Annotated in this window: 38 protein-coding genes; 23 read left to right on the top strand and 15 right to left on the bottom strand. The window is 39.8% G+C overall.

What is annotated here, in order from left to right; genetic code table 11:
• Positions 1–200 precede the first annotated feature (200 nt).
• Positions 201–959, bottom strand: coding sequence for a Nif3-like dinuclear metal center hexameric protein (locus MTCD1_RS14435; protein WP_057181300.1), 759 nt, complete (start codon positions 957–959; stop codon positions 201–203).
• Positions 960–1,025: 66 nt separating this feature from the next.
• Complete coding sequence (locus MTCD1_RS14430) at positions 1,026–1,802, bottom strand: class I SAM-dependent methyltransferase (RefSeq protein WP_057181301.1); 777 nt, start codon at positions 1,800–1,802, stop codon at positions 1,026–1,028.
• A gap of 129 nt (positions 1,803–1,931) precedes the next feature.
• Between MTCD1_RS14430 and gloB the strand changes: the two genes are divergently transcribed.
• Positions 1,932–2,729, top strand: coding sequence for a hydroxyacylglutathione hydrolase (gloB, locus tag MTCD1_RS14425; RefSeq protein ID WP_057181302.1), 798 nt, complete (start codon positions 1,932–1,934; stop codon positions 2,727–2,729).
• A gap of 104 nt (positions 2,730–2,833) precedes the next feature.
• On the top strand, positions 2,834–4,483 hold the full coding sequence (locus tag MTCD1_RS14420; RefSeq protein WP_057181303.1) for a LysM peptidoglycan-binding domain-containing protein: 1,650 nt from the start codon (positions 2,834–2,836) through the stop codon (positions 4,481–4,483).
• A gap of 62 nt (positions 4,484–4,545) precedes the next feature.
• Here the strand turns inward: MTCD1_RS14420 and MTCD1_RS14415 are convergent, their stop codons facing one another.
• Positions 4,546–5,043 carry a hypothetical protein gene (locus MTCD1_RS14415; RefSeq protein WP_057181360.1) on the bottom strand — a complete coding sequence of 166 codons (498 nt, stop codon included), beginning with the start codon at positions 5,041–5,043 and terminating at the stop codon, positions 4,546–4,548.
• Positions 5,044–5,607: 564 nt separating this feature from the next.
• On the opposite strand from MTCD1_RS14415, the gene ccoN reads away from it, so the two are divergent.
• The 10 genes from ccoN to uspE all read left to right on the top strand — a co-directional run bounded on the left by ccoN (position 5,608) and on the right by uspE (position 15,235).
• Entirely contained in the window at positions 5,608–7,032 is a 1,425-nt protein-coding gene (gene ccoN, locus MTCD1_RS14410; RefSeq protein ID WP_057181304.1) for a cytochrome-c oxidase, cbb3-type subunit I, read from the top strand.
• Positions 7,033–7,043: 11 nt separating this feature from the next.
• Positions 7,044–7,688 carry a cytochrome-c oxidase, cbb3-type subunit II gene (ccoO, locus tag MTCD1_RS14405; protein ID WP_057181305.1) on the top strand — a complete coding sequence of 215 codons (645 nt, stop codon included), beginning with the start codon at positions 7,044–7,046 and terminating at the stop codon, positions 7,686–7,688.
• Between the two features lie 11 nt (positions 7,689–7,699).
• On the top strand, positions 7,700–7,903 hold the full coding sequence (locus tag MTCD1_RS14400) for a CcoQ/FixQ family Cbb3-type cytochrome c oxidase assembly chaperone (RefSeq protein ID WP_057181306.1): 204 nt from the start codon (positions 7,700–7,702) through the stop codon (positions 7,901–7,903).
• Positions 7,896–8,855, top strand: a complete 960-nt coding sequence (gene ccoP / locus MTCD1_RS14395; RefSeq protein WP_057181307.1) for a cytochrome-c oxidase, cbb3-type subunit III — start codon at positions 7,896–7,898, stop codon at positions 8,853–8,855. The genes MTCD1_RS14400 and ccoP overlap by 8 nt, the downstream gene beginning before the upstream one ends.
• A gap of 162 nt (positions 8,856–9,017) precedes the next feature.
• Complete coding sequence (locus MTCD1_RS14390) at positions 9,018–9,512, top strand: FixH family protein (protein WP_057181308.1); 495 nt, start codon at positions 9,018–9,020, stop codon at positions 9,510–9,512.
• A gap of 365 nt (positions 9,513–9,877) precedes the next feature.
• Positions 9,878–12,370, top strand: coding sequence for a heavy metal translocating P-type ATPase (locus MTCD1_RS14385; protein WP_057181309.1), 2,493 nt, complete (start codon positions 9,878–9,880; stop codon positions 12,368–12,370).
• Positions 12,371–12,398: 28 nt separating this feature from the next.
• On the top strand, positions 12,399–12,605 hold the full coding sequence (gene ccoS, locus MTCD1_RS14380; protein WP_438819290.1) for a cbb3-type cytochrome oxidase assembly protein CcoS: 207 nt from the start codon (positions 12,399–12,401) through the stop codon (positions 12,603–12,605).
• 3 nt (positions 12,606–12,608) lie between these two features.
• Positions 12,609–13,355, top strand: coding sequence for a sulfite exporter TauE/SafE family protein (locus MTCD1_RS14375; protein ID WP_057181311.1), 747 nt, complete (start codon positions 12,609–12,611; stop codon positions 13,353–13,355).
• A gap of 53 nt (positions 13,356–13,408) precedes the next feature.
• A complete protein-coding gene (gene fnr, locus MTCD1_RS14370; RefSeq protein WP_057181312.1) occupies positions 13,409–14,128 on the top strand; it encodes a fumarate/nitrate reduction transcriptional regulator Fnr in 720 nt (239 codons plus the stop codon).
• Positions 14,129–14,287: 159 nt separating this feature from the next.
• Positions 14,288–15,235 carry a universal stress protein UspE gene (gene uspE / locus MTCD1_RS14365; RefSeq protein ID WP_057181313.1) on the top strand — a complete coding sequence of 316 codons (948 nt, stop codon included), beginning with the start codon at positions 14,288–14,290 and terminating at the stop codon, positions 15,233–15,235.
• Between the two features lie 88 nt (positions 15,236–15,323).
• Here uspE and MTCD1_RS14360 read toward each other — a convergent pair whose 3' ends face one another.
• The 4 genes from MTCD1_RS14360 to MTCD1_RS14345 all read right to left on the bottom strand — a co-directional run bounded on the left by MTCD1_RS14360 (position 15,324) and on the right by MTCD1_RS14345 (position 18,902).
• Positions 15,324–16,304, bottom strand: coding sequence for a 5-oxoprolinase subunit C family protein (locus MTCD1_RS14360; RefSeq protein ID WP_057181314.1), 981 nt, complete (start codon positions 16,302–16,304; stop codon positions 15,324–15,326).
• Positions 16,305–16,383: 79 nt separating this feature from the next.
• Complete coding sequence (gene pxpB, locus MTCD1_RS14355) at positions 16,384–17,100, bottom strand: 5-oxoprolinase subunit PxpB (RefSeq protein WP_057181315.1); 717 nt, start codon at positions 17,098–17,100, stop codon at positions 16,384–16,386.
• A 36-nt stretch (positions 17,101–17,136) separates the two neighbouring features.
• On the bottom strand, positions 17,137–17,862 hold the full coding sequence (locus MTCD1_RS14350) for a 5-oxoprolinase subunit PxpA (protein WP_082606530.1): 726 nt from the start codon (positions 17,860–17,862) through the stop codon (positions 17,137–17,139).
• A gap of 197 nt (positions 17,863–18,059) precedes the next feature.
• A complete protein-coding gene (locus MTCD1_RS14345; RefSeq protein WP_057181317.1) occupies positions 18,060–18,902 on the bottom strand; it encodes an isopenicillin N synthase family dioxygenase in 843 nt (280 codons plus the stop codon).
• Positions 18,903–19,076: 174 nt separating this feature from the next.
• Between MTCD1_RS14345 and MTCD1_RS14340 the strand changes: the two genes are divergently transcribed.
• The 4 genes from MTCD1_RS14340 to deoD all read left to right on the top strand — a co-directional run bounded on the left by MTCD1_RS14340 (position 19,077) and on the right by deoD (position 23,310).
• Positions 19,077–20,069, top strand: coding sequence for a hypothetical protein (locus MTCD1_RS14340; protein ID WP_231733040.1), 993 nt, complete (start codon positions 19,077–19,079; stop codon positions 20,067–20,069).
• Between the two features lie 79 nt (positions 20,070–20,148).
• On the top strand, positions 20,149–21,087 hold the full coding sequence (locus MTCD1_RS14335) for an endonuclease/exonuclease/phosphatase family protein (RefSeq protein ID WP_057181318.1): 939 nt from the start codon (positions 20,149–20,151) through the stop codon (positions 21,085–21,087).
• Between the two features lie 109 nt (positions 21,088–21,196).
• The gene (add, locus tag MTCD1_RS14330) at positions 21,197–22,204 is read left to right on the top strand and encodes an adenosine deaminase (protein ID WP_057181319.1); all 1,008 of its coding nucleotides are present in this window, start codon (positions 21,197–21,199) and stop codon (positions 22,202–22,204) included.
• Between the two features lie 401 nt (positions 22,205–22,605).
• Positions 22,606–23,310, top strand: a complete 705-nt coding sequence (deoD, locus tag MTCD1_RS14325; RefSeq protein ID WP_057181320.1) for a purine-nucleoside phosphorylase — start codon at positions 22,606–22,608, stop codon at positions 23,308–23,310.
• Between the two features lie 150 nt (positions 23,311–23,460).
• Here the strand turns inward: deoD and MTCD1_RS14320 are convergent, their stop codons facing one another.
• A complete protein-coding gene (locus MTCD1_RS14320; RefSeq protein ID WP_057181321.1) occupies positions 23,461–25,767 on the bottom strand; it encodes a TonB-dependent receptor in 2,307 nt (768 codons plus the stop codon).
• Positions 25,768–25,858: 91 nt separating this feature from the next.
• Complete coding sequence (locus MTCD1_RS14315; protein ID WP_057181322.1) at positions 25,859–27,076, bottom strand: phosphopentomutase; 1,218 nt, start codon at positions 27,074–27,076, stop codon at positions 25,859–25,861.
• Positions 27,077–27,347: 271 nt separating this feature from the next.
• On the opposite strand from MTCD1_RS14315, the gene udk reads away from it, so the two are divergent.
• The 4 genes from udk to MTCD1_RS14295 all read left to right on the top strand — a co-directional run bounded on the left by udk (position 27,348) and on the right by MTCD1_RS14295 (position 30,763).
• Positions 27,348–27,995 (top strand): uridine kinase, encoded by a 648-nt coding sequence (gene udk, locus MTCD1_RS14310; RefSeq protein WP_057181323.1) that lies wholly within the window; start codon positions 27,348–27,350, stop codon positions 27,993–27,995.
• A gap of 32 nt (positions 27,996–28,027) precedes the next feature.
• On the top strand, positions 28,028–29,272 hold the full coding sequence (locus MTCD1_RS14305; RefSeq protein ID WP_057181324.1) for a NupC/NupG family nucleoside CNT transporter: 1,245 nt from the start codon (positions 28,028–28,030) through the stop codon (positions 29,270–29,272).
• 25 nt (positions 29,273–29,297) lie between these two features.
• Positions 29,298–30,107, top strand: coding sequence for a deoxyribose-phosphate aldolase (gene deoC, locus MTCD1_RS14300; protein WP_057181325.1), 810 nt, complete (start codon positions 29,298–29,300; stop codon positions 30,105–30,107).
• A gap of 77 nt (positions 30,108–30,184) precedes the next feature.
• The gene (locus tag MTCD1_RS14295; protein WP_057181326.1) at positions 30,185–30,763 is read left to right on the top strand and encodes a thymidine kinase; all 579 of its coding nucleotides are present in this window, start codon (positions 30,185–30,187) and stop codon (positions 30,761–30,763) included.
• 177 nt (positions 30,764–30,940) lie between these two features.
• Here the strand turns inward: MTCD1_RS14295 and deoA are convergent, their stop codons facing one another.
• From deoA to MTCD1_RS14280, 3 genes are all read right to left on the bottom strand, one after another.
• A complete protein-coding gene (deoA, locus tag MTCD1_RS14290; protein ID WP_082606521.1) occupies positions 30,941–32,260 on the bottom strand; it encodes a thymidine phosphorylase in 1,320 nt (439 codons plus the stop codon).
• 11 nt (positions 32,261–32,271) lie between these two features.
• Positions 32,272–32,691, bottom strand: a complete 420-nt coding sequence (cdd, locus tag MTCD1_RS14285; protein ID WP_057181327.1) for a cytidine deaminase — start codon at positions 32,689–32,691, stop codon at positions 32,272–32,274.
• A gap of 202 nt (positions 32,692–32,893) precedes the next feature.
• Positions 32,894–36,007, bottom strand: coding sequence for a TonB-dependent receptor (locus MTCD1_RS14280; protein ID WP_057181328.1), 3,114 nt, complete (start codon positions 36,005–36,007; stop codon positions 32,894–32,896).
• 759 nt (positions 36,008–36,766) lie between these two features.
• Here MTCD1_RS14280 and MTCD1_RS14275 point away from each other — a divergent pair.
• Positions 36,767–37,402: a TetR/AcrR family transcriptional regulator gene (locus MTCD1_RS14275; RefSeq protein ID WP_057181329.1), complete on the top strand. Its 636-nt coding sequence runs from the start codon at positions 36,767–36,769 to the stop codon at positions 37,400–37,402.
• Between the two features lie 20 nt (positions 37,403–37,422).
• Positions 37,423–38,610, top strand: coding sequence for an endonuclease/exonuclease/phosphatase family protein (locus tag MTCD1_RS14270; RefSeq protein WP_057181330.1), 1,188 nt, complete (start codon positions 37,423–37,425; stop codon positions 38,608–38,610).
• A gap of 403 nt (positions 38,611–39,013) precedes the next feature.
• Here the strand turns inward: MTCD1_RS14270 and MTCD1_RS14265 are convergent, their stop codons facing one another.
• The 3 genes from MTCD1_RS14265 to rimO form a co-directional block, all read right to left on the bottom strand.
• A complete protein-coding gene (locus MTCD1_RS14265; RefSeq protein ID WP_057181331.1) occupies positions 39,014–41,338 on the bottom strand; it encodes a methyl-accepting chemotaxis protein in 2,325 nt (774 codons plus the stop codon).
• 77 nt (positions 41,339–41,415) lie between these two features.
• Positions 41,416–42,081, bottom strand: a complete 666-nt coding sequence (locus MTCD1_RS14260; RefSeq protein ID WP_082606523.1) for a TorF family putative porin — start codon at positions 42,079–42,081, stop codon at positions 41,416–41,418.
• Between the two features lie 1,070 nt (positions 42,082–43,151).
• Complete coding sequence (gene rimO / locus MTCD1_RS14255; RefSeq protein ID WP_057181333.1) at positions 43,152–44,588, bottom strand: 30S ribosomal protein S12 methylthiotransferase RimO; 1,437 nt, start codon at positions 44,586–44,588, stop codon at positions 43,152–43,154.
• A gap of 277 nt (positions 44,589–44,865) precedes the next feature.
• Here rimO and MTCD1_RS14250 point away from each other — a divergent pair, with 277 nt between their 5' ends.
• Positions 44,866–45,249 carry a hypothetical protein gene (locus MTCD1_RS14250; protein ID WP_057181334.1) on the top strand — a complete coding sequence of 128 codons (384 nt, stop codon included), beginning with the start codon at positions 44,866–44,868 and terminating at the stop codon, positions 45,247–45,249.
• The last annotated feature ends 73 nt before the right edge of the window (positions 45,250–45,322 follow it).

The following is a 45,322-nucleotide window of genomic DNA, read 5'->3' as shown; positions in this document are numbered from 1 at the left end:
CAAATAGCACTTCAAGACCATGCTCCTTGGCCAAATGCTCACCTAACGCCTTTATGCCGTAACGCTCAGTGGCATGGTGACCGGCCGCAAAGCAGTGTATATCATCTAATGAGCAATAATATGGCTAGTACGGCTGGTTTGCTCAGACACTTCCCCGTTAGATAGTTGCTGCTATTGAGTTGAGTTGAGTCCAGCAAACCTTAAACGGGATTATCAATATCAACAAATAGCACTTCAAGACCATGCTCCTTGGCCAAATGCTCACCTAACGCCTTTATGCCGTAACGCTCAGTGGCATGGTGACCGGCCGCAAAGCAGTGAATATCCATTTCATGAGCTATATGCGTGGTTTGTTCAGAAACCTCTCCCGTTAAAAAGGCATCAATGCCTTGCTCAGCAGCAAGTTCAATATAACCTTGCCCGCCGCCAGAACACCAAGCAATGGTTTTTATTGGCTTATTACTCGGTGGGGCTATATGCAAACATTCGCGCTCAAGGGTAGTATTTATTAGCGTGGCAAAGTCTTCGCCACGCCACTCTTGTTTAAAGCTGCCCTGCATAGCCACACTTAATGGGTTGCCCAGCTCAAGTGGCGCGACATTTTCAATGTTAAATAACTTAGCAAGTTGGGCATTGTTACCCAAGGTAGGATGAATATCTAGCGGTAGGTGGTAAGCAAATAAATTGATGTCATTGACCAATAGCGACTTAATACGGTCATGCTTCATACCACGAATAACATAGGACTCATTTTTCCAAAAATAGCCATGGTGTACCAGAATGGCATCGGCTTGTTCACTGATTGCACGTTCAATAAGGGCTTTAGAGGCGGTAACCCCAGTGATCACTTTATTGATGTCTTTACACCCTTGAATTTGTAAACCATTAGGGGTGAAGTCTTTTATTTGCTCTGGCTTTAATAAAGCAGTTAAATAATCTTCTAAATCTTTACTTTGCATAAGTCAGGTACTTTTTAAGTATGGGCAATAATGAATAGCTAATCGTTCATTTAAAAAGATAAATAGCTATCTACTCTTAGGGGTTTTTTTGTTATGTTCGACTGACTCTCTATGTGTATTCATAGTAGTCACTTTTACTGGATTAAACTCAGGCCGTATTTGCCATTTAGGTTTAATGGGTGTTAGCGGTAGCACACGTTTTTTCGCTACAATCACATAAACAGAGCCCAAGGCAGGTAAATAGCTTTTAGCAAAATTATGCCAACTGCTATTTAAGGTGTCAGTGCTCAATTTTCCTGTTAAGCCAGAGTGTAAACAGCGTTGGTCGGCTAAAATTTCAAAGCCCATCAAGTGCAGCCAATCTTTGACTCGCATCGGTGAGAAAAAATGTTCATTCCATGGTGTTTTACTGCGCCGGTAGGGTAATAAGCGGTTTAAACCGACCAGACTTAACGGATTAAAGCCCGTTAACACTAAATAGCCATTAGGGATCAACACTCTATTAGCTTCACGTATGACATGATGTGGATCAAGAGAAAACTCTAAGGCGTGACTCAACAAACAAACATCGACACTATGCTCTTGCAAGGGTAAATCATCAATATCTCCGAGCACATCAGCTAAACTACTTTTACCGCTGATACTGACTTGATGGTTTATGGTGCAATTGCTTATCTCTATTTCACTACTTAAGGCACCCAGTTTAACCAAATGATAACCGAAGAATTTTTGCCACCAAGGAGCAAGCTCTTGCTCAATGGCTTTTTTAATTACCTCACCATTAGGTAAAGCCTGCCACGAGCTTGGATAATACGGTTGTCGAAAAGCTAACGCTGGTTTCATAGAGTCTTCTTTAGGCGTATAATAAGAAAAATTGTGGTGATGCCGAAAATAGCGCCAATGTAAAAGCGTTATCGACAAGTTAACACGGTAAAGCACTAAGTATATAACGAACTAAAGGTAAAATCTCATATGTCTAATACTCATCATATTGTTAGCGCAATAAAGGCCTTTAACGATAATTATATTTGGGCGCTAGCGAGTAAAAATAATGATAAAATTGCCCTAGTTGATCCCGGTGACGCTCTGGTATGTATTGAGTATTTACAAAAAAACAAGTTGGTTTTATCAGCCATTTTGATCACCCATCATCATCGCGATCATGTCGGTGGTATCGAAAAATTACTCACTTATGCCAAAACTAAGGCATGGCCGGTGACTGTTTATGGCCCTGCTAATGAAAATATTGCTCAGCTCGATGTCACCCTTAAAGAAAACGATATCGTCACCTTAACTGAGCTCAATTGTCAGTTACACATACTCGACCTTCCCGGTCATACTAGCGGCCATATTGCTTATTACAATAATGACATGCTATTTTGTGGAGATACCTTGTTTTCAGGTGGCTGTGGACGATTATTTGAAGGCACAGCGGAGCAAATGCATAGTTCACTGACTAAATTAGCAAATTTACCCGGAAATACCCTAATTTACTGTGCCCATGAATATACTCAAGCAAACTTAGCCTTTGCCTTAGCTGTTGAACCCAGTAACAGCGACCTGCATACCTATGCAGAGCAGGTAAATTTAAAACGTCAGCAAAGCCAAGCAACTCTACCCAGTAATATAGCGTTAGAACGCCAAATCAATCCTTTTTTACGCTGTCATAAAGCTAGCATAAAATTAGCGGCACAAGCTTATACTAATCAAAGTCAAAGTAGCGACAGTGAAGTTTTTGCCGCTATTAGAGCGTGGAAAGATAATTTCTAGCGGCTTAGCTTATAGCAGAAGTAATTTACCGCCCAAGACTAGTTAGGTGAATTATGCTAGTCTGCTAAATCATTTTTATTTCCCGCTGATGTTACTGGTTATCCATGAAGTATTTATTATTACCTGCAATTGTTCTTTTAACTGGCTGTCAAAGCCTTTCCCCAAGTGATGTTAATGCCAATAATGACTCCGTTGTTAACACCCATCTTGAAGCGGCAAATTCCGTAGAAATCAATCAAGCACTGTTAGCCGACGAAAACATTGATGTTATCCACCCCATTGCTGATGTGGACATCGTTTTAACAGACCAAGACAGTGTTGAACAGTATAACCTTTGGTCACGCATTCGCAGCCAGCTAAGCTTTGATATTCCTGAAGAGAAACGCCTTATAGCGCAGCGTAATTGGTATGTTAACCACCCAAGTTACCTGAAACGTGTCGCTAAACGCGCCGAGCCCTTTCTTTATTATATTGTTGAAGAATTAGAAAAAAATGATATGCCCATTGAATTTGCTTTATTACCCGTGGTTGAAAGTGCCTTTGACCCTTTTGCCTATTCTCACGGCAGGGCTTCAGGTATGTGGCAATTTGTCCCTGGCACGGGTGAACGCTTTGGCATGAAACAAAACTGGTGGTATGATGGCAGGCGAGACATTGTCGCCTCGACCGAGGGTGCCATTAAATACCTTAAATATTTACATAAATTTTTCGATGGCGACTGGATGTTAGCACTGGCCGCTTATAACTCAGGTGAAGGTCGAGTCAGGAATGCCGTTAGAAAAAATAAACGTTTAGGTAAACCTACCGACTTTTGGTCGCTCGACTTACCAAAAGAAACTCGCGCTTATGTGCCCAAGTTATTGGCCTTAGCTGATATTATAAAACGCCCTGAAGATTTCAATTTATCACTTTACCCCATAGACAATAAAAGTGTTTTGACACAAGTTGATATTAAATCACAACTTGATTTAGCCAAAGCGGCCTCTCTGGCAGGTTTATCATTAGCAGAATTACAACGTTTAAATCCAGGTTTCAATCGTTGGGCTACGGATCCTGACGGACCACATAGGTTATTATTACCCTCGCATACGGTAGAAAAATTTGAACTGGGCTTAAGTAAACTCAGTAAAAATGACCGTCTAGCTTGGCAACGTTATAAAATTAAAAACGGTGATACTTTAGGTGGTATTGCCAATAAATTTACTACTCGTGTTGATTTAATACAACAAGTTAATAATATTAACGGTAATCAAATTCGTGCCGGTAAGTATTTGCTTATTCCGGTAGCCGCGAAGTCACTCGACAGCTATGTGTTCTCACAAGCACAACGCATTGCAAAAAAACAAAACAGACCACAAAAAGGTCGTAAAATCGTCCATACGGTAAAATCTGGCGATAACCTGTGGGACATAGGCCGTAAATATAAAGTCAATAGCAAAAGTATTGCTACTTGGAATGGCTTTGCCCCAAGAGATACCTTAAAGCTAGGTCAAACATTAGTGATTTGGCAGAAGGATGCCAGTAACACCAAGACATCGAGCTATGCCAATAGTAAAATGGGTAACATAGTAGAAAATGCCATCATACGTAATATTACTTATAAGGTGCGTCGGGGTGACTCTTTTGCTCGTATAGCGGATAAGTTTAATGTGCGTATCAGTGATATTGAACGGTGGAACAACCTTGATAGAAAAAAATATCTTCAGCCAGGTCAACGCTTAAAACTATCGGTTGATGTTACTAATAACATATAACGCTTAGCGGAATAACTTATCCCCCTTTGACGAAAAAGCGAGCAATTCGGCTCGCTTTTTCCTTATTGGCGCTGACTGATAAAGTCGACAAAAAATGTTTGCTCCTGCCCCTTTAACTCTACCGTAAGCCATAAACGCCAAGCCATATGTTCATCACCACAACTGGCCAGTAAGCTTTGCGCTATAAATACCCCGGTGTTATCGGTTTGTTCAAAAAAAACTGGCACCTTGCCCATAAACATTTCCTTACCCTCTAAATAAGCTGAAATGTGAGTTATGTTTTGCTTAGTAACTTGTTGGGGCTGAGCTAATCCAGCGAGTTCAGTTAACTCAGCCAATTCAATAACAAAAGGTAATTCAGTTTTAATCTTATCGGCTAACTGCGGTTGCGAAAATTTAATGGTAAAATCAGCCAACTCTGTCTTGATTTGGCATTGACTCTGACTAGTAATGCATAATGGCGCTAAGGTATGCAGACTATCAGCCAAACCCTGTTCACTTACTGGTTTACAAGCACTAATGAGGTATAAAAAACCGATCAGGGGGAGTTGTTTGAACACGTTATAGCCTACCTTCTGTGAAAAAAAGCTATTATCTACTAACGTCAGTAAACTAGCCACTATTAGTCTTAGCGGGTTGAGCTTATTGCGGAACATCATTCATCAAAGCAACGCACTAAAGCGATTAATAGTCACCTTGCTAACTATTAATCGCTTACCCGCACTGTTAATTTATTGAGAAACGTCTATAAATAAGGTTATTCCGGTGCGTGGCAATGTTGGTGAATTGATAAAAAGTCAGCCACATTAAATTTTTTTTAACTCATTGAGCTTACTATTGTATTTTTATTGTTCAGTTAATATCCAGCCAAAATTAAAGGGTAATTATCATTTGTTGATCTACATCAAATTTAAACGCGCATAGTTGTTGATTTATAGCCTCGCCAAAGGGTAAAATTGCCGGGATTTCGACACATTTGCTTACAGCGATGCGACATATCTCACGGCTCAATGAGCAAACACATAGAATTAGTATAAATTGTGTCCTATATCTAAGACTTTTACGTTTAGGTATTACAGCAAGAAATACTTTCTGATTAATAATAACACTGCGGAATTCTTAACATGACCACAAGTAATACGTCAGCAGTAGACTACAACTTCGATGTTGTACGTCAGTTTACTGTAATGACTGTAATCTGGGGAATCTTTGGTACACTTGTAGGTGTACTTATCGCGGCACAATTAATTTGGCCTGCGTTAAACTTTGATACACCTTGGTTAACCTACTCCCGTCTTCGTCCACTTCATACTAATGTTGTAATTTTTGCATTTGGTACAAGTGCTTTATTTGCCACATCTTATTACGTTGTACAGCGTACCTGCCAAACACGACTGTTTGGTGGTAAGTTAGTGGCGTTTACCTTCTGGGGCTGGCAAGCAGTCATTGTAGCCGCAGTTATAACCTTACCTTTAGGTTATACCTCTTCAAAAGAATACGCTGAGATGGAATGGCCAATTGATATTCTTCTTGCCGTGGTGTGGATTAGTTATGCTATTGTATTTTTTGGCACACTGGTCAAACGTAAAGTTTCACATATTTACGTAGCTAACTGGTTCTTTGGTGCCTTTATTCTTGTTATTATGGTATTGCATATTGGTAACAGTATGGCGATACCTATTTCAGCAATGAAATCCTACTCCATTTATTCTGGTGCCATTGATGCCATGATGCAGTGGTGGTATGGACATAATGCCGTTGGTTTCTTATTGACTGCCGGTTTCTTAGGTATGATGTATTACTTCGTCCCAAAACAAGCAGAGCGTCCAGTCTATTCTTATCGCTTATCCATTGTGCATTTTTGGGCGTTAATCTCGCTTTATATTTGGGCTGGCCCGCATCACTTACATTACACAGCATTACCTGACTGGGTACAAACCGTTGGTATGACCATGTCTATCGTATTATTTCTGCCTTCATGGGGCGGCATGATTAACGGTATTATGACGTTATCGGGTGCTTGGCATAAACTTCGTACTGACCCTATTTTACGTTTCTTAATTGTTTCTTTATCTTTCTATGGTATGTCTACCTTCGAAGGACCTATGATGGCAATTAAATCAGTCAATGCTTTATCTCATTATACTGACTGGACTATTGGCCACGTTCATTCTGGTGCTCTAGGTTGGGTTGCTATGATTTCAATTGGTGCCATGTACCATTTAATACCGATATTATTTAATCAAGGACGTATGTACAGCATTCGTATGATTAACGTACATTTTTGGTTACACACCTCGGGTGTTATTCTTTACATTGTCGCTATGTGGATCTCAGGTGTCATGCAAGGGTTAATGTGGAGAGCAGTTAATACCGACGGCACCTTAACGTACAGTTTTGTCGAAAGTTTAACCGCATCATACCCCTTCTATTTTATTCGTTTCATTGGTGGTGTGTTAGTCGTGTCTGGCTTTATCTTAATGGGCTACAACATGTTGAAAACCATTTATGCGAAAGACGGAAGTCTGCAGCCTGTTGAAGAAACATAAGGAGAACAAAGATGAAAAACATACATGAAAAAGTTGAAAAGAATGTTGGTTTGTTCTTTCTATTTACAGTAATGGCTATCAGTATTGGTGGTTTAGTCGAAATAACCCCCTTATTTTTTCAAAAAGAGCTAGCACAACCGGTTGATAACTTAAAACCTTATACTGCCTTGCAAATGGAAGGACGTGACATTTATATTCGTGATGGTTGTCACGTATGTCATAGCCAAATGATTCGTCCATTTAGAGCAGAAACAGAGCGTTACGGTCACTATAGTGTTGCGGGTGAACACGTTTGGGAACATCCATTCTTATGGGGTTCAAAACGTACTGGCCCTGATCTAGCACGTGTTGGTGGCCGTTACAGTGACGATTGGCATCGAGCACATTTATTAGACCCTCGTTCGGTTGTACCTGAGTCTAATATGCCCTCGTTTAAATGGTTAGCTGAGAATATCCTTGATGGTGAATTAACGGGTAAGAAACTAGCTACCTTTAATTGGTTAACAAAAAACCGTAGTCATAAAGACGAAAATGGCAAAGCAATTCCGCTTTATACTCAAGCAGAAATTGATGGCGCTAAAGATGCGGTTAAAGGTAAAACAGAAATGGAAGCCTTGATTGCTTACTTGCAATCACTTGGCCATGCATTAAAGTAGCGGGAGTAATAATGGATTACGGAACACTTAGAGGGCTTGTTGCCCTCCTTATATTTGCCTTGTTTATAATTATTGTGCTGTGGAGTTATTCAAACAAACGCAGTGCTGCATTTGAAGATATTGCTAATTCTATTTTTGAAGAAGATGAACTAAGCAAAAAAATAAAACAAAGCCATCTTGATACAAATAACAACCAGGAGACTAATAATGTCTAGCTTCTGGAACATATGGATTTGGGTGCTTACCCTAGGCTCACTAGTAGGTTGCTTTTTACTACTACGCTGGTGCTTAAATGACCATACTGGTGTTAAAGAAGGTGAGTCTATGGGGCACTCCTTTGATGGCATAGAAGAATTAAATAATCCACTACCAAAATGGTGGAGCACGTTTTTCTTATGTACCATTGTTTGGGCCTTTGGTTACCTGTCACTTTATGGCTTAGGCGGCTGGGGTGGACTTTTAGGTTGGAAAAGCTCGAACCAGGGCATACTGAGCCTAGCTGAATCAAAAGCCAAAACTGTCGCAAGCTTAGCTGAAGGCTCTGCGTTCTTGGTGCAATATGACCGTGAAATGGCTCAAGCAGATGCTAAGTATGGTCCAATTTTTGCTGCTTACGCTGCGCGTAGCATTGAAGATTTAGCCACTGATGAACAAGCATTAAAAGTAGGCCAACGCATATTTATTCAAAACTGTTCGCAATGTCACGGCTCTGATGCTCATGGTACGACAGGCTTCCCTAACCTAGCGGATAAAGACTGGTTATACGGCGGCAGTCCGCAAGCCATTAAAGAAAGCATTATGAATGGTCGTAAATCATCGGGCATGATGGCTTGGCTAGGCGCATTAGGCGGCGAGCAAGGTGTTAAAGAAGTTGCAGCTTACGTTATTAGTTTAAGTGGCCGCTCTGTTGATCCTGAATTAGCGAAAGCGGGTCAAGGTAAATTTGCTTTATGTGCTGGTTGTCATGGCACTGAAGGCAAAGGTAACATAGCATTAGGAGCACCAAATTTAACCGATAACATCTGGTTATACGGTGGCTCCAAACGGGTAATTGAAGAGTCTATCCGTAATGGTCGTGCTGGTGTTATGCCAGCATGGAAAGACATTCTTGGTGAAGAAAAAGTTCACCTAGTGAGTGCCTATGTTTATAGTCTATCTCAAGATTAGCCTATAGTGCTGCGCGGTTGAAACCACGCCTACTAAAACGCCCTTGGTTACACATTGTAACCAAGGGTTTTTTTATGCCTTTAACCGAGGAGAAAACTAGCTGCAAGTTGATAAAAAAGGTATAATCACCCCCCATATTCTACTGTTAAAATAAGCTATTTTATGAAAACCTCTTGGTACCGCGAGCCTTGGGCTTGGTTCATTTTTTTTCTTCCTTGTACTGCTGTTGTAGCAGGTATTACTACCTATTTCATTGCCAATACAAATCCCGATACCTTAGTCATTGGTGATTATTATAAAAAAGGCAAAGCCATCAACTTAGAAGTTGGCAAAGTAAAAATGGCGCAAAAATTGGGTATGCGTTTTGCGCTGCAGTTAAAGGATAATGAGTTAATAATTAAACCAACGGGTATTGAAAAATCTTTTCCTTTACTCAATGTGACTTTTTTTCACCCTACCCTTGAAGACAGAGATTTTTATCTGGCGCTAACACAAGATGGTAATGGTTATTTCAGACACCACTTTGAGCAAGCGGTTACTGGCAAGTGGAAACTCACTATTAGTCCCTTTGAAGGTCATTGGAAAATTCAAGATACCATTAGCTTACCACAAAGTGATTTTATCGATTTAATTCCAAATCCGATTAAAGCTCAGTAAAAGCTCAATACGTTAAACGCCTCTATACCCGATACCATTCAAGATGCATGTTTCAGAGTGCTTGAGCAATGTCAATTCAAGGCGCTGTGATGAAATAATGGTTGTTCCATTATAAAATCACAGCAACGATGAAGTGATGTTCCTCAAACGCTTCTTCGATGGGTTTAAAAAGACTTTATACCGCGTTAAATAATAAAACCATAGAGTGACTATGCTTACATTATTTTCCTTGCCTAAAGTCCTTTTAATTCCCACTGAAATCCTGCACTTTGATTGGTAACGGGTATAAACATAGCAACATTAAATGATTATAGTGAGCACCTTATCGCTCACTATTTTATTCCCAGCCCTTAAGAAAGTAAGCCATGACTAGCCAATGTTTTCACTGCAATGAAGAAATTCCCTCGGGTATTAAGCTGTTTGTTACCATCAATAACACAGCAAAAATAATGTGTTGTGTGGGATGCCAAGCGGTAGCTCAAACCATTGTTGATAATGGCTTAACGCAATATTATGCCGTAAGAACTGAACCGGCGCATAAAAGCCAAGCTTTAGTGCCTGAACAATTGCAAAAACATAAGTTACTTGATGAAGCGGTATTGCAAAGTGAGTTTGTTTTTCAAGGTGATAGTCAAGATAAAGAAAGTAAAGAGGCGATACTAAGCATTGATGGTATGAGTTGTGCGGCCTGTGCTTGGCTTATCGAGATGAAGTTAGGAAAATTACCCGGCCTGCTTAGTATTAACGTGAATGCGACGACCCAAAGAGCCACGGTGAAATGGCGAGATAGTGCGATAAAATTAAGTGCTATTTTATTAGCTATCGACAATGTTGGCTACCAAGCACTGCCCTTTAAAGCCAATGATGCGGAATTAAGCAATAATAAACAAAGTAAAGATTTTATCAAACGCTTAGGTATTAGCGGTATTTTAATGATGCAAATCATGATGATATCTTTTGGTCTTTATTTTGGTGCTTTTACTGATATGACTGAGCACAATAAAGTCTATTTCCGCTGGGTCAATTTTATATTGGCTACACCTATTATTTTTTATGCTGCCTGGCCCTTTTATATCGGGGCAATAAAAGCCCTGAAAGCCAAGCGTTTATCCATGGATGTACCCGTCTCTATTGCCATCATTTTAGCCTATTTCGCCAGTGCTTGGGCAACGATTACCCAGCAAGGTGAAGTGTACTTTGAGTCTGTTGCCATGTTCACTTTTCTTCTGCTTATTGGTAAATTCTTAGAATTTAGAGCGCGTGCGCACGCCGCGCAAGTCTCGGCTAACTTATTAAAATTAATGCCGATGACGGCAACCAAAGTACTTTCTTTAAATGATAACAAACTGAGCGATAACGTCGACCTAGATACGCCAAGCAAAGAGACTCACCACAAAGAAGTATTAGTAGCAGCAAAACAGTTGCTTAAAGGCGATATCGTTATTATAAAACCCGGTGAAGTAGTCCCAGCTGATGGTGTTATTACCTCAGGCGTTAGCCAATTAAATGAGGCCATGCTCTCGGGCGAGCAATTACCTATTAGTAAAACAATAAATGACCGTGTTTTCGCTGGTACACTCAACGGTGACGGCAATATTACCGTACAAGTGCAACAAGCGACTAGCCAATCATTTTTGAGCCAACTGATTCGTTTAAGTGAGCAATCACAAGCGCACAAACCCAAAATAGCCCAGTTATCGGATAAAATAGCTCAGTACTTTATTGCCCTTATTCTATTAACCTCCATTGCTACGGCGATTTATTGGCAGCAACACCTGCCAGAAGAAGCCTTTTGGATTACCCTTTCCGTTTTAGTGGCTACCTGCCCTTGCGCACTTTCTTTAGCAACACCTACCGGATTAACGTGTGCCACTACGCGGTTAAATCGCGCTGGCATTATGATTAAAGGTGGTCATGTTATGGAGACCATGCCAAAAATAAATTGTTTTGCTTTTGATAAAACCGGTACCTTGACCACAGGTGAATTTACCATTCACCTGGTTGAGTTAATTGATAACGATGCAAGTATTACTGGCTCAAACTACAGCCAAGCGCAAGTACTCGCCATTGCCGCAGCATTAGAAGCGCACTCTGAGCACCCTATTGCCAAGCCTTTTGCCGAACATAGAGATTACAGTCTAACGGCGAAGCAGGTAAAAGTTCATTCTGGTCAAGGTGTTAGCGGTATTATTGATAACATTGACTATGCCATTGGTAAACGCTCCTGGTTAGAGAAAAACGCTGTGCTGGATCATAGTCATACACCATCATTTAATGGTACCCGCTGCCTGTTAATGGCTAATAAAAAGATTATTGCCGCTTTTTACTTAATTGATAAAGTTCGTGATGAAGCCTTTGCCACCATATCTAGCTTAAACAAAGACAACAAAACTTTATTGTTATCGGGTGATGGTCAACTAGCTTGTGACAATTTAGCGCAAACACTGCCGCTTAATATCGTCTTGGGCGGATTAAGTGCCCAAGATAAAATGCAACAAATTAAATATGCCCAAGAGCAAGGTTTTAACGTCGCTATGATTGGGGATGGTGTTAACGATTCACCGGTATTTGGCGCGGCTCATATATCTATTGCCATGGGCTGTGGTGCAGATATTACTAAAAGTGGCGCAGATGTGATATTGCTTAATAACAAACTAAGCAGTATCAATACCTTGATAGAAGTGTCTCGCCGAACGCGTCGAATAATCTTCCAAAATTACTTATGGGCCTTTGGTTATAATGCTATGGTATTACCCTTAGCTGTGGCCGGTTATATAACACCTTATATGGCAGTAATTGGCATGTCGGCCAGCTCGATTCTAGTGATTAGTAATTCATTACGTATACTTAAACAGTAAATTAAACGGTAAATTAACAATGAGCATTATGTATATTTTAATCCCAGTCGCCGTTATGTTAACCGCTTTAGCGATTTACCTATTTTTCTGGGCAGTGAAGGCTGAACAATTTGACGACCTTGAGAAACAAGGCATGAGTATTCTTTTTGATGAAAAACAACAGCCAAAAAGCAATAAAGAAAGGCCAGAGGATGAAATAGCCAGCAGTGCCAGAGCACAGAAAAGTCTCAAATAACTAATGAGTTTAGATCTATTTTCCGCTTTTATCATCGGTTTACTCGGCTCTGGTCACTGCTTGGCTATGTGTGGTGGCATTACCACTATGCTGACCTCGGCTATCAAACCAACTCACTTAGCAAGGGCTAAAAACACTAGCCCAGGCGATATACCTGTTACGGTAAACCTTGCACCGTCCAACTGCTCCCCAGCAACATCTCGTTTGAATTTAGTTTTTTTCTACCATATCGGACGTATTGCCAGTTATTGTTTAATTGGCGCTATTGTCGGTTTTACTGGCTCAATTGCCGCTAAGAATATTGGCGTACCTATTGCTGGCTTGCGTTTACTTGCCGCTGTCTTCCTTATTTTATTGGGTTTATATATCGGACAATGGCTTTTATGGCTTAACCGCATTGAATCACTGGGTAAAGGTTTGTGGGGTTTTATATCGCCACTTGCCAAACATGTGATCCCTGTTGATAATAGTAAAAAAGCACTGGGCTTAGGCGCTTTATGGGGCTGGTTACCTTGTGGCTTAGTCTATTCGACCCTAACGTGGGCACTCGCTAGCGGTAGTAGCCTAACAGGCGCAGCAATTATGCTTTTTTTCGGTTTAGGCACTTTACCGGCCTTAGTAGCATTATCACTGGGGATCGGTAGCATAAAAAAACTACTAGTCAACCACATTTTTAGGAAAATCATGGCAATTTCACTTATTGGCTATGGCTGCTATAGTTTTATTGTTGCATATCAACTTATGTTCTAATAACATAGACTTGCCTTATTTTAGTGTAACTAGTTAGATCACAGAGTAATAACATGCCCAATATAAATTGTCCTTCGACACAACATATCAATTGTCAAAACTGTAGTATTAGTGAGCTATGTTTACCCTTTTCTCTCAATGATAAAGAACTTGATACCCTTGACGGAATTATTGACCGTAAACGTCCGGTTCATAAAGGCGATAAAATTTTTCATGATGGCCAAAAATTTAATGCCTTATATGCCATACGTTCAGGTACATTCAAAACGTTTACCGTTAATAAACAAGGCGAAGAGCAAATTACTGGCTTTCATTTAGCGGGTGATTTACTTGGCTTTGATGCCATCGCTGAAGATTCTCACCCAAGTTTTGCCCAAGCGCTAGAAACCTCAATGGTCTGTGAAATTCCATATACTCAGTTAGATGTATTATCTAATACTATGCCTAAGCTGAAAAAACAGGTATTACGTTTGATGAGTCACGAAATTAAAACCGATCAGCAAATGCTTACCCTGCTTAATAGAAAAAATGCCGAACAACGTGTCGCCACCTTCATCGTCAGCTTAAGTGAGCGCTACCATGCCCGTGGACTATCAGCGACAGAGTTTCGTTTGACCATGACCCGTAGTGACATTGGCAATTATATTGGTTTAACCGTGGAAACGGTTAGCCGCTTATTTAATCGCTTCCATAAAAGTGCTTTAATTAAAGTCGATGGTAAATTAATTACCATCTTAGATACCGACAAACTCTGTGAGACAGCCGCGCTCTAACCCCCCTCAACTAGTTTCTTGCTCTTGGTTTTATATATTCCTAAAGATAATAAAACCAAAGAAAATTAAACTTGATTTAAAACAAGCATTAATTTGTCAACTTTGCTATAAATAAGCTAACGTTGCTTAACTTTACCCTTTATTTTGCCAGAGGTTGCCATGGACATGTATCAAAATATCCTTGTTGTGATTGATCCGACAACAGAAGAACAAAAAGCACTTAAAAGAGCCATAGACCTTGCTGAAAGAATTCACACAGCTCGCCCTGATCAGCAAATAAATATTACCGCTTTTTTTAGTATTTTTGATTTTTCTTATGAGATGACCACTATTTTATCCAGTGTCGACCGGGATAACATGCGCCAAATGGTTATTAAAGAAAGACAAGTATGGCTAGATGACATTATCTCAGCAACAAATTGCAAAATGAAGATTACCAGCCAAGTGGTTTGGCATAACCGACCTTTTGAAGCCATTATCAAGCAAGTTATTGCACATAATTATGATTTAGTGATTAAAGGCACACACCAACATGATAAGTTCAAATCGGTGGTATTCACCCCAACCGATTGGCATATATTGAGAAAATGTCCTTGCCCAGTGTTACTCGTTAAAGAGCACGAGTGGCCTCTACAAGGCAACATATTAGCGGCGGTCAATGTTGGTAGTGATGAAACTGAACACTTATCTTTAAATAATACCATAACCACACAAGCAAAAAATCTTGCCCAGTTAATTACCGCCAATGTGCACTTAGTGAACTCCTACCCTGGTACCCCAGTCAATATTGCTATTGAAATCCCAGAGTTTGATGCCAGTGAATACAACAGTACCATGCAAGCACACCATCAAGAAGCGATGAGACAGCACGCAAATAGCTTTGCCATTCCCTTGGCTAACACTTATGTTGAAGAAGGTTTGCCCGAAAGCGTTATTGAGCAAGTAGCGTTAAAAATTGATGCTGAATTAGTTATCTTAGGCACTGTTGGTCGTACTGGCATCTCTGCCGCGCTGATTGGTAATACGGCCGAACATGTTATCGACCAGTTAAACTGTGATGTACTGGCCCTCAAACCTGATGGTTATGTGTCACCACTGGCTGATTAAACGGCCCCCGCAAACGAAAAACTTAAATAAACGGCAAAACCACCTCAGTGTTGCCGTTTTGTCTTTTAAATATTGGTAATGCCGCTAGTTATAAGTGAATAAGCTGCGTTTGTTTAAGGCGACTTAAGTTAAGGTGAAATAAGTTATCTGCTTGTGACATGGAGATAGCCTCAAAGTGCACACTATCACCTTGGCGTAATTGCGAAAGCTTCGCGCAATCGGATGAAATAACTGCACCAATTTTAGGATAGCCGCCAATAGTTTGTCTGTCATTCAGTAACACTATGGGCTGACCATCTGCCGGTATTTGCACGGCGCCATAACAAATGCCTTCCGATAATATACCATTAATATCTGCCTTTATCGCTCGCCCTTGCAAACGATAACCCATACGGTCCCAGTGTTTACTCACTTGATAGTCATTAGCAAAGAACAGCCTTTTCTCTATCGCGGAGAAGTGTTGCTGCTGATAACTGAGTACCGTGTGTAATAGCACCTCATTGGCATAGTGGGGTTGTCGAGACTCAGGTAACATTAAGTGTTTTCGCAGATAACCTCCTCTCGACACAACATGGCAAGGTAATACCTCATTAACGGCGATTTTAGCCCCCTTTAAGCCGCCGACCGACTCTCGACAAACGGTGGCTGTGCTACCAAAACTGGCTTTAATGACAAAGCCACCCGCTACCGCTAAATAGCAACGTACACCAACAGACGCAAACCCCAAGCAAACACTATCACCGGCTTTAACAAGGAAGCTTTGCCAAAGTGTTTTTGCGCGGCCGTTGACGGTTAGCGGCATGGGTGCACCGGTAACCGCAATAATACAATCGACTTGTGCTATTAACTGTAAACCACCTAAACTAATTTCAATAACAGTCGCATTAAGTGCATTACCACATAAGCTATTGGCCCAATAAAAAGCTAAGGAGTCTGCCGGACCGCCGTTGGTTAGTCCTAAATTAAAGGCGCCAAAACGGCCTGCATCTTGAACTAAGCTCAACACCCCGGCATTAGTGACTAAAAAACCTAACGGGTTAATAGCCGCTTTAGTTAGTACTTTACTCATAAGGCTATAACCTTCATCCCCGTACTCACCTGCCCTCGTTTAAGCTTATTTAAGTGGCTATTGATTACCGTCCCAAACATCAAGATAATTTCCCGCCTTGGTTAAGATACAGCTGTCTATCAATGGCGATAAACTTTACCCTATCGCCTACTGCGAGTGGCATTATCGGCTTTGCTTGGGGATTAAACATCTCAACAGGACATAAACCTATAATATTCCAACCACCGGGAGATTGGGCTGGATAAACCGCTGTTTGTCTATCCGCAATAGCGACCGCGCCTTTGGGTACTTTTAATCTTGGTGTCGTTAGCCTTGGCATAGCAATACGCTCATCAACTTCACCTAAATAAGCAAAACCTGGGGCAAAACCTATGGCATAAACACGATACTCTTGCCCTTGATGTAAAGCGATAACTTGCTCGACACTCAGCTTGGCGTGTTTAGCAATGCGCACTAAATCCATGCCTGATTCGAGCGAATAATAACAAGGTAGCTCAATTAACCTGCCCAGCTTACTGTTGGCTAGGTTACATTGCTTTAATAGTTCTTGCAGCTGGTTACGTAAATGGTGATGGTCAATTTTAACTAAATCGAATACCACTAAAATAGAGGCATATGAAGGGATAAGATCAACAATTACGGCTGATAGATGTTGCCGAATAAGCTGCTCGGCTTGCTGAACGGTGCGGTTAATTTCAGCAGAAACAACAAGCGAACTCTGCTCACGGAGTGAGAAATAAAGTATCAGAGCATTTTCACCGGCAACGTTGAGGTGAATAGTATCGTTAATTTTCATCGGCGGTAAGTATCATTAGTCTTAACTACCATGGTATCAGCTCAGTAAAGCTTTAATTTCACTAATGGCTTGCACCCCGGCAAGGTTATCTCCATGCACACATAAGCTATCGACGTTCAGTGCAAGTACCTTACCTGATACAGTAGTGATTGTACCCTGTTCAACTAGTTGCTTAACTTGCGCCAACATGGCAGCTTTATTTAACACGGCACCCGCCTGGCTGCGTGCTAGTAACTTGCCTTCATCGTCATAACAGCGGTCGGCAAAGGCTTCTGCGTATACTGAGATGCCAAACGTATTAGCTTGTGTTTTAAACGCCGCCAACTCGGGCGTAGCTTGTAACATCAGAGTGAGTTGCTGTGGATATTGACTTAAGGCCATTAAAATAGCGGTAAATACTGCCGGCTTTGCCATCATATCGTTATAAAGCGCACCATGTGGCTTTACATAATCTATCGACAGTCCTTGTGCCCTTGCCATACCGTCTAATGCCGCTACTTGATAGTGGATTAGGGCAATAATTTCCTCGGTTGAGCAAACCATAGCACGTCGGCCAAAACCTACTAAATCAGGGTAGCTAGGATGTGCGCCGACACTCACTTGCTGTTGTTTTGCTAATGCCAATGTTTTTTGCATTACTAACGGGTCGCCGCCATGAAAACCGCAGGCAATATTTGCTTGGTCGATATGGGGCATGACTTCATCATCGAATCCCATGGTCCAAGCTCCAAAACTCTCCCCTAAATCACAGTTTAATTTTATTGCCATTATTTGTCGCCAGTGTTTTATTTAATGAATCATCTAATCAATCAAAACATATTGTTATCAAGGATTATATACCCAAAATTAGTGGTTAAAATAGTAACTTATTAATAGTGTTCATATCAAAATAAAAAAGCCGACCAGTGAACACACTTGTCGGCTTTAATTGTTCTGTCTCAATAAGTTAAGTCGCTAGGCTATACTTTAACCCCTAACTCACGTAGACGTTCGAGTAAATAACTGGCTTGGGTATGTTGCTCAGATAAAACCACTTCACTACGTGGATGTAAAAATAAAGGTAGAGAAATACGAGATTTATCGCTGCCTTTACCGCTAGGGTTGATCACGCGATGGCTGGTTGATGGAAAATAACCACCCGATGCTTCTTGTAACATATCGCCAATATTAATGATTAGATTGCCAAAATCAGACGGTACATCCATCCATTCGCCATCTTGACCTTGTACTTGCAAACCTGGCTCGTTGGCTGCTGGTAATATAGTCAATAAGTTAATATCTTCATGGGCTGCGGCTCTAACCGCACCTGCTTCCTCATCACCGGTAAGCGGTGGATAATGCAATATTCGCAATAAGGTATTAGGGGTATCTTTAATCATATGCGATAACGCTTCAGCATACTTATCGGCAACATCAGCTGGACTGTGCTCTTCTACCCAGTCCAATAACTCAGCTGCCAGCTGTGATGTTAATCGATAATATTCAAGAATTTCATCTTTAAGTTGTGTCGGAATACGACCCCAAGGATAAACATGGAAATATTCTTTAATATCTTTTTTACTATGACCTTTAGCCGTTTCAGATATCTCAGCAGAAAAATAACCATCTTGTTTTTCTGGGTCAAAAACAAACGAATGCTTCTCTTCGCTTAAGAAAAACGCCTGCCAGTTTTTATAAATTGATGCCACTAAGCTTTGTTTTATTGGATGATTGATAAGTACAGCAAAACCAGTTTCGTGTAAGCTTTTAACAAATTTTTCAGCCGCATCTTTTGCTGTGTAATCGACAACTTGGACTTGCATAATTTAATCTCTTTTTAAACATAATGAAGATATTTTACTCTTTTATCGCTTTTGTTCAACAGCGACAAGCTAAAAAGCTGACCACATGGTCATTTAAAATATAAAGTAAACTTGCAAAAATTACCGCCATTCGCTAGCTTAACTTTTATTATTTTTATATTGATAGGGCTACTGATGCTTTTCAGTCTTAATTTATGGCAAAAAAGAGCTTGTTTGTTTGCCTTTTTATTTTTCACTACCGCCAGTACAGCATTATCGGCTCAAACAGTGGTTATCTTAGCTGACATGCCCTACAGCGATAAAGAGAAACTGATGTTACAAGGGCCTGATGGCATATTATATCGTCTGATCAATGAAATAAGCCCCAGTGTCGTTATGCACCTTGGCGATTTTAAAAGTGGTGGCAAGTCATGCACTGACACCTTATTAAAAGAGCATAAAGCACTGTTAGCACAAATCTATCTCGGCAGAGTTATTTACACGCCTGGCGACAATGATTGGACTGATTGTGATCGCTCGTCATTACGGTACAGTTTTAATGAGTTAGAACGGCTCGATTTTTTAATTACCTTAATGTTTAAGACGCCACCGCTATTAGACAAAAACTTAACCTCATTAACGTCGCAACCTGTACAAATAGAAAATAAATTATGGATCAATGAACGCCTAGCAATAAGCACCTTACACCTAGTGGGTACCAGTAATGGTCGAATTCATATCGATAAATCTAAACGAGAAGATGCCCTTAAAAAAGCTGATCATCGAGACAAAGCCAACCTAGCTTGGCTAGAAAATATTGCAGATAAAACCAAAGAATTTGATGCCTTAATCATCGGCTTTCAAGCTGATATATATCAACAAAAGATATTGCAAAGTAACACTTGTGACAGTTCATCATTAAAAACATGTGATGCTTTTGCTATGTATCGACAAGCATTTAAACAGTTAGCCAAAAGAATAAATAAACCAGTATTAATTGCCCATGGTGATACCGGGGAGTTTTGCTTTGAAAAATTAGACCATAATCTTTGGCATTTAAATGCTGCTGGGGACTTTCGCTACCTTGATGCAACAAAGGTTAGCTTTAATAAAGAATCGCCTGAACAGCCTTTTACGGTAACGGCTCTGATTAATCCAACCCTACCAAATATTGGTTGCCTCAACTAATCCAGCTTTTGCAAGAATATTTGCCTGTTTGTTAATGTATAACTAGTGTAATGTTGCACACCAAACAATACCTGACCGAATGGTTAGGAAAGAGAGACTTGATGAAAAATTCCACCTTAATACACTGGCACTGATATTTACGCTATTTTTCAGTGTTAGCACTCAAGCCGAGGAGATCAAAATTGCCTCTTGGAACATTGCTTGGTTAGGCTCTCATGAGTATAACCAACGTAGTGAAGCTGATTACCAGCAATTAGCACATTATGCCAAGCAACTAGATGCTGATGTTATTGCGCTACAAGAAGTTGAAAGCGAGTACTGGGCCCGAAAAGTTTTTGGCGATGGTTATGATTATTATTTTTCCACTAAAGATTGGGTGCAGCGTGTTGGTGTAGCAGTCAAAAAATCACGGGGTTTTACTGTTAAAGCCAAGGAGTATAAGGCCCTAGATATTGGTAAAGTACGCCATGGCATGGATGTTACCTTAACAAAAAACGGTAAAACCTTACATTTACTGGCAGTACATCTAAAGTCAGGTTGTTTTGCTGCTCCCTTAGATAATAACAGTATTGATGCCATGCCTAATTCCTCTGATAAAGAAATAAGGCGTAAAGAGGCCTGTGATAAACTCAGTAGACAAATAAAACCGTTAGAGCAATGGATTAATTTACATGCCGCACAGGACTCTGCTTATATTGTATTAGGTGATTTTAATCGCCGTTTTTCTCAAGATATTGCTTTGCAATACTCTGAGAAGAAAGGCTTATGGCAAGCCTTAAATGGTGACGGACAAGCCGCACTTTGGACACCAACAACAACAGTTAACTCAGACTGTTGGGGCGGTTATTATAAAGACTATATAGATCATATTCTTTTTAACCCAAAAGCCAAAAAGTTATATGTTGATGCTTCATTCGAACAACTCGTTTTCAAAGGTAAATACAGTAAAGAGTTATCACGCAACTTAAGCGACCACTGCCCTATTTCGGTAAAATTACAACTAAAAATGTCCACATAGAAGGTCTCATAAATAAATGGACGCTATAATTAATAACCATTAGTTGGTAATATTTATCATTTATGTTAATAACTTTACCCACTAAGATTGCACTGCTAGGACCTTTATCATGCATAACAACCAACTTCCCCTCCTTGATTTACATCGACACTTAGATGGCAATATTCGCCCAGCAACCATTTGGCAACTGGCACAAAAAAACAAGATAAAATTGCCTACTGACAACTTAGACGCATTTATCCCTCACGTGCAAATTACCGATAGTGAAGCCGACTTGCTTGCCTTTTTGAAAAAGCTTGATTGGGGTGTTGGGGTGTTAAAATCCCTTGATGATGTAGTGCGTATCGGTTTTGAGAATGTCGAAGATGTTTACCACGCTAACATTGATTATGCTGAATTAAGGTTTTCACCTTATTACATCGCCATGACTCACAACCTGCCAATAGAGGGTGTGGTTGAAGCGATTATTGAAGGCGTGAATCAGGGCAGAAATAAATTTGCCACTCAAATTAATTTAATCGGTATCTTAAGCCGTACTTTTGGGGTCGAACATTGTCAAAGTGAACTTAACGCCCTACTCGCCTATAAAGACAACTTAGTTGCGGTGGACTTAGCCGGTGATGAATATAACTTTCCAGGAAGCCTTTTTGAAAGCCACTTTAACCAAGTAAGAGATGCTGGCTTGAATGTTAGCGTACATGCGGGAGAAGCTGCAGGTCCAGAAAGTGTATGGCATGCCATTGAAAAGTTAGGCGCAACACGTATCGGTCATGGTGTCGCTTGCGCTAAAGATCAAAAACTAATGGATTATATGCGCGATCATCAAATTAGTATTGAGTCTTGTCTTACCTCTAATTACCAAACAGGTACCATTAAGGACCTATCGGCACATCCAGTAAAAACATTTTTAGCAAACGACCTGATGGTTTGTTTAAATACCGATGACCCTGCGGTTGAAAATATAGAGCTTGCTGGTGAATTTGAACTCGCGCGTAACGTACTTGGCTTGAATACTGAGCAAATTAATCAACTACAACACAATGCTGTACAAATGAGCTTTTTGTCTACATCAGAAAAGCAGACGCTGCTCAATATTAAGCAAAGCTCACTAAAATAGTACTGAAGTAATACTAAAGTCAGACTAAAATAATATGGTTAAACCTTTTCATTAAGTTTGTGATCTTGTTGTGCTCAGGAAAAACATTTCAGCACAAGGCGCTCGATTGACCAATAGCGGGCTATTGGGATTGAGAGCAAGGCAGTCTTGGGCTATTTTAACCCGCACAAGTGGGCAATACCTTAGTGACATTGGTATTACTTGATCAAGAATTCACTTAGCATTATGATTAACTGTACTTTTTTATTGATAAATATGCACTTTATCATCGCATTCAATCCGTAAAAAAGTAAATGAACAGCAATTTTATCAGTAAAAAACCCTTGATAGCAGCATGAATGATTCTATTCTGGCTAGAAACTTACTGAGTTATTATACTTACATATTAAAGGATAACTCTTATGCCAACCCCTCATATTGAAGCTCAAGCAGGTGATTTCGCCGAAACAGTATTAATGCCAGGCGATCCACTTAGAGCCAAATTTATTGCCGAAAATTTTCTAGACGATGTTAAGTGTGTCACTCAAGTACGCAACATGTTTGGTTATACTGGTACTTATAAAGGTAAACGTATTTCGGTTATGGGCTCAGGCATGGGTATACCAAGTATATCTATTTATGCCACTGAGCTTTATAAAGATTATGGTGTGGAAAAAATCATTCGCATTGGCTCTTGTGGCGCCATCCGTGATGATATCAAGATTCGTGACATAGTCATTGGTATGGCTGCTAGCACTGATTCAAACGTAAACAGACAAAGAATTAATAATATTGATTTTGCTGCGTGTGCAGATTTTTCTTTATTAAAAAGTGTCGTTGATACCGCGGAAAGGCTAGGTAAAGCTGTGCATGTTGGTAATATATTCACTGCTGACTTATTTTATACTCCGCAGCCAGAAATGTTTACCACCTTGGAAAAATACGGTGTTTTAGCGGTGGAAATGGAAGCTGCTGGCCTTTATGGTGTTGCTGCTGAATACGGTAAAAAAGCATTGACTGTGTTAACGGTCAGTGATCATATTAAAACCGGTGAACAAACCACGGCTGAAGAGCGACAAACCACGTTCAAAGATATGATGGAGCTTACCCTAGAGAGCATACTGTAAGAGCAAGCAGTTTAAGCAAGTACTTACTTCTTTATGCTCAACGGTATACAGTCTAGCCAATCGGTTTTGACAAAAAAAGGGTTAGCATTTTGCTAACCCTTTTTATTTCATTAAAAATCAGATAAAGATTTTATTTATCAATGAAGTGTTTTAGAAGAAAGACACTTTAAACGCGGCGCCAACAAAACGCTCTTCATTCACCATGCCTGAGTTGTTATTAAAATCAACACCACCAATAATGACTTGCTCATCGGTAAGATTACGAACAAAAGCAGACACTTCATACTCATTATCTCCCATAATCCAGTTATAACCAGTACGAGCGCCAATTTCTACTAGGGCTTCGCCTTCAAACTCTTTTGCTCGATATAAAAAGAAATCAACTTTACCACGGTAAGTTAAATCAGTATGAGCAAAGAACTCACCCTCACCAACTTCTTTTACATAACTTAAGGTTAAGTTTGATATCCACTCAGGCGCGTTAGGTAAGCTATTACCATCAATATACGCCATGGTAACAGGGCCACGACTACCAGGAATTTGGAAGGTAGCATCGGTTACAGTACAGGTGCCAGAGCCACAAACGGCAACAGCAAGACCTTTATCATCAATTTCAGTTTTGTTATAACTGAGATTAAAAGTAGCAATAATGTTATCCGTTAAAATCCACTCAGAATCAAGCTCAATACCATAACCCTTGGTGCTGTCTGCATTTAATAGTGTATTGGAATTTGAAGTACCACCGACGGCAGTTAATTGCTGATTATTCATATTAAAATAATAGACTGAGGCATTAATTCGACCTCTGCCGTCTAAAATATCAGACTTAATACCTGTTTCATACGAGGTAATGGTTTCAGAATCAGCAACACTAACATTTTGATCATAAAGTACACGACCTTGAATACTCGGTGCTCTAAAACTGTTTGCTACTCGGGCATACCAATTAACATCTTGGTTAATTTTATAAACACCACTAATATCCCAACTTACGTGACTATCACTTGGATTTACCGACTTAGAGTAATTACCACCATCAGCACCTGGAATGAATGGATGGTCTAACAGTTCCGCAGTAAAGTCTTTTTCATCGTCAGAATAGCGAAGACCTACCGTTAAGGAGAAGTCATCGGTAAAATCATAATCAACAGAGCCAAAAACAGCCCATGCGGTTGTTTCTTGGTATTGCGTTGATTCACCATTCTGCGCACCATGGGCCGGATCGGATGGTGTTGAGTTAGCATCACGAGTATAAAAATCAAAAGTATTAATGGTTAAATCTTCGTAAAAGTAGAAAAGACCAACTTGATAGTTTAACTGACCAACAAAATTTGAAGCTAATCTCAGCTCTTGCGTGTATTGGTGATGATCAGGGATTTCATCCGCTGTTTGGGCACCCCACCATACGGCATTAGCATCACCGGCAGGAGGAAAACCATTATAACCGCCATCAACATCAGCTCTAGAGTATATTTCAGCACTCTCCCAAGCCGTTATCGAGGTAAGCGTGTAATCTTCAATTTCCCATTCAAGTTTTAAACTACTACCTTGGGTACTCACTTGTTGAGTAGCAAACTGACCCGCATCTTGATAAACGACATCTGCTGCAAAATCAGGGCGAATATTATTAGTGCCTAGCGTCGCAATATTTGGATGAAAAGTAATAGGTGAACCATCTAGATCTCTAAAGTGATAATTAAATAAGGCACTGAAAGAATTGCCTTCATATAAAAATTGAATACGGGCTGCATTATCCTCATAGCCACCTAACTGATCAGTTTGTTCAAAGCCAACCGCGCGATTATCAATATAATCATCTTTTGATTGATGTAAAGCTGAAACGCGAATGGATAAGTTATCAGTCAAACCACCACCAATCGCAGCAGATGAATTAATTGCGCCACGAGAACCATAGGAAACAGCAGCATAACCATCAAAAGACTGTGATGGTTTCATTGAGTCAAACTTAACCAAACCAGCAGGGGTATTACGACCAAACAAGGTTCCTTGTGGGCCTCGAAGTACTTCTACTCGTTCAACATCAAAAACAGGAAAACCCTTTAAAATTGGGTTTTCTTGCACTATATCATCAACAATATAAGAAACAGGCTGTGAGGCATTTAAATCAAAATCGGTATTACCTAAACCACGGATATAAAAGCGAGGGAAACTTCGACCATATGAAGATTCAACGGCAAGACTTGGAATACGAGCGCTCATAAAGCGAATATCCATACCTGCAGAACTATAGGCATCAAGGTTTTCACCTTGTAATGCTGACACAGAAACAGGCACTTCTTGCACATTTTCCACTCGTTTACGGGCAGTAACTTCAATCACTTCAAGTTTAAGTTTACCCGCTTCTTCAGCTTGCACTATTGAAGTAACTCCGCCACCGGTGGCGAGGATTGCTGCGCTAATGCATAGCGATAGCGATTTTTTCTTAAAAGAGTACATGTGTTTATTCCCCAGATATAAATCAAATTAGTGATAGCTCGCTCTGAACGGCGATTCTAAAATCACTACTAGTATAGTTTCAGTTTTACAATTAACCTTTGAAATTAAGCTTTGACAAAAAGCTAGTGCCATAATCCATTGGCTCAACCTTAAATAGTTCCGCAATGGTTTGCCCCAAGTCAGCAAAGGTTTTTCGGTTACCTATATTAACAGATCCGACCTGTTGATGGTAAGCGATAATCGGTACATATTCTCTAGTATGCTCAGTGCCTGGCCATGTTGGGTCACAGCCGTGATCGGCGGTTAAGAATAAGATATCATCAGCAGACATCGCCTGAAACATTTCAGGCAGACGCACATCAAGTGCTTCAAGCTCTCTTGCATAACCGATGGCATCACGTCGGTGACCAAAGTCTTGATCGAAGTTAACCAAGTTAGTAAAAATAAGTGAATTATCTTGAGCAGTATTGATATGAGCAAGGGTGGCGTCAAAAAGCGCATGCAAACCAGTCGCTTTGGTTTTTTCATCAATTCCTTGATGGGCAAAGATATCGGCAATTTTACCCACACCAATCACATGGGTACCGGCCTGAGATATTTTATCTAGTACGGTAGGTGCTGGCGGTAACACCGAGTAATCTCTTCTGTTACCTGTTCTAGCGAAGTTGTCCGCATTATCCCCAATAAAGGGTCTAGCGATAACGCGTCCTATATTCAAGTCACCGAGTAATTCACGTACCGTTTCACAATATTTATAAAGGTTATCTAAACCAAAATGCTCTTCATGAGCCGCAACTTGAAAAACACTATCTGCCGAGGTATAACAAATAGGTAAACCCGTTTTGATATGCTCATCTCCCAAACGTTTAAGTATTTCAGTACCCGAGGCATGGCAATTACCTAACATACCAGTAAAACCCGTGGCTTGATGAATACTGTCGGTCAATGATTTTGGAAAGCTATTTTCTTTATCGGTAAAGTAGCCCCAGTCAAAAAGCACAGGTACGCCTGCCATTTCCCAGTGACCACTCGGAGTATCTTTACCTGTGCTAATTTCCTCTGCAAAGCCATAGGCACCTTTACTTGGCGCTCCGCCTTCATAAGGGAAGTCCTGATTAGATGCCTGCTGACAGGCTTTTATTAACCCCAGTGCAGATAAATTGGGTAAGGCAATCTTTTTACCTGTTGCATCAAAATATGCACGCGCTAAATTAGCTAAAGTATTTGCACCAACATCACCAAAATCAACGGCATCAGGAGAATAACCAATGCCAAAACTATCAATAACCAAAATTATTGCACGTGCCATAATATTTCCTTTTTTACTTTTAAATTACAAACAACAACAAATATTAAAATAATAATAATACAAAAAATATGACCAAGTGGTCAAGTTGTGTTAATTTATCACTTTTCTAAATAAGGCGACATAATTCCTTTCCTACTGGCTAACTATTTAGCCACTGTATCGTTTATTGACCTTATAATACTAAAATAAATATCGCTAATAGCTACTAGCTACAGGTAAGATAAACACTTGTACTTAATTATTAATTTTTGCTTTAACAACAGGCTGAACATTGAAACCATTTAAACCGACCATTATTGCTATCGCTGGCCCATCAGCATCAGGGAAAACACTTTTTGCCCAAACAATTCATGATGAGCTTGTTACAGAGCTGGGTAAAAATGGAATTTCAATTATTTATGAAGATGCTTATTATCGTGATCAATCACATTTGTCAATGCAAGAACGTGAGCAAACAAACTATGATCACCCGGATGCCTTCGAACATGAACTGTTGTCTGATCACTTAATACAACTCACTGAGAATAAGACCATAAACAGTCCTGTTTATTGTTACAAAACTCATACCCGTATCAATGAAACAAAGACTTTACTACCGACAAAAATAATCCTGATCGAAGGTATATTACTACTTTCGAATCAAGAGCTTAGAGACTGTTTTGACATTAAAGTTTATATGGATACGCCGTTAGATATCTGCCTGATCAGACGGATTCAACGAGACTTAGTTGAACGTAATCGCAGCATAGAGTCAGTTACCAGCCAATACTTAGCAACGGTAAGACCTATGTATCATCAATTCATTGAACCATCAAAAGCTTGGGCTGATATTGTCATTACCCGAGGCGGTAAAAACAGAATGGCCATTGAAGTGCTCAAAGCAAAAATTCGTCAACTGTCACAACAACCCACACAATAATAACCATAATAATAAAAACATAAGAGGTATTCATGGATTTAGGTGCACTTAGAGGTGTTATAGGCATAGTGGTATTGCTAGGAATAGCTTATGCCTTATCAAATGGCAAAAAATCTATAAACATGCGTACGGTTGGTTTAGCTTTTGCCCTACAGCTTTTACTGGGGGCCTTTGTTTTATATGTGCCTTTTGGCAAAGATTTTTTACTGTCTATGACCAATGGTGTGCAAAGTGTTATTGACAGTGCCAAAGTAGGCATTAACTTCCTTTTTGGTGGTTTAGGCACAGATGCCATGTATGACAATGGTGTCGGTTTTGTCTTCGCAATCCGAGTATTACCCAATATAATTTTCTTTTCCTCTTTAATTGCGGTCTTGTATTACCTCGGCGTAATGCAATGGGTTATTAAAATCATTGGTGGTGGCTTACAAAAGCTATTACAAACCAGTAAACCCGAATCACTTTCAGCCACGGCCAATATTTTTGTTGGTCAAACTGAAGCGCCACTCGTTATTCGCCCTTATATTGCCAAGATGACCCAATCAGAATTATTTGCCATCATGGTGGGTGGTTTAGCCTCTGTTGCCGGCTCTATTCTTGCAGGTTATGCTGGGCTTGGCATCGAGTTGAAATATCTTATTGCTGCATCATTTATGGCCGCTCCTGGTGGCCTATTAATGGCAAAAATCATTTATCCTGAAACTGAGCACGACAAAATAGTCAAAGACCCTATCGATTATGACGACGATGACAATAAACCAACCAATGTTATTGATGCTGCAGCCTCTGGCGCTGCATCAGGCTTGAAACTTGCGGTAAATGTCGGCGCTATGTTACTGGCTTTTATCGCGTTAATTGCCTTACTAAATACTATCGTTGGTGGTGTTGCTGGTTTATTTGGTTATCAAGATATCACCATTGAATTTTTCTTAGGTTACCTATTTGCCCCCTTTGCTTATATTATCGGTGTGCCCGCCAATGAAATGTTGCAAGCGGGTAGCTTTATTGGCCAAAAAGTTATCGTTAATGAGTTCTTTGCCTATGTCAATTTTATTGAAATAAGAGATACCTTAAGCCCAGTAACGCAAGTCATTGTCACCTTTGCTTTATGTGGTTTTGCCAACTTATCATCTATCGCAATTTTACTCGGTGGTCTTGGCTCTATGGCACCAAGTCGCCGCCACGATATTGCCAGGATGGGTATGCGAGCAATGCTTGCTGCAACATTAGCAAACTTAATGAGCGCGGCAATTGCCGGCATTTTCTTTGCTTTATAACAAGTAAAATAGGAAGATATAAATCATGTCAGATAACTTACCTAGTGCTGAGAGTAAAGCAGTCGCTCTACGTGCCCTGTCATTAATGGATTTAACTAGCCTTACTAATACGGAAACTGAGCAAGACATTATTGAGCTTTGTCGACAAGCAAAGTCGCCTGTCGGCGCAACAGCCGCTATTTGTATTTTTCCGCGTTTTATTCCCATCGCTAAAAAGGCACTGAAAGCACAACAAAGCCCACAGATAAAAATAGCTACGGTTACTAACTTTCCCCATGGTAATGATGATATTGATATTGCTTTAGCCGAAACCAAGGCTGCAGTAGCCTATGGCGCAGATGAAGTAGACTTGGTCTTCCCTTATCGCGCGTTAATGCAAGGTAACGAAAGCATTGGTTTTGATATGGTTAAAATTTGTAAACAAGCCTGTGCTAATTCAGCCAAGCTTAAAGTAATTATTGAAACAGGCGAACTCAAATCGGAAGTATTAATTCGCCAGGCCAGTGAAATTGCCATTAATGCCGGCGCCGATTTTATTAAAACATCGACCGGTAAAGTAGCGGTAAATGCTACGCCAGCCGCAGCAAAAATCATGTTAGAAGTAATAAAACAAAAGAACACTGCCGTTGGTTTTAAACCAGCCGGTGGGGTAAGAAACGCTGAAGATGCTGCTATATACCTTGATTTAGCCGATAGTATATTAGGCGGTGAATGGGCTGATGCTAATCACTTTCGCTTTGGTGCCAGCAGCTTACTTACCAGTTTATTAACTACGCTAGGACAGCAGAGTAATACTAAGACCTCAAGTAATACCGATACACCAAGCAAATACTAAAACTGACGAATAGCTGACGACTGAGTAAAGCTAGCACGATCAGTTTTATAAGATAATATTTAAAAAAGCAGTAAGCAATGGCACAACTTTATTTTTATTTTTCATCGATGAATGCCGGCAAGTCAACTCACCTGCTGCAATCTTCTTATAACTACCAAGAACGTGGTTTAGCAACCGCTATTTACACTGCGAAAATTGATGATAGATTTGCTAAAGGTAAAGTTACTTCCAGACTCGGCATTGATGCCGACGCTTTTTTATTTGACGATAAAACTAATCTATTCAAAGATGTTGAGCAGAAAAATCAAGCTAAAAAACTGGATTGTATACTCATCGACGAAGCTCAGTTTTTGTCAACAGAGCAGGTTAAACAGCTTACTGATATAGTCGATGTATTGCATATTCCTGTACTGGCTTATGGTATACGCACTGACTTTTTAGGACAAACCTTCTCCGGTAGTGCCGCCCTGCTCGCTTGGGCAGACAAGCTTGTTGAATTAAAAACCATATGTCACTGTGGCCGCAAAGCTAACTTTGTTATCAGGCAAGACGCTAACGGTAAAGCGGTACAAGATGGTGAGCAAGTCGAAGTTGGCGGTAATGAACGCTATGAACCCCTTTGTCGTGCTCACTTTAAGCAAGTTGTCAGATTATAAGACCAGGTAGTGTTCATACTGGTGATAAGGTTTACTACTTTATTATCAAAGTAGTTCCGATGAAGAGTTCATCTAAAAGGTAACTCATGGTTAAGCGTATTTTAAACGTAGTCTCTGCAGTTGCCGGGCATTTACTACCGAGCAACTGCTGTTAGCATCTAAGCTTATTGGTTTTAACTATGAATATATCACTGGCGGCAACTCTGGGCTGTCATCTGAGTAGCTAAGCGCATTATTAAATTGCTCAATGGCTCTATCGGCTGAATCTTGATCTTTGGCATGAACACGGGCAATCACTTCGCCACGATTCACTTGCACACCAAGTGGTAATATCCGATCAAAACCAACACTGTGATCTACCGCTTGTGTCGGTGCGGTTCTACCGCCACCTAAGCCCACCACCGACATGCCAACAGCACGAGTGTCCATTTGTGCAATATAACCATGCTGGGTTGCTTTAACCGCGGTAATAACGTTCGCCTTGGTCATTGAATCCCAAGGTTTTTCAATAAAGTTTTTCGGGCCACCTAACGCTGCGACCATACGTTCAAAGACTTCTGCCGCTAGCCCAGATCTTAATACTTTATCAATTTTTTCATGGGCTTCTTTTTCATTACTCGCTAGCTTGGTATTAATAAGCATGGCACTGGCAAGTGCTTGTACAACTTTATGTAAGCGCGGCTCTCGTTGTTTACCGGTTAAATACTTAACCGTTTCAGCCATTTCTATGGCATTACCAGCACTGGAACCAAGTACTTGGTTCATATCAGTAATAATAGCCTGTGTCTTCACACCTGCGCCATTAGCAACACTCACGATACTATCAGCAAGCGCTTTAGCATCCGCCAAGGTATGCATCATAGCACCATTGCCGACCTTAATATCCATCACTAAGACATCTAAGCCAGCAGCAAGCTTTTTAGATAATATTGAAGCAGTAATTAAGGGAATAGACTCAACCGTGGCGGTCACATCTCGAATTGAATACAAACGTTTGTCGGCTGGGGCTAAATTATCTGTTTGCGCAATAATAGCCACACCTACTTCTTTAACTATGCGCTTAAACTCACTGATGCTTGGCTGAACATTAAAACCGGCGATGCTTTCTAGTTTATCCGCGGTACCACCAGTGTGACCTAAACCTCGACCAGAGATCATCGGCACATAACCACCACAAGCAGAGACAATAGCAGCCAACATAAAGCTGACCTTGTCACCTACCCCTCCTGTAGAATGTTTATCAACAATAGGGCCGTCAAAACCTTGCCAACTTAAGACCTCGCCTGAGTGCATCATAGCTTTGGTAAAATTGACTTTTTCATCAACTGACATGCCCTGTTGAAAAATAGCCATGGCCATAGCGCCAACTTGACTATCGGAGAAACTGCCATCGACCAGGCCTGAAACAAAAGCCTTTATCGCTTGTTCATTGAGTACTTTACCGTCACGTTTAAGGCGAATAATTTCTTGCGGGAGCATTTTATTTGTTACTGACATGAGTTAACTTCTTATAAGTCTAATAAATCTTTCGGGGTGAATGCATCGGGTAATAACTCCTGCACCGTCCACGTTTTTCGTTCATTTTTATGGTTAACGGCAAGCACTGGCGCCGATTGCTCAAAAAACTCTGCAATTACTTGCCGACAAGCACCACAAGGTGGTGTTAATTTATCTTGTTCGGTATAAATAACAATCAGCTGAAATTGCTGTTCGCCATTAATTACCGCCTGACTAATACAGTTACGCTCTGCACAGACCGTTAAGCCATAGGACGCATTTTCAACATTACAACCTTTCACTATATTGCCATTGGCTGTTAACGCAGCAGCGCCAACATGAAAATTACTATATGGCGCATAAGCCAATTGATAAGCTGCTTTAGCTGCTGCGATTACTTCATCTAGTAATTCTGTTGTTATTTCGTTCATTATGTTTCCTCGTCACGCGCAATATTGATAGGTTCAGCATATCATTACTGACCATATGGTCAAGTTATTTGAGCCGTGCCGTTAACAAATAGCTTTAATAACAATCAATGAAAATTAGCCAATAAAAAGGCTGCAAAAAATGCAGCCTTTTATTACTATCAAACCGGACTATTATGCAAATAGCCTTGATTTTCAGCTTAGTTTAGAAAGTATAACGAACACCAATCTTAATACCCCATGCAGAGTATTTCGCATCAACGGTATCAGCTCTGGCAGCATCGAAACCACCGAATGGTTCAGAATACTCATATTGGCCTTGGTCGTTAATACCGTAATCAGCTATGATCTTAGTACCATATTGACTACGTTTTTTCTGGCCTTTTTTGTCGTCGATAAGGTTAAGTAAGTTACGCACACTAAGGAATAACTCACCTTTATGACCATCCATAAAGCCTGGAATTTCCTGAGCAATACGCAGGTCTAGCGTGGTTTGCCAAGGTTGGCTAGCAGAGCCTTTTTCAGCATAACCACCGGCATATTTACTTAAACCTGCTTGATCTAAATACCCTTTCAACTCATCGTAAGTCAAACCACCTTTATAGGCTACGTTTGGATCACCGGCTCCCGATGGAATGTAAGGTAAATAAGCATCTGAATCATCAAATGCGTATTGATCACCTAAGGCACCATTTTTGTATGAACCCATAACCCAGCTAAGTGGTCGTCCAGATCGGCGCTCGAAGAATAGATTAAACTTAGTAGCATAGTTAGAAACAAACTCGACACGGTAATCTAAGTTAATTTTTAAGCTATGTTCAATTTCAAAAGCGGCACGACCAACTTCTGCACGGCCACGATCTAATGTGACCGGGTACTGGAAGTTAGAAGTAGCTGTTGAAGAAGTTCCTGGCGTACCTTCAGTGATATCTTGATTGGTATAAGATATATTAAAGGCTAGGCCGCTATCAAACGTCTTGTTTAAGCTGGTAGTGATGATATTGCTTTCACCATTATCAGCGGCATTAGTTAACATGAGATCATAACGACCCTTGTCATCTGCTTTATAAATTGGACGGCCACCAGCCGTTGTTTCGCCAGTTTTGCTACGGCTAACATCTTGCCAAAATGGGTCGTTTTCTTTCTTAATATGAATAAATTCTGCCGTCCACATCCAGTCATCACCCATTACTGGGATATCGAAACGATATTCTAACGCAATATTGGTACGCCAGTCTGAAGGCGATTCAAAATTAGGATCGGTGAAGTTTACATTACCATCCCCTGCTTCCATGCCATCAAGTACCGCTTGAGGGATCTTAGTAATATCCACATTAATTAGGTGATCCCCAGTATCACCAGAAGTAACGTAGGTAGTTCCGTCGTTACTGTAGGCATTTGAAAGCCAAACATTGGGGCGACCACCACTAAAGCGACCAATACCACCACGCACGACTAAATCATCGGTTGCTTCCCAATTAATACTAATACGAGGAAGGAAAATGCTTTCGCCATCCATATTAGCAGTGTTTGAGTAGCCGTATCTTGCTTGGAAGTTAGCATTATGAGTTGGTTTATCTGATGAGCCAACTACCTCATAACGAACACCCGCGGTTAACAATACCGAATCGGTAATATTAAACGCATCTTCGATAAATAATGTTGTTGTAGAGAACTTAAAGCTCGCTGCTGCATCATTCACGTCGTTGGTGTATGCATTGGCATAATCAAAGTCATCCGCCGTACGATTTTCAAAGTCGGTAATGTTAGCAAATTTCCACGTACCCAAAGAGTCAGGTGCATACAAGTTAAATACATCAATGGTTTCATATTCGACACCAAAGGTGATTTCATGGTCGTTATATAAATATTCACCTAAAAAACGTAATGACAAGGTCTGGTTGCTTAGCTCATTACCATGACGACTTCTATCAGGGCCAAAGGCGATACTGCCACTTTCGCCTCGTACGGTAACATCACCCATCATTTTATTTTGAGGAGTCGCCTTAGTATCAACATCTTTATAGGCTACTTTAATCTCAGTAGAAAAATCAGCGTTCCAATCTGAATACAAGTGCCCAGAAAAGGCCGTTAATTTTTCATCCTTATCATACCAATGGGTAGACATTTTCAACTCACTTGACCTAGAAGTCATGTTACGTATTGAGTTGCCTTCCGTGTTTTGATAAGTAAACGCGGCACGGTGATCTTCATTAATGTTCCAATCAAGTTTAATTAAGATTTTTTCATCTTTTTCTTCAGGATTAGCACTGTAAGTACCTATATCGACGCCGTAGACACGATCTGCAATCTCTTTAACTTGAAGGTATTCTGCTTCGGTAAACTTGGTATCATTGCCTGCACCTGCACCTGCAGGTCCCCACTCGACACTGGTGGGTTGATCATACTTCTCATATGATGCGAAGAAAAACAACTTATCTTTAATAATTGGTCCGCCAAGAGTAGCGGCAAAAGTAGTTGATTCAAACTCTAATGGGATGTCTTCACCGTCTAAATTTTTAGGGGTACCGGCCCAGTCATCCGATTCTTTTTCATAGAAAAAACTACCGTGAAATTCATTGGTACCTGACTTGGTTACTACGTTAATTTGACCGCCAGAAAATCCGCCATTTTTAACAGAGTAAGGCGTTGCTTCAACACTAACCTGCTCAACCGCATCAATAGATATTGGTGAGCGCTGGGTTGGATAACCATTGCCGTTCAAACCAAAGTCATCATTTTGACGTACACCATCAACAGAGAAGCTATTAAAGCGAGGGTTTGAACCAGCGATTGACATCGGCGCACCAGCGCCACTGCCAATAGAAACTAATGGGTTAAAACGTAACACGCCCTTAAGATCACGCTCACCACCAGCAGCATTCGCGATATCATCAACACCAAAAGAGCCTGAAGAACCGCTGTTGGTATAGCCAATCACACGACTACCTACAACAGAAATAACTTCTCTATCAACATTTTCTAAATCAATAGATAAACGCTGTAGCTTGCCGGCTTGTAGGTACACGTTCGTGTACTCTTGATCTTTATATATTTCAGAATCAATCACAACTTTATAGGGACCGCCAACACGAAGGCCTCTTAAGCTATAACTACCTGAACTATTGGTTTTAATTCTTTTAACGGTACCCGTTGGGATATGAGTTACAATAATCGTTGTATTGGCAGCAGGTTCACCCTTTGGAGTGAATACTTTTCCTGCGATACCAGAAGAGGTTTCATTTGCTATTGCTGAAGTTGATAGCCCAAGTGCAAGGACTAACGCACTAGTTATATGTGATAGACGATAATTGTTCATCTGTTATTCCTATGTTTTGTTTGGTTTTGTTTGGTTTTATTTGGTTCTATTTTGTTTTAAAGTGATCTTTATTCTTGTTATTTTTTAAGCAATAGAAAAGTTAACCAATTGCTCTGTTTTTCATTTCGATTGAAATTAGAGCAGAATTTTATTACAGTTTCATTACATATTTTAACATCTTTACTGAAGCAGTATAAACATAAACATCAGACCAGTTAAATTAAAAACAACGTATTACATTAAATCACTTTCAATTCAACAGGTTACAATAAAATTACCCCTAGTAACTGTTAAAGTAATTACTGATATTATTTATATATAAAATATAGTTATCGATAGCTGTGGTTTTAATTACATTTTAATATAAGAAACCATCCAATTGGTCAGATAAAAAACCAAGCATAACTAAACACCGGTGATCAAAGCGCTGAAATTACAGTAAAATACTGACGTCTAGGAAAGTATGTTATTTTATTCACATAAGTATATTATCTAGCACAGCTGAAATTACATGTTTTAGGTTACTCACTACAAAAATGTAATCAAGTGGGGATATAGTGTACTTTTCCTTGTCAATAACTTACATTTATAGTCGGTATAATGAGTTAAAATATAAAGTACTATCTTTTAACTATCTGACTAAATGGTTAACAATAATTTGAGAACGGGTGTGACTTATATCGCTACGACTGGTAAAAGTCCTATAAAAACAGTCATGACCGTCATCATAAATACAATAACGAACACTGAGTAAAGAATATGACTAGCGCTAATCAAGTTAAGAAAAACGGCAATATTAGAGCGAAAAGCCAAGTTAAGATCCTCACAGCAGCTAGAACCGAGTTTGTTTTACAGGGGTATAGGGGCGCAACGGTGCAATCTATAGCTGATCGAGCCGAGATGCCAAAAGCTAATATCCTTTATTATTTCAAAAACAAAGAAAACATATATCATGCAGTGCTGGAACATACACTTGAGATGTGGGATGAAGGCATTGGCGATATCGAAGCAGACAAAGGGCCAAAAGTCGCGATAGAAAAATTTATTGAAGCGAAAGTCAGGATGTCATTTAAACACCCTGAAGCGTCAAAAATATATGCGATGGAGATAATTCAAGGCGCACCGCATTTAAAAGATTATGCACGTACTTATCAACGTCAGTGGGTAAGAGAAAAAGCTAAATTATTTCAACAGTGGATTGATAATGGTGAAATGGCCAATGTTGACCCGGTACATCTTATCTTTCTAATTTGGTCAGCCACTCAGCACTATGCTGACTTTGAGACCCAAATTTTAACGATAATGAATCGTGCCGACTTCGAAGAAGATGATGTACAACAGGTAATCACTTTTCTTTGTGACATTATTTTACGTGGCTGCGGCCTAATTAAATAGGATTGGTTTAAAATACGGCTATGAAAAAACACACCATTATTGCATTACTTGCCTTGGCGTTACCTCAGATGACTTTTGCACAAGCAACAACACTAAAAATCGCTACCTTTAATGTCAGTATGGAAGCGTTAAATTATATTGATCATAATCGCGCTGAAGCAGAAAGTGTTTCGGAAAAAACACTAGTTAACGCATTGGCTAGTGATCATCAGCAAATAAAAAACATTGCCGAGATAATCCAAAGGGTTAACCCTGATATCCTTTTGCTCAATGAATTTGATTATCAAGACGACAATAACAAAACCTTGAAAATCTTTATTGCTAACTACTTAAATAAAGGCCAACAGGGGCAAAAAGCCATTGATTACCCTTATTTTTACCAAGGTCCGGTTAATACCGGCATAAATTCAGGTTTGGACCTGAATGGTGATGGTGAAAAGGGCAAACTACCTGGTGATGGTTTCGGTTATGGTCATTTTCCCGGCCATTTTGGTATGGCGCTATTATCAAAATACCCGATAGATATCGCCAATATCCGCAGTTTTCAACATTTCAAACGCCATGATATGCCTAATGCACTAGTGCCAATGGACCCGGTAACGAACAAACCTTGGTACAGCAATCAAGTATGGCAAGCGCTGAGATTATCATCTAAGTCTCATTGGGATGTGCCTGTTGAGGTCAATGGTAAAACTATTCATATACTGGCGAGCCACCCAACACCGCCCGTATTTGATGGGCCAGAAGATAGAAACGGTAAACGTAACCATGATGAAATTCGTTTTTGGCATGATTATATTACCCCTGAAGCTTCAGACTATATTTACGATGACAATGGTAAGAAAGGTGGTCTTAAGGCCGCGAAAGTATTTGTTATTCTCGGTGACTTAAATGCCTCAAGTGTTGATGGCGAGGCAATCAACACCAGTATTTCAGCGTTACTACAAGACAAAAAAATTCAAGATGTTATGCCGCAAAGCCAAGCGGGTGAATTGCATACACCTGACAATGTTAACGCTAAACATCATACTTCAAACTGGGGTATGAGAGTTGATTATGTCTTACCTTCTGCTCTTGACTTCACTATCAATGATTCCGGTGTTTTTTGGCCCTTAGCAAGCGACGAGAGCTACCGTTTGATCAAGGATAGAAATGCTTCATCTGATCATCGTCTGGTTTGGCTTGAGCTAACAACAAAACCCGAATAGCCAAGCAGGAAATAGCGAAGCACACATAAAAAAGCCGACAAGTGGCCACACAAGTCGGCTGAGCTTACTTAAATTGAGCGGCTATTGACGTTCAATGCCCTCTTGTAAGCAAAACTAGTTAGCAGTTACCCTAAATACAATGGCGGTTAATTGATGTTAGCGATGAGTGTATCTTTATTAGGGTTAACATCGCCAGGCCGTCAGCGGCAACTAGCCTGACACAGGGGGTGATAGGCGATTTAAAAATAATAACTAACTATGATTGATGTTGGCGGATATAATCCGCCTTCAGGGCTAAACCTAGTGGTAAGTAAACGGCATAACGGCTATGACAATAGCGGTTCAACCTTAATGGCTTTTTAACTGAAAAAAGCCATTAAATAATAACAGTGACTTTATATCCTTAATATTTAAATTGCCTGACTAATGTCGACATATTTACCGCTAATTTGGCTAAATCATTGGACGCTTGCGAGGTTTGCAGCGCTGCACTAGAGGTATTCTCAGTGTAATCAGAAATATCAATTATATTTTGATGAGCTTCATTAACACTATCGCCTTGAAGCTGAGCAACTTGGGCACTTTCTATATTTTTAGTACTTACCTCTTTTACTAAACCTTCCACTGTTTTTAAACTTGTTGCTGTTTGCTTAACAAGATCAATGCCTTTATTCGCAGCTGTTGAAGCTTGGTTCATGGCTGTGACTGATTGCAAAGATGATTTTTTTAAGCCTTCAAGTTTCTGTTGTATTTCAATGGTAGATGCTTGTGTTTTGGCCGCAAGGGTACGTACTTCGTCGGCAACAACGGAGAAACCACGCCCAGATTCGCCCGCTCTGGCCGCTTCAATGGCCGCATTAAGAGCCAACAAATTAGTTTGGTCAGCAATGCTATCAATAACACTTAAAATACCCGTAATCTCTTCAACTTGAGTATTCAATTGATGCAGTTCTTTTGCAGCAATATTCACTGAGTCTACTAAGTCGTGGATTGCTAATTGAGCACTTTGTGACAAAGTTGAACCTTTAGCAGATTCAGTACTTGCTTCAGTCGTCATGGTCGCTGTTTGAGAAGAGTTTTCGGCTATTGAATTGATACTGGCATTCAAGTCAGACATTACTGCCGTAGTGAGTTCAGTTTTCTCTTTTTGCCTCACTATGATTGCATTAGTCTCTTTGGTTACCGCAGATAACTCTTCCGATGAAGACGCTAATTGACCTGCATGTAAATCAATTTCAATGATAATATTCCTGATTTTACTAACAAATTGATTAAAAGCTTTACCTATATCGCCTATCTCATCATTACGCTGAGCTAAGTCTAATTCAACCGTTAAGTCACCATCGCCTTCGGAAACTTCTGAAATGCGTTTGACTAGGACATTAAGCGGGTTAACGATAATATTGGCGATAATCAAACCCGTAGTGATGCTGATTGCGCCAATAAAAAGCAGTGACAATAAACTATAAAAATATAATTCCTCTGAAAGTTTAGCCGCGTCAAAAAAAGCTTCTTCAACATCAATCTCGGCCATTAGGGCCCAAGTTTGATTGCCGTATTTTAATGGCATATAGGCCGATAACACCTTAACATTTCTATAATCTAAAAATTGAGCGAAGCCTTTATTTCCTGCCAGCGCTTCAGCGACGCCTGGGGTTTTTACAAACTGCATTCCTATCGCTGAATTGTAAGCCTTTATTTGTTGTAGATTAGGCTGAGAACCCGAATCTTCTAGAGCCTTGAAATAACTTTGTTTGTCTTCAATTAAAAAGCGACTTTCACTACGTAATTTATAGTCAGGGCCAACTAAATACGTTTCTCCCGATAAACCTAGCCCGACATCTAACCACCTTTCATTATTTGTCATTATTTTATTAATACCGTCAATTGGCATTTGAAATATTAAGATAGCTTTTGCCTTGCCTGATTGGTTTACTATTGGGGAGGCAATAAAAGAAGCGGCTTGATCATAGGAAGGAAAGTAACTTTCATAATCAACCAAAACGACACTGTCATTGTCATTGAGTAACTTGGCTTTATTAAAGGCTTTTGCCAGTCCAGAATTGGCGTATGGACCTGTTATCAAGGAGGTCGCATAGTCTAGTTCTTTAAAAACGGAATAAATAACATGGCCACTATCAACATCAACGATAAAAATATCATAGTAACCAAAGCTATTGAGGTAATCTCTAAACATTGGGTGGTATTGTTGATGAACTTTGTCGTAAGGCGTGTCTCCAGCACTGTTAAGCTGTTCTTTATTGCCCAACGGAAATCGATTTTTGGCAATATACTTGTCTTGAAAATAAATAGCTAAAGGGCCAAGCTGGGATAATTTATGGTGAACTGAGAAGTTTGCCTGTGGATTTTTGTTATTAAAAGCCTGACTAAATTGGCTTTGGTAATAACTCGAAACTCTGTTTTTTCCAGCATTTAATTGTTCTTGGAGATTAGAGGGCTTATAAAATGTATTGGAATAGTTTGTTGCCGCAGCTATGACTGAAGGGTTTTTAGATAACGAAATAACTTGCGCTTCAATTGTGTTTAAATATGAACTGATTTGCTCTTTTTTTAATTCTCGAAGAGAAATAAGTTGTTCTTTCGATTTTTTACCCAACGCTTCAAAGGAAGACTGGTTAGCTTGTAATGTTATTATCACCGCCATAATAAAGGCTGGAACAATAGCGAGAAATATAGCTTGGGAAAGTAATTTATGTTTAATTTTCATCTGAACATCCATGAATAGGTAATATCTGCCAGTAAGTAACTTGCTGATAAATAATCTTTACCAGCAAGTGCTATTTATTACAAATCAAAACTCTTGCTATAAGACAGAGATACTAGAGTATCTTCAAAGGCATCATTACCTGTGAGTGTACTCACCATTAATGAAAAGCCACTTTTGCTTAAACTGATATTAAAGTCGTTATAATCAGCATCTGCTGGTAGATTATAATAGCCGGCATGAAGGTCTAGAGATATTTCGTATGGTAAAGAAAAACCATAAGCGGCTTCAAAATAATGGCTATCGCCAAATTCACCATCAGTATCATTATCAACTAGGGTCGAAACAGCCAAGGAAAGTGTTTCATAACTTGCACGTAAATATACCTCACTAAAGGCCAAGTTATCTTCGCCTTGATAGCCGTAATAGATATAGCCGATATCCCAGTCGATATTGGCAAAGTTAGTTTGGTAGCCACTATAAAAATCATACTCAAAATTAGTATCATCATTGAAATCTACGGTGGCAGCCCATGTGCCCAGATAAAAACCAGATTCATGGTTATAGTCAGCACCTGCGGAAACGCTGAAATTATCGTCCGATTGAGTGATACCACGCCAAATATAGTTACTTGTTATACCGATATTTGCTGAGAATGCATCGTCAGCAGAGGCTGCAGTGCTAAAAAACATGGATGTTAATAAAGTTGAAGAAAGTAAAGCGGGGAGAATAATCATCTTGTTCATAGAAAAATATATACCTTTTTTAAAATTTTTTAAGAGTGAGAGAGTGAATTGTTAAATAGTGGCTCCTTGCAACAAAATTTACAGTATTGAATATATAACGAATTACTCCACTTGCTTATTAGAGCAAATGCCATTGTCAAAATAGTTTTAAGCTGAATGGTCTGAATTATTAGAATCATAAATATCACTTTTAATACAGTTGAGTAGTATAACTTAACCTTGTCATACTCATTTTGACTGTTTTATATACAGTGAGATATACTTTTTATGACTTAAAGTCCTGTAAACACCAAGAATGCTGAATAACATTCATTATCACTTGTTTACTAGTAGTTTGTAATATAAATGTAAATAAACACTGTTGAATATTGTATATAGTTATTTACACAAGATAACTCGCCTTTGATGGCAAAAAGTTTACCAAATATATATTTTAATTTTTTGGTAGGTAATTCAATATATAGTTTTAACCGTAACATGATGCTTACGCATGACTATTGAATATGGCGACTTGACTCAAAGGTGACATCCAAAGGTCTACTTTCAGAATCATTGTTAAGTGTGTTGTTAATTAAAGCTCAACCAGGCTATTAGTCGCTGGTTCAGGCTAGCTATAAATAATACCGGAGCTGAGCATAAAACCACTTTGCTTTGTCGGCTTAATAAACCAAATAGCCTAAAGAGTAAGTCCTGAAAAACAAATGCCTTCATGCTGAATTAAAAGTACAGGCCATAGAGTTATAAATGCTACTGGCACAGATATTCATCTAATTATTAAGTGTAGAGGGGAATAGTTATAAGGTAGTTGAAGGGTAAGGTAGCGTTTGCCTGTGACAACTTCTGATTGACAGCAAGCAGATGTTCACCACGTTAATAAATATATCTGTATATCAGCCAGATGAAAAAACATCAACCATGGCCTATTTGACCTAACCCGTGGTAAGGCTAGGTCAAACTAAACGGTTAAATATGCCTGTGCAAATAACAGATCATACTAATAAAGTTACTCTGTCTTACCGGCTCAAATTAGAAATACTTGAGCTATAATCCTGAAGTCTTTATTAAGCTGACTAATCTTCTACGCGAACGCCCCAAACATCATGGTCATCGGCATGAATAATTTGTACCCAAATCAGATCGCCAGGCTTGGCATCAAAATCATCAGACAAATAAACTTTGCCATCAACTTCTGGCGCATCAGCATAAGAGCGCCCTACCGCACCAAGCTCATTAACTTCATCAATGAGAATTAAATATTCTTGACCTATGCGTGCTTGAAGTTTTGCCGCACTAATTTTAGCTTGCACCGCCATGAATTTTTGTAAGCGCTCTTGCTTAACAGCTTCATCAACATGGTCGGGCAAGTTATTGGCGGTAGCGCCGTCAACATCAGAATAAGCAAAACAACCAACTCTATCTAATTGTGCTTCTTCTAGAAAATCTAATAACTCTTGAAACTCGTCTTCGGTTTCACCCGGAAAACCAACAATAAAGGTTGAACGAATGACTAATTCAGGGCAAATTTCACGCCATTTTTTTATCCGCTCTAGCGTTCTATCTGAACTACCAGGGCGTTTCATCAACTTCAAAATACGTTTACTAGCATGTTGTAATGGTATATCGAGATAAGGAAGGATTTTGCCTGCCGCCATTAACGGAATAACTTTATCAACACTAGGATAAGGGTAAACATAATGTAAACGTACCCAAATACCTAATTTCCCTAACTGTTCACACAAAGCTAGCATGCTTGTTTTTACCGGCATACCATCCCAGAAATCAGTTTTATGTTTAACATCTACGCCATAAGCGGAAGTATCTTGCGAAATAACCAATAACTCTTTCACGCCAGCATTTTTTAAACGTTGCGCTTCACCTAAAACATCACCAATGGGACGGGAGTCTAAATCACCACGCATTGACGGGATAATGCAAAAAGTACAACGATGATCACAACCTTCGGATATTTTTAAATAAGCATAATGTTTAGGCGTAAGCTTAACCCCTTGTGGCGGAACCAAGTCAATAAAGGGATTATGCTCAGGTTTGGCGACATGTTCATGCACTTGTTTTAATACTTCATCATAAGCATGGGGGCCAGTGACACCGAGGACATTAGGGTGAAGTTCAATAATTTCATCTTTCTTAACACCTAAACACCCGGTAACCAACACTTTACCATTTGCGGCTAACGCTTCACCTATGGTATCTAAAGACTCTTGTACTGCGCTATCAATAAAGCCACAGGTATTTACAATCACCAGTTCAGCATCTTCGTAACTATTGGTTACATCGTAACCTTCTGTACGAAGTTGAGTAAGAATACGCTCTGAGTCGACCAAGTTTTTTGGACAGCCGAGAGAGACGAAGCCTATCTTTGGAGCGCTAACTGGACTTTGTTCACCTTGGTTAGCTTTAGATGTGAAAATAATTGACTGCTCTTCAATGACCTTTTTAGGTGTTTCTAGGGTGGTGGTTTGTTTCGGGTCAAATTGAGTAACTGTCATAGCGCGCCTTTACTAATGTAAATGATTCAGGTGAATTTTAGTGCGCGGATTATACACGATTATGAAGTGAATGTCTTTAGTGTTTAGACTTGGTGGTTAGAGCATCATAAGTGCTTGTTTAACTGCCTTAAATGTTGGAGTGGTGCAATTGGCTAAGGCAGTTATTTAATGCGTGGGGTTATACAGGAAAGATAATTTAACTTCATCATTGGTTAAAGGGTAGTTATTATACTAGCTAGCTTCATGAAATAATTTTTTAATAGCAGAGGTAGGATAATTGAATAAAAGTAATAAGGTAAGAAGTGTTTTCAACAAACTATTCAAGATTGAGCCTAATATACCGTTACACAAAAATATAGTATTTTGGCTGCCCATCGTTTTTTTTGTTACACCCGCTTTAGTGTTAAGTTTTCCTACATGGTGTTTCTGCTGGCCTAATCCAGAAGCTTACGAAGCAATATTGGCAACCCAAGCTTTCCCCGTATTCATTGCCTCATTAGCTATTCCCTTTACAGTGGCAATCAACCGATTCCATAGTTCCTCCCAAAGAGCAGAATCTAATAGACTTGCTCAACAAAACATGACTTTTAATCAATACTTTGAACATCGAAACCATTTTTATAAACATGTTGAAACAATGCTATTACGTGAGCCATTGTAAGCGTATAGGGATCGGCACCTAGCCGCGCTCAATATTCCATGGTAACAGCGGTTCAAGGTTGTTTGGTTGCTCA

It is taken from the genome of Colwellia marinimaniae, assembly GCF_002207865.1.
GTDB classification, from domain to species: Bacteria; Pseudomonadota; Gammaproteobacteria; order Enterobacterales; family Alteromonadaceae; genus Colwellia; species Colwellia marinimaniae.
The sequence above is the reverse complement of the archived record's forward strand: the minus strand, read 5'-3'. Positions and strand labels throughout refer to the sequence as shown.

Coding starts and splice junctions, on each gene's coding strand:
- rimO (WP_057181333.1), bottom strand. CDS start 44,588: ATGACAGTTACTCAATTTGACCCGAAACAAACCACCACCCTAGAAACA.
- MTCD1_RS14335 (WP_057181318.1), top strand. CDS start 20,149: ATGGTTAGGAAAGAGAGACTTGATGAAAAATTCCACCTTAATACACTG.
- deoD (WP_057181320.1), top strand. CDS start 22,606: ATGCCAACCCCTCATATTGAAGCTCAAGCAGGTGATTTCGCCGAAACA.
- MTCD1_RS14270 (WP_057181330.1), top strand. CDS start 37,423: ATGAAAAAACACACCATTATTGCATTACTTGCCTTGGCGTTACCTCAG.
- MTCD1_RS14360 (WP_057181314.1), bottom strand. CDS start 16,304: ATGAGTAAAGTACTAACTAAAGCGGCTATTAACCCGTTAGGTTTTTTA.
- MTCD1_RS14295 (WP_057181326.1), top strand. CDS start 30,185: ATGGCACAACTTTATTTTTATTTTTCATCGATGAATGCCGGCAAGTCA.
- MTCD1_RS14385 (WP_057181309.1), top strand. CDS start 9,878: ATGACTAGCCAATGTTTTCACTGCAATGAAGAAATTCCCTCGGGTATT.
- MTCD1_RS14315 (WP_057181322.1), bottom strand. CDS start 27,076: ATGGCACGTGCAATAATTTTGGTTATTGATAGTTTTGGCATTGGTTAT.
- MTCD1_RS14420 (WP_057181303.1), top strand. CDS start 2,834: ATGAAGTATTTATTATTACCTGCAATTGTTCTTTTAACTGGCTGTCAA.
- MTCD1_RS14375 (WP_057181311.1), top strand. CDS start 12,609: ATGAGTTTAGATCTATTTTCCGCTTTTATCATCGGTTTACTCGGCTCT.
- MTCD1_RS14435 (WP_057181300.1), bottom strand. CDS start 959: ATGCAAAGTAAAGATTTAGAAGATTATTTAACTGCTTTATTAAAGCCA.
- ccoN (WP_057181304.1), top strand. CDS start 5,608: ATGACCACAAGTAATACGTCAGCAGTAGACTACAACTTCGATGTTGTA.
- ccoS (WP_438819290.1), top strand. CDS start 12,399: ATGTATATTTTAATCCCAGTCGCCGTTATGTTAACCGCTTTAGCGATT.
- MTCD1_RS14260 (WP_082606523.1), bottom strand. CDS start 42,081: ATGAACAAGATGATTATTCTCCCCGCTTTACTTTCTTCAACTTTATTA.
- add (WP_057181319.1), top strand. CDS start 21,197: ATGCATAACAACCAACTTCCCCTCCTTGATTTACATCGACACTTAGAT.
- MTCD1_RS14280 (WP_057181328.1), bottom strand. CDS start 36,007: ATGAACAATTATCGTCTATCACATATAACTAGTGCGTTAGTCCTTGCA.
- uspE (WP_057181313.1), top strand. CDS start 14,288: ATGGACATGTATCAAAATATCCTTGTTGTGATTGATCCGACAACAGAA.
- MTCD1_RS14400 (WP_057181306.1), top strand. CDS start 7,700: ATGGATTACGGAACACTTAGAGGGCTTGTTGCCCTCCTTATATTTGCC.
- MTCD1_RS14265 (WP_057181331.1), bottom strand. CDS start 41,338: ATGAAAATTAAACATAAATTACTTTCCCAAGCTATATTTCTCGCTATT.
- MTCD1_RS14305 (WP_057181324.1), top strand. CDS start 28,028: ATGGATTTAGGTGCACTTAGAGGTGTTATAGGCATAGTGGTATTGCTA.
- ccoO (WP_057181305.1), top strand. CDS start 7,044: ATGAAAAACATACATGAAAAAGTTGAAAAGAATGTTGGTTTGTTCTTT.
- MTCD1_RS14320 (WP_057181321.1), bottom strand. CDS start 25,767: ATGTACTCTTTTAAGAAAAAATCGCTATCGCTATGCATTAGCGCAGCA.
- gloB (WP_057181302.1), top strand. CDS start 1,932: ATGTCTAATACTCATCATATTGTTAGCGCAATAAAGGCCTTTAACGAT.
- MTCD1_RS14340 (WP_231733040.1), top strand. CDS start 19,077: ATGCTTTTCAGTCTTAATTTATGGCAAAAAAGAGCTTGTTTGTTTGCC.
- MTCD1_RS14390 (WP_057181308.1), top strand. CDS start 9,018: ATGAAAACCTCTTGGTACCGCGAGCCTTGGGCTTGGTTCATTTTTTTT.
- fnr (WP_057181312.1), top strand. CDS start 13,409: ATGCCCAATATAAATTGTCCTTCGACACAACATATCAATTGTCAAAAC.
- MTCD1_RS14275 (WP_057181329.1), top strand. CDS start 36,767: ATGACTAGCGCTAATCAAGTTAAGAAAAACGGCAATATTAGAGCGAAA.
- MTCD1_RS14345 (WP_057181317.1), bottom strand. CDS start 18,902: ATGCAAGTCCAAGTTGTCGATTACACAGCAAAAGATGCGGCTGAAAAA.
- deoA (WP_082606521.1), bottom strand. CDS start 32,260: ATGTCAGTAACAAATAAAATGCTCCCGCAAGAAATTATTCGCCTTAAA.
- deoC (WP_057181325.1), top strand. CDS start 29,298: ATGTCAGATAACTTACCTAGTGCTGAGAGTAAAGCAGTCGCTCTACGT.
- MTCD1_RS14430 (WP_057181301.1), bottom strand. CDS start 1,802: ATGAAACCAGCGTTAGCTTTTCGACAACCGTATTATCCAAGCTCGTGG.
- ccoP (WP_057181307.1), top strand. CDS start 7,896: ATGTCTAGCTTCTGGAACATATGGATTTGGGTGCTTACCCTAGGCTCA.
- pxpB (WP_057181315.1), bottom strand. CDS start 17,100: ATGAAAATTAACGATACTATTCACCTCAACGTTGCCGGTGAAAATGCT.
- cdd (WP_057181327.1), bottom strand. CDS start 32,691: ATGAACGAAATAACAACAGAATTACTAGATGAAGTAATCGCAGCAGCT.